49 protein-coding genes, 1 pseudogene and 1 riboswitch are annotated in these 49333 nt (G+C 53.6%); of the genes and pseudogenes, 21 read left to right on the top strand and 29 right to left on the bottom strand.

What is annotated here, in order from left to right; translation table 11 throughout:
• Positions 1-122 precede the first annotated feature (122 nt).
• Positions 123-2684: a type I restriction endonuclease subunit R gene (locus BLV85_RS01575; RefSeq protein WP_245725036.1), complete on the top strand. Its 2562-nt coding sequence runs from the start codon at positions 123-125 to the stop codon at positions 2682-2684.
• A gap of 25 nt (positions 2685-2709) precedes the next feature.
• Here BLV85_RS01575 and BLV85_RS01570 read toward each other — a convergent pair.
• Both BLV85_RS01570 and BLV85_RS01565 read right to left on the bottom strand, forming a co-directional pair.
• Positions 2710-2898, bottom strand: a pseudogene (locus BLV85_RS01570) (transposase); the annotation flags it as partial.
• Between the two features lie 180 nt (positions 2899-3078).
• A complete protein-coding gene (locus BLV85_RS01565) occupies positions 3079-4056 on the bottom strand; it encodes an alpha/beta hydrolase (protein ID WP_090411422.1) in 978 nt (325 codons plus the stop codon).
• Positions 4057-4205: 149 nt separating this feature from the next.
• Here BLV85_RS01565 and BLV85_RS01560 point away from each other — a divergent pair, with 149 nt between their 5' ends.
• The gene (locus BLV85_RS01560) at positions 4206-6392 is read left to right on the top strand and encodes a Tex family protein (protein ID WP_090411420.1); all 2187 of its coding nucleotides are present in this window, start codon (positions 4206-4208) and stop codon (positions 6390-6392) included.
• 204 nt (positions 6393-6596) lie between these two features.
• Positions 6597-7982, top strand: a complete 1386-nt coding sequence (locus tag BLV85_RS01555) for a thioredoxin (protein ID WP_176973887.1) — start codon at positions 6597-6599, stop codon at positions 7980-7982.
• 159 nt (positions 7983-8141) lie between these two features.
• Here BLV85_RS01555 and BLV85_RS01550 read toward each other — a convergent pair whose 3' ends face one another.
• Both BLV85_RS01550 and BLV85_RS01545 read right to left on the bottom strand, forming a co-directional pair.
• Positions 8142-10547, bottom strand: a complete 2406-nt coding sequence (locus BLV85_RS01550) for a Lon protease family protein (RefSeq protein WP_090411418.1) — start codon at positions 10545-10547, stop codon at positions 8142-8144.
• Between the two features lie 269 nt (positions 10548-10816).
• On the bottom strand, positions 10817-11725 hold the full coding sequence (locus BLV85_RS01545) for a LysR family transcriptional regulator (RefSeq protein WP_090411416.1): 909 nt from the start codon (positions 11723-11725) through the stop codon (positions 10817-10819).
• A 136-nt stretch (positions 11726-11861) separates the two neighbouring features.
• On the opposite strand from BLV85_RS01545, the gene ycaC reads away from it, so the two are divergent.
• Positions 11862-12488, top strand: a complete 627-nt coding sequence (gene ycaC, locus BLV85_RS01540) for an isochorismate family cysteine hydrolase YcaC (protein WP_090411414.1) — start codon at positions 11862-11864, stop codon at positions 12486-12488.
• Between the two features lie 167 nt (positions 12489-12655).
• Here the strand turns inward: ycaC and BLV85_RS01535 are convergent, their stop codons facing one another.
• The 5 genes from BLV85_RS01535 to fur form a co-directional block, all read right to left on the bottom strand.
• Entirely contained in the window at positions 12656-13195 is a 540-nt protein-coding gene (locus tag BLV85_RS01535) for a manganese efflux pump MntP (RefSeq protein ID WP_090411412.1), read from the bottom strand.
• Between the two features lie 211 nt (positions 13196-13406).
• Positions 13407-13658, bottom strand: a complete 252-nt coding sequence (locus BLV85_RS01530) for a type II toxin-antitoxin system RelE/ParE family toxin (protein ID WP_245725035.1) — start codon at positions 13656-13658, stop codon at positions 13407-13409.
• Positions 13646-13903: a type II toxin-antitoxin system Phd/YefM family antitoxin gene (locus BLV85_RS01525; protein WP_090411410.1), complete on the bottom strand. Its 258-nt coding sequence runs from the start codon at positions 13901-13903 to the stop codon at positions 13646-13648. Before BLV85_RS01525 ends, BLV85_RS01530 begins: the two co-directional genes overlap by 13 nt.
• 240 nt (positions 13904-14143) lie before the next feature.
• The gene (locus BLV85_RS01520) at positions 14144-15295 is read right to left on the bottom strand and encodes a glycosyltransferase family 4 protein (RefSeq protein WP_090411408.1); all 1152 of its coding nucleotides are present in this window, start codon (positions 15293-15295) and stop codon (positions 14144-14146) included.
• A gap of 205 nt (positions 15296-15500) precedes the next feature.
• Positions 15501-15944 carry a ferric iron uptake transcriptional regulator gene (fur, locus tag BLV85_RS01515; protein ID WP_090411406.1) on the bottom strand — a complete coding sequence of 148 codons (444 nt, stop codon included), beginning with the start codon at positions 15942-15944 and terminating at the stop codon, positions 15501-15503.
• Positions 15945-16198: 254 nt separating this feature from the next.
• Here fur and BLV85_RS01510 point away from each other — a divergent pair, with 254 nt between their 5' ends.
• The 3 genes from BLV85_RS01510 to BLV85_RS01500 are packed head-to-tail and all read left to right on the top strand — an operon-like array spanning position 16199 to position 18301.
• Positions 16199-16681: an outer membrane protein assembly factor BamE gene (locus tag BLV85_RS01510; protein ID WP_090411404.1), complete on the top strand. Its 483-nt coding sequence runs from the start codon at positions 16199-16201 to the stop codon at positions 16679-16681.
• Positions 16678-17484, top strand: a complete 807-nt coding sequence (gene dapB, locus BLV85_RS01505; RefSeq protein WP_090411402.1) for a 4-hydroxy-tetrahydrodipicolinate reductase — start codon at positions 16678-16680, stop codon at positions 17482-17484. The genes BLV85_RS01510 and dapB overlap by 4 nt, the downstream gene beginning before the upstream one ends.
• A 16-nt stretch (positions 17485-17500) precedes the next feature.
• The gene (locus BLV85_RS01500) at positions 17501-18301 is read left to right on the top strand and encodes a symmetrical bis(5'-nucleosyl)-tetraphosphatase (protein WP_090411400.1); all 801 of its coding nucleotides are present in this window, start codon (positions 17501-17503) and stop codon (positions 18299-18301) included.
• On the opposite strand, the gene BLV85_RS01495 is transcribed toward BLV85_RS01500, so the two are convergent.
• The 7 genes from BLV85_RS01495 to gcvT form a co-directional block, all read right to left on the bottom strand.
• On the bottom strand, positions 18249-19052 hold the full coding sequence (locus BLV85_RS01495; protein WP_090411398.1) for a lysophospholipid acyltransferase family protein: 804 nt from the start codon (positions 19050-19052) through the stop codon (positions 18249-18251). The genes BLV85_RS01500 and BLV85_RS01495 overlap by 53 nt on opposite strands.
• A gap of 62 nt (positions 19053-19114) precedes the next feature.
• A complete protein-coding gene (locus BLV85_RS01490; RefSeq protein WP_090411396.1) occupies positions 19115-20053 on the bottom strand; it encodes a carbohydrate kinase family protein in 939 nt (312 codons plus the stop codon).
• 200 nt (positions 20054-20253) lie between these two features.
• A complete protein-coding gene (gene gcvPB / locus BLV85_RS01485) occupies positions 20254-21699 on the bottom strand; it encodes an aminomethyl-transferring glycine dehydrogenase subunit GcvPB (protein ID WP_090411394.1) in 1446 nt (481 codons plus the stop codon).
• 21 nt (positions 21700-21720) lie between these two features.
• Positions 21721-22215 carry a thiol peroxidase gene (tpx, locus tag BLV85_RS01480; protein ID WP_090411392.1) on the bottom strand — a complete coding sequence of 165 codons (495 nt, stop codon included), beginning with the start codon at positions 22213-22215 and terminating at the stop codon, positions 21721-21723.
• 57 nt (positions 22216-22272) lie between these two features.
• Entirely contained in the window at positions 22273-23634 is a 1362-nt protein-coding gene (gene gcvPA, locus BLV85_RS01475) for an aminomethyl-transferring glycine dehydrogenase subunit GcvPA (protein ID WP_090411390.1), read from the bottom strand.
• A gap of 126 nt (positions 23635-23760) precedes the next feature.
• Positions 23761-24150 (bottom strand): glycine cleavage system protein GcvH, encoded by a 390-nt coding sequence (gene gcvH, locus BLV85_RS01470; RefSeq protein WP_090411388.1) that lies wholly within the window; start codon positions 24148-24150, stop codon positions 23761-23763.
• Between the two features lie 57 nt (positions 24151-24207).
• Positions 24208-25299 (bottom strand): glycine cleavage system aminomethyltransferase GcvT, encoded by a 1092-nt coding sequence (gcvT, locus tag BLV85_RS01465; RefSeq protein ID WP_090411386.1) that lies wholly within the window; start codon positions 25297-25299, stop codon positions 24208-24210.
• A 57-nt stretch (positions 25300-25356) separates the two neighbouring features.
• Between gcvT and BLV85_RS15050 the strand changes: the two genes are divergently transcribed.
• Both BLV85_RS15050 and lplT read left to right on the top strand, forming a co-directional pair.
• Positions 25357-25503, top strand: coding sequence for a hypothetical protein (locus BLV85_RS15050; protein WP_176973886.1), 147 nt, complete (start codon positions 25357-25359; stop codon positions 25501-25503).
• Positions 25478-25577, bottom strand: a riboswitch (glycine riboswitch). Its footprint overlaps the gene before it by 26 nt.
• Positions 25578-25891: 314 nt before the next feature.
• Entirely contained in the window at positions 25892-27169 is a 1278-nt protein-coding gene (gene lplT, locus BLV85_RS01460) for a lysophospholipid transporter LplT (RefSeq protein ID WP_090411384.1), read from the top strand.
• Between the two features lie 45 nt (positions 27170-27214).
• Here lplT and BLV85_RS01455 read toward each other — a convergent pair whose 3' ends face one another.
• From BLV85_RS01455 to ispD, 6 genes are all read right to left on the bottom strand, one after another.
• Complete coding sequence (locus BLV85_RS01455; protein ID WP_090411382.1) at positions 27215-27979, bottom strand: uracil-DNA glycosylase; 765 nt, start codon at positions 27977-27979, stop codon at positions 27215-27217.
• Positions 27980-28055: 76 nt separating this feature from the next.
• Entirely contained in the window at positions 28056-28523 is a 468-nt protein-coding gene (gene rimI, locus BLV85_RS01450; RefSeq protein WP_342706992.1) for a ribosomal protein S18-alanine N-acetyltransferase, read from the bottom strand.
• Positions 28520-29191 carry a tRNA (adenosine(37)-N6)-threonylcarbamoyltransferase complex dimerization subunit type 1 TsaB gene (tsaB, locus tag BLV85_RS01445; RefSeq protein WP_090411380.1) on the bottom strand — a complete coding sequence of 224 codons (672 nt, stop codon included), beginning with the start codon at positions 29189-29191 and terminating at the stop codon, positions 28520-28522. The genes rimI and tsaB overlap by 4 nt, the downstream gene beginning before the upstream one ends.
• 98 nt (positions 29192-29289) lie before the next feature.
• Positions 29290-29817 (bottom strand): RNA 2',3'-cyclic phosphodiesterase, encoded by a 528-nt coding sequence (gene thpR, locus BLV85_RS01440; RefSeq protein ID WP_245725034.1) that lies wholly within the window; start codon positions 29815-29817, stop codon positions 29290-29292.
• A gap of 30 nt (positions 29818-29847) precedes the next feature.
• Positions 29848-30333, bottom strand: coding sequence for a 2-C-methyl-D-erythritol 2,4-cyclodiphosphate synthase (gene ispF, locus BLV85_RS01435; protein WP_090411376.1), 486 nt, complete (start codon positions 30331-30333; stop codon positions 29848-29850).
• Positions 30330-31031: a 2-C-methyl-D-erythritol 4-phosphate cytidylyltransferase gene (ispD, locus tag BLV85_RS01430; RefSeq protein WP_090411374.1), complete on the bottom strand. Its 702-nt coding sequence runs from the start codon at positions 31029-31031 to the stop codon at positions 30330-30332. Before ispD ends, ispF begins: the two co-directional genes overlap by 4 nt.
• Before the next feature lie 342 nt (positions 31032-31373).
• On the opposite strand from ispD, the gene BLV85_RS01425 reads away from it, so the two are divergent.
• The 10 genes from BLV85_RS01425 (at position 31374) to BLV85_RS01380 (ending at position 39705) form a co-directional block, all read left to right on the top strand.
• Entirely contained in the window at positions 31374-31814 is a 441-nt protein-coding gene (locus tag BLV85_RS01425) for a CBS domain-containing protein (protein WP_090411372.1), read from the top strand.
• Between the two features lie 37 nt (positions 31815-31851).
• The gene (locus tag BLV85_RS01420) at positions 31852-32052 is read left to right on the top strand and encodes a hypothetical protein (protein ID WP_090411369.1); all 201 of its coding nucleotides are present in this window, start codon (positions 31852-31854) and stop codon (positions 32050-32052) included.
• A 45-nt stretch (positions 32053-32097) separates the two neighbouring features.
• Positions 32098-33456, top strand: coding sequence for a Na(+)-translocating NADH-quinone reductase subunit A (locus tag BLV85_RS01415; protein ID WP_090411367.1), 1359 nt, complete (start codon positions 32098-32100; stop codon positions 33454-33456).
• Positions 33457-33464: 8 nt separating this feature from the next.
• Positions 33465-34697, top strand: a complete 1233-nt coding sequence (locus BLV85_RS01410) for an NADH:ubiquinone reductase (Na(+)-transporting) subunit B (protein ID WP_218132751.1) — start codon at positions 33465-33467, stop codon at positions 34695-34697.
• On the top strand, positions 34690-35484 hold the full coding sequence (locus BLV85_RS01405) for a Na(+)-translocating NADH-quinone reductase subunit C (protein ID WP_090411363.1): 795 nt from the start codon (positions 34690-34692) through the stop codon (positions 35482-35484). The genes BLV85_RS01410 and BLV85_RS01405 overlap by 8 nt, the downstream gene beginning before the upstream one ends.
• A 5-nt stretch (positions 35485-35489) precedes the next feature.
• Positions 35490-36158 (top strand): NADH:ubiquinone reductase (Na(+)-transporting) subunit D, encoded by a 669-nt coding sequence (locus BLV85_RS01400; RefSeq protein WP_090411361.1) that lies wholly within the window; start codon positions 35490-35492, stop codon positions 36156-36158.
• Positions 36155-36763: an NADH:ubiquinone reductase (Na(+)-transporting) subunit E gene (gene nqrE, locus BLV85_RS01395; protein WP_090411359.1), complete on the top strand. Its 609-nt coding sequence runs from the start codon at positions 36155-36157 to the stop codon at positions 36761-36763. The genes BLV85_RS01400 and nqrE overlap by 4 nt, the downstream gene beginning before the upstream one ends.
• 155 nt (positions 36764-36918) lie before the next feature.
• Complete coding sequence (nqrF, locus tag BLV85_RS01390) at positions 36919-38139, top strand: NADH:ubiquinone reductase (Na(+)-transporting) subunit F (protein ID WP_090411357.1); 1221 nt, start codon at positions 36919-36921, stop codon at positions 38137-38139.
• Positions 38140-38146: 7 nt separating this feature from the next.
• Positions 38147-39421 carry an FAD:protein FMN transferase gene (locus tag BLV85_RS01385; protein WP_176973885.1) on the top strand — a complete coding sequence of 425 codons (1275 nt, stop codon included), beginning with the start codon at positions 38147-38149 and terminating at the stop codon, positions 39419-39421.
• A 62-nt stretch (positions 39422-39483) separates the two neighbouring features.
• Positions 39484-39705 carry a hypothetical protein gene (locus tag BLV85_RS01380; protein ID WP_090411353.1) on the top strand — a complete coding sequence of 74 codons (222 nt, stop codon included), beginning with the start codon at positions 39484-39486 and terminating at the stop codon, positions 39703-39705.
• A 129-nt stretch (positions 39706-39834) separates the two neighbouring features.
• Here the strand turns inward: BLV85_RS01380 and ftsX are convergent, their stop codons facing one another.
• From ftsX to ftsY, 3 genes are read right to left on the bottom strand one after another with little or no spacing between them, the layout of a single operon-like run.
• Positions 39835-40743 carry a permease-like cell division protein FtsX gene (ftsX, locus tag BLV85_RS01375; protein WP_090411351.1) on the bottom strand — a complete coding sequence of 303 codons (909 nt, stop codon included), beginning with the start codon at positions 40741-40743 and terminating at the stop codon, positions 39835-39837.
• Positions 40740-41393, bottom strand: a complete 654-nt coding sequence (gene ftsE, locus BLV85_RS01370) for a cell division ATP-binding protein FtsE (protein WP_090411347.1) — start codon at positions 41391-41393, stop codon at positions 40740-40742. The genes ftsX and ftsE overlap by 4 nt, the downstream gene beginning before the upstream one ends.
• 24 nt (positions 41394-41417) lie before the next feature.
• The gene (ftsY, locus tag BLV85_RS01365; RefSeq protein ID WP_090411345.1) at positions 41418-42419 is read right to left on the bottom strand and encodes a signal recognition particle-docking protein FtsY; all 1002 of its coding nucleotides are present in this window, start codon (positions 42417-42419) and stop codon (positions 41418-41420) included.
• Positions 42420-42518: 99 nt separating this feature from the next.
• Here ftsY and BLV85_RS01360 point away from each other — a divergent pair, with 99 nt between their 5' ends.
• Both BLV85_RS01360 and alr read left to right on the top strand, forming a co-directional pair.
• On the top strand, positions 42519-43910 hold the full coding sequence (locus BLV85_RS01360) for a M16 family metallopeptidase (RefSeq protein WP_090411343.1): 1392 nt from the start codon (positions 42519-42521) through the stop codon (positions 43908-43910).
• A gap of 363 nt (positions 43911-44273) precedes the next feature.
• The gene (gene alr, locus BLV85_RS01350; protein WP_090411339.1) at positions 44274-45359 is read left to right on the top strand and encodes an alanine racemase; all 1086 of its coding nucleotides are present in this window, start codon (positions 44274-44276) and stop codon (positions 45357-45359) included.
• Between the two features lie 217 nt (positions 45360-45576).
• On the opposite strand, the gene BLV85_RS01345 is transcribed toward alr, so the two are convergent.
• From BLV85_RS01345 to BLV85_RS01330, 4 genes are all read right to left on the bottom strand, one after another.
• Positions 45577-46374 (bottom strand): peptidyl-prolyl cis-trans isomerase, encoded by a 798-nt coding sequence (locus BLV85_RS01345; protein WP_090411337.1) that lies wholly within the window; start codon positions 46372-46374, stop codon positions 45577-45579.
• Between the two features lie 218 nt (positions 46375-46592).
• A complete protein-coding gene (locus BLV85_RS01340; RefSeq protein ID WP_090411335.1) occupies positions 46593-46895 on the bottom strand; it encodes a YciI family protein in 303 nt (100 codons plus the stop codon).
• 16 nt (positions 46896-46911) lie between these two features.
• Entirely contained in the window at positions 46912-48123 is a 1212-nt protein-coding gene (locus BLV85_RS01335; protein ID WP_090411333.1) for a DUF2863 family protein, read from the bottom strand.
• Between the two features lie 17 nt (positions 48124-48140).
• Positions 48141-49295 (bottom strand): NAD(P)/FAD-dependent oxidoreductase, encoded by a 1155-nt coding sequence (locus BLV85_RS01330; RefSeq protein WP_090411331.1) that lies wholly within the window; start codon positions 49293-49295, stop codon positions 48141-48143.
• Positions 49296-49333: the final 38 nt, after the last annotated feature.

Genomic DNA, 49333 nt, shown 5'->3' with positions numbered 1-49333 from the left:
CTCGGCATGAAGAACATCGGAAAGCCGTGTACGGGAGAACTGTACGCACGGTTTGATGAGGGAGGGCAGGCGCAAGCCTGTTCTCTACTCTACCCTTTTGCTCCCCTTTTGCTTCGAATCAGGTGCACCGCTACAGCAAGGAAAGCTTCAACAGTGAGCATTCTCTGTTCAAATACTTGCAGCTGTTTGTGATTTCCAACGGCACCGATACCCGCTACTTTGCCAATACCACACGGCGCGACAAGAACAGTTTCGACTTCACCATGAACTGGGCGAAGGCGGATAACGGCCTGATCAAGGATTTGAAGGACTTTACCGCCACCTTCTTTCAGAAGAATACATTGCTGGAAGTGTTGTTGAAGTACTCGGTGTTTGATGTCAGTAACACCCTGCTGGTGATGCGCCCTTATCAGATTGCGGCCACCGAGCGTATCCTGTGGAAGATCAACAGCTCCCATACCGCCAAAAACTGGAGCAAGCCGGAAAGCGGCGGCTATGTCTGGCACACCACCGGCTCCGGCAAGACCTTGACCAGTTTCAAGGTGGCGCGCCTGGCGACCGGGCTGGACTTTATCGTCAAGGTGTTTTTTGTGGTGGACAGGAAAGACCTGGACTACCAGACCATGAAGGAGTATCAGCGCTTTTCACCCGACAGCGTCAACGGCTCGGACAGCACCGCGGGCTTGAAGCGCAATCTGGACAAGGACGACAACAAGATCATCGTCACCACCATCCAGAAGCTTAACAACCTGATGAAGAGCGAAGGTGAACTACCGATCTATAACAAGCAGGTGGTGTTTATTTTTGACGAGTGCCACCGCAGCCAGTTTGGCGAGGCACAGAAGAACCTGAAGAAGAAGTTCAAGCAGTTTTACCAGTTTGGCTTTACCGGCACGCCGATCTTCCCCCAGAACGCCCTTGGTGCGGAAACCACCGCCAGCGTGTTTGGCCGTGAGCTGCATTCCTATGTGATCACCGATGCCATTCGCGATGAGAAGGTGCTCAAGTTCAAGGTGGATTACAATGATGTGCGCCCGCAATTCAAGGCGATTGAAACCGAGCAGGACGAGAAAAAACTGACGGCGGCGGAAAACCGGCAAGCCCTGCTGCACCCCGAGCGCATCCGGGAGGTGTCGCAATATATTTTGAACCACTACCGGCAGAAAACCCATCGCCTGCAAGCGGGTGCCCTGGGCTTTAACGCGATGTTCGCGGTCAGCAGCGTGGAAGCCGCGAAACTCTATTATGAATCGCTGAACACGCTGCAGGCCAATAGCGAGAAACCGCTGAAAATCGCCACGATCTTTTCGTTTGCCGCCAACGAAGAGCAGGATGCGGTGGGCGATATTCAGGATGAGAGCTTTGATGTGTCGGCCATGAACAGCAGCGCCAAGGAGTTTTTGAGCGCGGCGATAGCCGATTACAACGCCTTTTTCAAAACCAGTTTCAGTGTGGACAGCAATAGCTTCCAGAACTACTACCGCGACCTGGCCAAGCGGATTCAATCCAGGGACATCGATCTGCTGATTGTGGTGGGCATGTTCCTGACAGGCTTTGACGCGCCCATGCTCAACACCCTGTTTGTGGATAAGAACCTGCGTTACCACGGCCTGATACAAGCCTATTCGCGCACCAACCGGATTTATGATGCCACCAAAACCTTTGGCAATATCATTACCTTTCGTGATCTGGAAAAGGCCACCATCGATGCCATCACCCTGTTTGGCGACAAGAACACCAAAAACGTGGTGCTGGAGAAGAGCTACAAGGAGTACATGGATGGCTTCACGGATATCGTCACTGGCGAGGCACGACGTGGTTTTATGGCAGTCGTAGCGGAGCTGGAACAGCACTTTCCTGCCCCGGATGAGATCGTCAAAGAGAAAGACAAGAAGGCGTTTGCAAAGCTGTTTGGCGAGTATCTGCGCGTTGAAAACGTCCTGCAGAACTTCGATGAATTTGTCAGCCTGAAAGCGCTGCAGACTATCGACATGAATGACCCGGAAGCGGTTGAGGCATTCAAAGCCCAGCATTACCTGGGCGATGACGATCTGGCCACTTTGCAGAGCATCAGGCTACCTCCCGAGCGCAAGATACAGGATTACCGCTCCACTTATAACGACATTCGGGATTGGCTACGCCGCGAAAAAGCGGCCAACGACAAAGACCAATCCACCCTCGACTGGGATGACGTGGTGTTCGAGGTGGATCTGCTGAAATCACAAGAGATCAATCTGGATTATATTCTGGAGCTGATTTTTGAGCACAACAAGCAAACCAAAAACAAATCAGACCTGGTCGACGAAGTACGCCGCCTGATTCGCGCCAGCCTGGGCAACCGCGCCAAGGAAAGCCTGGTGGTAGATTTTATCAATCAGGCGGATCTGGATGAGATTCCCGATAAGGCCAGCGTCATTGATGCCTTTTTCACTTTTGCACGGGCGGAGCAACAGCGTGAGGCACAAGCGCTCATTGCTGCCGAGAGCCTGAATGCAGAAGCGGCCAGGCGTTATATCGCCACCTCATTAAAGCGGGAGTTTGCCAGCGACAATGGCACCGAGCTGAATGCCATTCTGCCAAAAATGAGTCCGTTGAATCCGCAGTACCTGACGAAGAAGCAAAGCATTTTCCAGAAGATTGCCGCGTTTATTGAGAAGTTCAAGGGTGTGGGTGGACAGATTTGACTGACTACAGCTCGCGCTTGTTTTTCCCTGTTTGGGTACACCATAGCTGCTTGGAAGCATCAATCGCTGCAGCAGGCATGACCAGATGCACATGAGGATGGTAATCGAGACGGCGCGAATGGGTATGCAGCACGGCAATTGTACCAAGTGTTCCCTGGAGCTGTTTGTCATTTTGGCTAAAAGTACGCACAGTGCCCCAACTGCATCGTGCCATGATGTCATAGAGTAGGTGTTGATTGAACCAGAAAGTTTTTTCTTACGCAAGGCAATTGACTGGCGGCGGCCGGGGTTTGACGGTGCGTAGGTGCGCCCTACCGCATGAAAATAATCCATAGAGATAAACAGGAGTTTCGTTTCAATTGCCGGCAGGCTTTGCTATCCATGCTGCGCACGGTCACCACCGCCTGTCCGCGCCTGATGGAAGGGCTGCTGTGTTGGAGGATTTTATCCATGTATAAATATCCTGCCAGATCACCTTCGCTTGCAAGTCGCGCAACAGCATATGATAACCGTTCTCATACAAGGCTATGGTTTTCGCGGCGGCGTTGTGATCGGAAAATTCACGCAGGAAGCGATACATTGGCTTTGGAGGAATTATTTCATCCTTTTCGCCATACAACATCAGGGTATCGACCGGAATATTCCTGGCATTGGAAAAAGCTTCATCCATCAGGTTGGTCAGGCCATGAATCGCTTCGACTCGCGTTGCCTTGATCACCAAGGGATCTTTCCCAAGCTCGATCAGCATGTCGATATTGTCCGATGCGACAACGCCCAAGCCTTGGCCGGTCAAGGTCAACCACGGCATGGTACGTGCCAGCAGCCACAACAAGGCACGTTGATACCAAGGCATGGTCTCACGCGCCCAAACGGCGGGAGCCGCTAGAATCAGTCCATCCACCATTGTCGTCTGGTTTCGCGCCATGGCTGCAATCGCCACCGCGCCCCCCATACTCTCGCCGAGCAAATAAACCGGCAGCCCCTGGTGTTGGGATTTAACCAAATCGATAAACTGATTAAGGTCTTCGGCATAAGCATCGATCCCGCTCCACAACCCTCTGCTGGCACTGGCACCGAAGCCGCGCTGATCGTAGGCATAGCTGACGATTCTGTGGTCTTTCAGGAATTTGCCTGGCTCCTCGAAAAATTGGCTGTAATCGTTGAATCCATGTAATGCAATCAGGACTGCTTCCGGCTCATCCTGTTCGGGATACCAATATCGGAGCGGAAGCTGCGCGCCATCTGGAGTAATATAGCGGTCATCGAGCAACCTGGGCTCCATGATCGCATTGCCAGGTTTGTGAATGGTGGGGGTACATCCCAGCATCCAGATCGAGAAAAAGACGATCAATATTTGCTTATATCCGGCCATCAATCCAACAGTCAATCGTGAACACTATACAGATATGAGTATATAACCCTGACAAGAATTCAATCCACCACGCGCGAGGCATCCCCGCTCGCAATCCGAACCGGATCAATCGCAGATTTTTTATCACTGTATTACAAGATAGAACCCATATGGACATTATCCAACGCATCGCCGAAGAACTCGCCGTCAACCCCCGACAAGTCGCGGCCGCCATTTCATTATTGGACGAAGGCGCGACCGTGCCTTTCATCGCCCGCTATCGCAAAGAAGTCACCGGGGGACTGGACGACAGCCAGCTGCGCATACTGGATGAACGCCTGGTTTATTTGCGTGAACTCAACAGCCGGCGTGAGACCATACTCGAAAGTATCGCTTCGCAAGGCAAGCTCACCCCCGAACTGGAACAAGCGATTCATGCCGCCGATACCAAAACCTTGCTGGAGGATCTCTATCTCCCGTACAAACCCAAACGTCGCACCAAGGCGCAAATCGCCCGTGAAGCTGGACTTGAACCGCTGGCCGATGCGATCCTGGCCGATCGCAACCTGATTCCGGAAATCGTTGCCGCCGGCTACCTCAACCCCGGCCAAGGCGTGCCCGATGTTGCCGCCGCACTGGAGGGCGCGCGCCAGATCATCATGGAACGCATTTCCGAAGATGCCGAGCTGCTGGCGGAATTGCGCGAGCGCATCTGGTTAAAAGGCGTGCTGCATGCAACCGTCGCTGCTGGCAAGGAACAGGAAGCTGCCAAATTCAAGGACTATTTCGATTACTCGGAAGCAATCAGAAAGATTCCTTCACATCGCGCATTGGCACTGTTCCGGGGGCGCAATGAAAGCTTGTTGAATATCACCCTCAAACCCGCCCTGGATGACCAAGACGAACACCGGCTGTGTGAGCAAATCGTCGCTCGGCGACTCAATATCTCTGACCTCAACCGGGCTGCCGATGCCTGGTTGTCCGATACCGCTCGCCATGCCTGGAAAATCAAACTGTTCACGCGTATCGATCTCGATCTCAAGCTGCGGCTGCGCGAAGCGGCCGAACAGGAAGCGATTCGTGTTTTTGCCCGCAACTTGCGGGATTTGCTGTTGGCCGCACCGGCTGGCCCCAAGGCCACAATGGGCCTGGATCCCGGCATCCGCACCGGGGTCAAGGTCGCTATCGTCGATCCAACCGGCAAATTGCTGGCAACCGATACGATTTACCCGCATCAGCCGCGCAATCAGTGGGATCAATCGATTGCGCAACTGGCCAGATTGATCGCCCAACATTCGGTTGAGCTGATCAGCATCGGCAATGGCACCGGTTCTCGCGAAACCGACCAACTGGTCGGCGACTTGATGAAGCGCCACCCGGAACTGCGGATCACCAAACTGACGATTTCCGAGGCAGGTGCCTCGGTCTATTCCGCATCCGAACTGGCCACCAAAGAGTTTCCCGATCTGGATGTGTCGCTGAGAGGCGCGGTCTCAATCGCCCGCCGCTTGCAAGATCCGCTGGCAGAGCTGGTCAAAATCGACCCTAAATCGATCGGCGTCGGTCAATATCAGCATGATGTCAACCAGGTGCAACTGGCCCGCATGCTCGATGCGGTAGTCGAGGATTGCGTCAACGCGGTCGGTGTCGATGTCAATACCGCATCGGTGGCGCTGCTCAAACAGGTATCCGGCTTATCTACTAGCATCAGCGAAAACATTGTTGCATTCCGTGATCAGAACGGTCCTTTTACCAGCCGCCGTCAACTGAAAAAAGTACCCCGACTGGGCGACAAGGCGTTCGAACAAGCAGCTGGCTTTCTGCGCATCATGAATGGCGACAATCCACTGGATGCCTCGGCAGTTCACCCCGAAGCCTATCCGGTAGTGGAAACCATCCTCAGCAACACCGGCAAATCCGTGCGCGAGCTGATCGGTCACAGTACTTATCTGCGTTCCCTCAACCCGGCCGATTACGCCGATGCGACTTTCGGCCTGCCCACTGTTACCGATATCATCAAGGAGCTGGAAAAACCCGGCCGCGATCCGCGCCCGGCGTTCAGAAGCGTGCAATACATGGAAGGTATTGAAAAAATCACCGATCTGGAACCCGGCATGCAGCTCGAGGGAGTGATCACAAACGTCGCCAATTTTGGCGCCTTTGTCGATATTGGCGTGCATCAGGACGGCCTGATCCATATCTCGCACCTGGCGGATACTTTTGTCAAAGATCCCCGCGACATCGTCAAAACCGGCGACATGGTCAAAGTCAAAGTTCTGGAAGTTGACGTGCCGCGCCAGCGCATTTCTCTCTCGATGAAGAAAGAAAATCGCGCACATACGAGAAAAACTAATTGACCTGCTTTCAGCATGCAGCATGCTCTGGCCATGCATGCCCGTTTATGTTTTCATTGAAATGAATTAATCTGAATTTTCTAGCTGGCCGCTTAATCAATTAAACTTCGCGGATTCAATTCGTAGCGCTTATCAGCTGGCGTGAATATGACGGCCATACAAATGACAATCGACTGGAACTCCTGGAATCATCTTTCTCAAAAAACCATGCGTATTCAGACAACCTGTCTATTTCTATTCGTTGCGTTACTCGCCTTCTCGACCCACGCGTTCTCCACAGAGAACAAGGCCAAAGTCGTTATGGATGTTTTCTGGGGAGAAACCTGTCCGCTTTGCATCGAGCAGCAACCCTTTCTGAGCGAGCTGGAGACGCGTTATCCGCAGCTGCAGATCCGTCAATACGAGGTTTTCCGCAATCGATCCAACCTGAGACTGTTCGCACTGACCGCGTACAAGCATGGAATCGAAGCCGAAGCGGTCCCGACCATATTCATTGCCGGAAATGTGTTTATCGGCGATGCGCCTTTTATCCGCAAACAACTAGAAGAAACGGTTCGTGACGCCATTCTGAAACAAAATCGCCAGTTGGACGCACCCGAAGCGGACCCTAAGCGTATTCAGCCAGACATCAAACCGGAAACAGAACCACTACCAGAAAAGCCGGCTGAAATAGAACCGCTCTCCGGAATGACCACCCTGAGCGTTCCCTTGCTCGGAACAATCGATCTTACCCAGCAGCCACTCATCTTCACCACCCTGCTCATTTCCTTTGTCGATGGCTTCAATCCCTGTTCGTTATGGGTGCTGACGCTGCTGCTGGGCATGGTACTGCGTTCCGGTTCCAGAAAACGCATGCTCATGGTCGGGTGCATTTTCCTATTTACCACCGCAACCATCTATGGCGCATTTATCGCCGGCATATTCAAAGTGCTCAGCTATGTCGCCTATCTTGTCTGGGTGCAGTGGCTGGTGGCCTTGTTTGCGTTGGTATTTGGCCTGGTCAATATCAAGGATTTCTTCTGGTTCAAAAGAGGCTTCTCCTTCACCATCTCCGACAAGCACAAACCGGGAATTTATCAATCGATAAGAAAACTGCTCCGCCCAGAAATGACAGGTCTTTCACTCGCAGGCGCCACTTTCGTCATGGCATCCGGCATCGCCTTCGTAGAATTACCCTGCACGGCCGGTTTTCCAGTGGTCTGGAGCCAATTGGTCAAATCACAGCAAATCGGCCTCATGGAGTTCTATGGATTACTCATCATCTATCTTTTCATCTACCTTCTGGTCGAAATCATCATATTCTTGACTGCCGTTCTGACGCTCAAAAGACAATGGTTTGAAGAGCGGCACGGGCAAGTGCTCAAATTGATCGGGGGCATGATTATGGTAGCGCTGGGCATCGTCATGCTTGTCAACCCTGACCTGATGTACAACCTGACAGACACCCTGCTGGTATTCTCTGCCGCACTGTTGGCAGCAGGAACACTTGCACTGCTTAAGAAATGGACGACCGGGGCGCTATATACCGCTCCACCACCAGAATCGATGCAGCAAAAATTATCGGGAGCGGATAAAAAAACTCACCGGGAATGAGCGTGCCGCAATAATCAGACTGGCGCATGAAATGCACCCTTATGTCAGCCTGTGCACAGGTTGACCCGCATTATGTTGAGGCGTTTGACATAGAACAGGCGTTTCCAAACAGCTTCTTAGTATCCATTCGCGGCGCTCAGGCGTAGCAGGACAACAAGCTTATTGGTTGTCGCTCGAATGCTTTCCATCCCGCCGCAGGAATGATCTGGTGATTCGGGCGAGCTCGGCCAGCCGTGCGGCGACCCGATGATTGATACTGTCTACCGGATATTTGCCATCTGCATCGGCCTCGCCTGCGGGTAGGCCGATCAACAAGGCGATCGCCTGATCGACATTTTCCACGGCATAGATATGGAACTGTCCTGCGGCGGCGGCATCGACGACATCCCGCCGCAGCATCAAATGCTGCACATTGGTGGCGGGAATCAACACGCCTTGTTTGCCGGTCAATCCCCGTGCCGCACAGATATCAAAAAAACCTTCGATTTTTTCATTCACCCCACCGATTGCCTGAACCTGGCCAAGCTGATTGACCGAACCGGTTATCGCCAGCGATTGGTCGATGGGCATATTTGCCAGATTGGAAAGCAGCGCACATAATTCAGCCAGCGATGCGCTGTCGCCTTCAACCATGCCGTAAGACTGTTCAAAAGCGAGGCTGGCGGAAAATGCCAGCGGCTGGTTTTTGGCATAACGCGCGGCCAGAAAAGCGGAAAGAATCAATACGCCCTTGGAATGGATCGCCCCAGAGAGCTTGGCTTCACGTTCGATATTCACCAGATCGCCCTTCCCAAACCGGCTAGTGGCCGTAATCCGTATCGGCTGGGCAAAAGCAAACCCACCCAGTGCGATGACCGAGAGGCCATTGACTTGCCCGGTAACCAAACCTTGGGTATCGATCATCAGGGTGCCACGCAAAATCGCCTCATATAACCGGTCTCTGATCCGGTCCTGACGGCGTACCTGGAAATCAATCGCCTGCTGGACATCACTCACCTGCACGACTGCATGGCCTGCTGCGCGCGCCCAGTAATCTGCCTCGCGCAGCAAATCGGCAATACTGCGCATATGCATGGACAATTTCTCCGAGTCGTCCGCCAATCGCGCACTGTGTTCAATGACTCTCGCCACTGCTTGACGATCATAGGGCAGCAGGCCGTCCTTGCGTGCCAGGGTTGCAATCAGTTGCGCGTAAAGCAGATGCGATTCCGGATTGCGTTCGATGGTCTCCTCAAAATCCGCCGCGACCTTGAACAACTCACTGAACTCCGGATCATAGGCCTGCAGCAAGTAATAAAAGATGCGATCACCGAACAGCACAACCTTGACATCGAGCGGAATCGGCTCCGGTTCGAGCGATACGGTACTGACAAGACTGTAAATCTGGCCCAGCGATTCAATATGGATCCTGCCCGCCTGCAACGCCCGCTTCAAACCTTCCCAGGCAAACGGCTGCATCAGCACTTTGCGCACATCCAGCAGCAGATAGCCACCGTTCGCCCGATGCAATGCCCCCGGCTTGATCAACGTAAAATTGGTTACCAGCGCCCCGAACTGGGAGACATGCTCTACCCGTCCCACCAGATTGCTGTAAGTCGGATTGTCCTCGCTGATGATCGGCGCGCCCGGTGTCTTGTGATTGGCGGCCAGCACATTGACCTCGTAATTGCTGAAAGCCTGTTGCGTGATGACAGTCATCCCGGAAATATTGACAGTCTCATCAGGCTTGCGAAAATCATCGACATGCAGCTCCATGTCATGCTGCACTTGGTTGAAGAAATCGAGCACTTCGGGCAGATCCGCATAGTTCGCCCGCAACTCTTTGATCATTTGCCCGACAGTCGACAGCATCAGATCGCGGCTCAGTTGCCTGATGCGCTCAGCGCGCTCCCTGCGGCGTTGAGGTAACTGACTCAGAATTTTTTCCAGGTGCGTTTGCAACTCGGCAATATCTGCCTCGATCCGCTCGCGTTCTTTCTTGGACAGTTTTTCATATTCATCCGGAGGGATCACATCGCGGTTACGGCTCGGCGCCAGCACAAATCCATCTGGCGTGTGCAGCAACACAATTTCCTTTTGCTCGGCCTCATCGCTCAGCTCCCGGATTTCGCGCTCCTGCTGTTCATGATATTCACGCTGAATCGCATTGACCTTGTTGCGGTATTCCTCGCCCTCGAACAGCGCCGGGATGGCACTGCGCAAATAATCGACCAGCTCCTCCATATGCGCGCGCAGCGACTCTCCCCTGCCAGCAGGAAGCCTGAGCAATTTCGGTTTATGCGGCTGTGCAAAATTGTTGATATAGCACCAGTCCGATGGGTCCGGTTCCTGGCTGGCTTTGGTTTCAAGAAACTGCTGCACCATACTGTATTTGCCCATTCCCGGCGGACCCAGCACGAACAGGTTGTAGCCTTCCTGGCGTATCCCGGCACCAAAGTAAACGGCATCCATGGCGCGCGCCTGACCGATGATCTCGGTCAGATCGGCCAATTCTGCTGTCGTTCGGAATGTGAACTGATCCGGTTCACAGGATTGATATAACCGTTGCGGTTCCAGAGGATGCATAGCTGCCTTTGTTCTTATTGAAGATTAGAAGAAAAAATCCCACCACCCTGATTGCTCGCTAAATTGAAAAGTAACCGACTTTTCCGGTTGACTCTAGCACAAGACACGACAACTATTCTGGCATAGGGGGAATACGTAACAACGTATGCCCAAGTTATTCATTAACGAGCCCTAAATAGCGGTTGCAAAAATATCTTACTACTTTCATGAAAACATGATTTCCAAGAAATTGGCAAACGACTTTCTTCTCAATTTCAGACCGGAGCGATTTAATCTTCCTCCATACTCGCATATCGGGTTGCCATGAAATCAATCAAAACCCGAACTGCAGGAATCATGCCACGCCTGGATGGATATACCAGATGAATCAGTTCACGACGTGGTGCCCACTCAGGCAGGACACTTAACAGAGAACCGGCTTTCAATTGTTCCGATAACATCAGAAGCGGTAACTGAACCACCCCTGCTCCAGCCATGGCAGCAGTTTTTAATGCAACCATATCGGTCGTGACATAGCGGGGTGTGAAACGAATATTCTGTGTCTGGCCAGCTATATGCTGCAATACCCAAACATGCTGCTCCTGTGGGGTAGCTCGGCTCAAGCCTGGCCAGTGCCGCAAATCATCCGGCTGGGCAGGCAACCCTCCCATTCGCGTCACCAGATCCGGGCTGGCCACCAAACATTGCCCTCGATCCGATAATACTCGCACCACCAGATCACTGTCCTCCAATGGCAAAGGACGAACCCGTAGCGCGATATCCACTCCTTCGGCCAGTACGTCGATTCGCCGATTGGTTGCTTCCAGATAGACAACAACATGCGGATACTCATGCATAAAATCAGCCAACATCTGCCCAACATGGAAATGCAGCAATCCGACCGGACAAGTCAATCTGATGATGCCTCGCGGCTCAGACCGCAAAAGCTCAATAGTCTCACGGGCTGCTTCTGCCTCAATCAACATGGCACGGCAATGCTCAAAATATCGATGCCCAACTTCAGTCATCAAAAAGTGCCGGGTTGAGCGCTGAATCAAGCGCACACCAAGTTGTTCCTCCAATAGCGCAATGCGTCGGCTGAGCTTGGATTTGGCAATTCCCAATGCTCGGCCTGCCGGAGCAAATCCACCATGCTCAACAGCCTTGACAAAATAATACAAATCGTTCAAATCCTGCATATCATCATTCCTTTATCGTTCCAAAAATAGAACGATGCGTCCTGTTTCAGCCGTCTACTACAATCATTGATGTTGATTTAATCTTACTCGTGGCCAAGCAGCCATTGATCGCAACTAACAATTTGAGGAGTCAATTATGGAAAAGCCTTACATTCGTCTCGACAAGAATAATGCCGCCGTCCTCCTGATCGATCACCAAACCGGATTATTGTCTTTGGTGCGGGATATTGATCCGGATCGATTCAAAAACAATGTACTGGCGCTAGCCAATCTGACGAAATACTTCAATCTGCCAACTATTCTAACGACCAGCTTTGAAGAAGGACCCAATGGTCCTTTGGTACCCGAGCTGAAAGAAACCTTCCCAGACGCCCCCTATATTGCTCGTCCAGGTCAGATCAATGCCTGGGATAATGAAGATTTCGTCAACGCAGTCAAAGCTACCGGCAAAAAACAATTAATTATTGCCGGCGTAGTTACCGAAGTTTGTGTGGCATTCCCTGCACTTTCCGCGCTCACTGAAGGTTTTGATGTGTTTGTAGTCACCGATGCATCCGGCACATTCAATGAACTGACACGCGAATCGGCCTGGAACCGAATGTCAGCGGCAGGCGCTCAACTGGTCACTTGGTTTGCGGTAGCCTGTGAACTTCACCGGGACTGGCGCAAGGATGTGGAAGGACTTGGACAATTGTTTTCCAACCATATTCCTGATTACCGGAACTTGATAAACAGCTACATCAAACTGAACGCCAATAAATAACCAAAACTGCCGACCGAACAAGCGACTGGCAAGGCGGCAGCGCGCCCGGCAGCACGGCAAGATTGTTCAAGTTATTAATTCTTGGCGCCCAAGGCATCATGTCACCCTAAACGCATGGCGCTCATGCCCCGTACGTTTAGGGTGACATGATCGGCACATCACAGCAATTATGGCAAAAGCATTCTCAGGCCGATCAATACCAGTATGACGCCGCCGAATAATTCGGCTTTGCTCTCCAGCCATGTACCGCTTTTTCTACCGATAAACACACCCAGCCAACTAAAACCAAACGTGGCAGCGCCAATGATCATGCAGGCCACAAACGGATTGATATCGAGCAACGTTAAAGTAAAACCTGCCGCCATCGCGTCCATGCTTGTGGCAATGGCGAGCATCAGCATCACCCGGTGCGTGATCTGGGTGATATCTTCCTCTATGCCCTCGGCAAAGGATTCATAAATCATCTTGCCACCGATCAGCGTCAGCAGCAAAAACGCCACCCAATGCGCATAATTCTCAATCAAGCCTGTCGCGCCCTGTCCTCCAAGATAGCCGATCAACGGCATCAGCGCCTGAAAGATACCGAAATACACCCCCGCTTTGAGTGCCAATGCAAAGGGAGCCGTTTTCTGTTTCGATCCCAGGCCAATCGATACCGCAAATGCATCCATGCTCAATGCAAATGCCAACAACAATATCTCAATCATTTGTCAGGTTCAGAATCATGCGTGCCTGTTACGTTGTTCCAAACAAGAATGTGCTGAAGAACTCCAATCGGATACAGCTGCGATGATCTTGCGATATAGTTATCCGCGGAGTACTAGTGAATATTTATTTCACTCAGACCCAGTGACCGTTGTGACCATTAGTTGCCTGTATTTTCCAATAGGAATTTACGTAATTCACGCTCGTCGCGCATTACATGGGGGATGTAATATTTTTCTCTACACGATAAAATATCCTGCAAGGATCCACTATTATTTCGCGATAGTTAGTGTCCTGCGGTTCAGGCGGGTGCCGGCCAGATTTTGGAAATTTTTTGAGGAGTTTGGTTTTTTTGAAAATTTCTTTAACTAATTTCTGTGCAGCGCATGGCTTTTCCAAAGCGATATACTCAGCAACCTCATCGACATCGTTTAGCGCCGGCTCAGTCCACTTTATTTGAGCCATTTGCTCAATTCCTGTTCTGCCTCCGATTCAGAGTATGTCCGCCCTTCAAAAACCGCCTTTTCACCTCTTGCTATGCCCTCCAGTATTTTCATTCTATTCTTCACGCACTCGAAGTCTTCATAATCAATGAGATAGGCGGACGGCTGTCCATGCTCGGTAATGAGAACAGGCTCTTTGGATTCATGCAAATCAGTAAGAATCCTGGTAGCCTGACGCTTCAAGGTGGTTACAAGTTCGGTTTTCATAGAAGTGATACTATTCTATCACTTTGCCTTTTGCAAACGCCAAGGGCTCGTTAATGAACAACGAGCCGTGGCCATCCAGATGCTTTTCGGCAACCCTATCTCGATAAAATGGTCATGATGTTGACGGAGTTGGCATGATGCAGATATTTCCAAACAGCTTCCGAGAGCTACCTCTAATATGATTTTGCTTTTATCATGACATTAAATCCTGGGTATTCCATACTCGGATTGTCCCGGATTCTATCGTTTGTTCTCGCCTGCTGCCGCATACATGGCGTGGTATTCGCGTGCCACGGCTTTCCGGTCTGGCCATTGGTCTGCCCGAGCCCGGCTTTTGGCAGCCAGGGTAGCGCAGTGAGCAGGATCAGCCAGAACAGCGCTGAGCCGTTGCGCAAGGTCGCTGCCATCGGCTGCTGCCAGTTCGGCGGCCTCCCCTACCACATCGCTCACGCCGCCGACATGGGTACAGACGATGGGCAGGCCAGCTGTCATCGCTTCCAAAATGGCCATGCCGAATGATTCGGTCTGCGAGGCGCTGACGAACGCATCGGCCGCGGCCAGATAAGGGCCGACATCGTCGGTGACAGTGATGATGGGCGGGGCAATACCGAGCCGTTCGGCACGCGCCAGATAGGGCGCTGCATCGCCATCGCCCAGCAATACCAGGCGCCAGTTCGCAGGCAGTGCGGCCATGGCGTCGATCATCAGTTCAAAACGCTTGAGCGGGATCAATTGGCCAACGGCCAGCAAATAACGCGATTGTGGGTTCCAACCCAGCAGCCGGCGCGCGCTTGGTTTTTCCGGCAAGTTGAGATCGGGCCGCGCATGCGGGATCGCGTGCCAACGAGCGTCAATCGGCAGTTTCAGCTCGCTGGCAAGATTGGTGCGTCCGCTTGCGGTCGGGCACACGACCCAGTTTGCAGCCTGGGTAACGCGGCGCTCCCACTGCCACAAAAGCCATCGCAACCAGCGCGGCAGCGGTTGTATATACGCGTGCAGTGACTGCGCGACACAACTGAAGCCATGCTCGCTGATACCCCATGCAATCCGCTGCCCTGCCAGCTCACGGGAGGCGCCGGCAGCCACAACCGCGTCGTGACAATGCAGGTGGGTATAGGCCTGGTCGATAGCCTGGCGAGCGGCCATGCGGCCTGTCTGCCAAGCCGATACCAGGACATGCACGACCGGTTGCATATCGGCCGGACACAGCCTGGCCAGTTGTTTGTGCCAGTAAGCAACCTGGGCCAGCGATGCTGCATCCATATCACTGGCGCAGATATAATCCGAATGGATACCAATCTGGTGCAGGCCTTTGAGCAGCGAGGCGTTCACTCGCCCCATGCCATAGCGGGAGTCGGCCCGGATTTCGCGACTGGCGTGCAGGATTTTCAAGGCTAACGTCCCATTGCGTGAATCACTGTGGAATATACCCGGCAATCATTTTCAGCAATCTTTCAGATATCACGATCACCACAGTCATGGTGAACGCCAACGGGCAAGAAACCATCCAGTGTGCAAGGTGTGCTTGCGTGCCATGAAACTGGCACAGGTTTATTCCGGACCGCATACATCCATATGCCGCAGGACTGGGCCATCACTACTTGCCGCGATGCGGGCAGTTCTCCTTGATGCAATCGGCATACAATGACAAGGAGTGGGCCTGCAAGGTAAAGCCTCGTTCCTTGGCAATTTTGGACTGGCGTTTCTCGATTTCGGCATCGTAGAATTCTTCGACCCGGCCGCATTGCAGGCAGACCAGATGGTCGTGATGCGTCTCGCTGGCCAGCTCGAAAACTGCTTTGCCGCTTTCAAAATGGTGGCGCTCCAGCAGCCCCGCCTGTTCAAATTGGGTCAGGACCCGATAAACCGTTGCCAGGCCGATGTCTTCTCCCTCGCTCAACAGCTCCTTATAGATATCTTCGGCAGACAAATGGCGCACAGCGCTATTTTCAAATAAATTCAGGATCTTCAAACGCGGCAAGGTGGTTTTGAGCCCCATCGTTTTGAGATCGATGCCCTTTAAATTATCTGACTTGGTCATGGTTTAATCTTTCCAAAAAATATTTGCTGTATCATATAGTGGAAGCTGAAGAGAATCCGATGGTTAACATGTTTGCCTGTTGATTCTCGGGAAGCATACTTTATCACTGATACAGTGAAATCACTTTCGTTGATATTCGGCTCGGTCTGTCATTTCAAGAAACCGCTGACTGACAATACAAGGATTTGTCAGTGCTTTCCTGGCTTCGCGCAGGCTCCTCATCATCCTGGCAGGTTTGAAAATATTTACTCGGTATGCGTGCATTACTCCCACGGCTGCTTTTGCTGTCTCTGTTTTTATCCAGCTGCACCTATCTTCCACCATTTCCATACAAAATCGACATCCAGCAGGGAAATGTGGTCGATGAAGAAATGGTCAACAAGTTGAAGCCAGGAATGACCCGTTCACAGGTCAGATTTGCGTTGGGCACACCGCTTGTGATGGATGCCTTCCACAATAATCGCTGGGATTATATCTACCGTTATGCACCCAAAAGCAGACTGGCCGAGAACCAGCGGCTGACGGTTTTCTTCGAAAGCGACCGGCTTGTCCGTATCGAAGGCGATTTTCCGCAACCTCCTGCTTTCAGAGAGTCGTTCTCAATTATACCCGGTTCCGGTCAAGGATTCGGCCCCATCGCCGATCCACGCGGCGAAACAGAGGAAGAATCCGATTCGGGCCGGAGCATCGATTTCATGAAAGAGAATCAACTGGAATTTTATAAAGGGACCCAATGACATTTACAAATATAGCTGTTGCTGGCAGCACCGGCCGAATGGGCCGGGCCATTATGGAAACCATTGCCGAGGCGCTAGACATGCACCTATCGGCAGCGTTGGAACAACCCGACAGCCCCTTTCTGGCGCAGGATGCGGGATCGCTGATCGGTTCCCCTTGCGGGGTGACGGTCCGCAGTGATTATGCCGAAGCACTCCGGGGCAGTGATGTGCTGATCGACTTTACCCGCCCAGCCGGCACCCTCGCCCATCTTGAGGCCTGCCGCACACTCGGGATCAAAATGGTCATCGGCACGACCGGCTTTACCGCAGCCGAAAAAGCGCTGATCCGCACGGCGGCCAATGACATCGCCATTGTACTGGCGCCCAACATGAGTGTCGGCGTCAATGTCCTGTTCAAGCTGCTGGAAGTGGCTGCAACGGTCTTGCAACAAGACTACGATATCGAAGTCATCGAGGCACATCACCGGCATAAGGTCGATGCGCCCTCCGGCACTGCCCTGCGCATGGGGGAAGTGATCGCGGATACGCTCAACCGGGATTTGAGCAAAGTCGCGATCTACGGGCGGGAAGGCAATACCGGCGAACGCGCGGCTGACACGATCGGCTTCTCGACCATACGCGGCGGCGATATCGTAGGCGATCATACGGCACTGTTTGCCGGCATCGGCGAGCGCCTGGAAATCACGCACAAGGCCAGCAGCCGCAAGACCTTTGCAACCGGGGCGGTGCGGGCGGCGCGCTTTCTTGCCAGCAAACAATCCGGCCTGTTCGATATGCAGGATGTGCTCGGTTTACGCTAGTTTGCGCTAGTTTGCAATGGCGACTTTTGCAATTGGCGACCTACAGGGTTGCCATCGGCAGTTCCAGCAACTGCTCGAACTGATCGGCTTCAATCCCAGCCGGGACAAGCTGTGGCTGGTCGGCGATATCGTCAATCGCGGGCCCGATTCCCTGCCACTGCTGCGCACGCTCATGCAGCTCGGCGAGGCGGTCATCACGGTGCTCGGCAATCACGATCTCCATCTGCTGCAGGTCGCGCTCGAGCCATCCCGGCAATGCCCGGGTGATACCTTGCAGCCGATTCTGGATGCCCCAGATAAGCAGGCATTGCTTGACTGGCTGCGGCAGCAACGGTTGTTTCATGTCGAGGATGAATACGCGCTAGTTCACGCCGGTCTGCTTCCCTGCTGGACCATCGAACAAGCCTTGGGGCTGGCGCAGGAAGTCGAGGCGGTCATTGGTGGAGACCGCTTTCCCGATTTTGCCCAGGAAATGTATGGCAATCAGCCCGATGATTGGCAGAATGCGTTACAAGGGTATGCGCGCTGGCGGGTAATCGTCAACGCCATGACGCGCCTGCGGGTCTGTTCGCCTGCAGGAAAAATGAATTTCTCCTACAAAGGCGATCCGGCAACGATTCCCGCCGGTTTGATACCCTGGTTTGATGCACCCGGGCGCGCCAGCAGGGACGCGACTATTGTTTTCGGACACTGGTCGGCATTGGGATTGCACATCCAGCGCAATCTGATTGCGCTGGATACGGGATGCTTGTGGGGCGGCTGCCTTACGGCTGTCCGGCTGGAAGACCGGAAGCTGTTTCATCTGCCATGCGCCTGATCTCGATTGAGAGCTCTTCTGCTATCGTATGCTCTGCCAGGCGCGCCAGCTCGCGCCGATTCCTGCTGGCGCAGACGATTGCCGGCCCAAAAATCAATGCTGCTTCGACTTGAGGTTGATCGAGTATGCGCAGTAAAGACTGCACGATCGATATTTCGACATACGCTACGCCGGTATTACGCTCACCATCGGGATCACGATAGCGGATCGCCGCCGGATACAGCAGGGTGTGCGCAGCCACGGCGGGTTGTAGCAGGGACGCATGAAAATGGTGCAGCACGCCACCATCGCTCGTCATCCCTTCCGGAAACACCACAACCGAATCCCCTTTTATCAGCAGCTCGCCGATCGTGCGATTGGTCCGCAGTGTGTCACTCCGTTTTTCGCGCTCGATAAACAATGTGCCGGCGCGCTTGCTCAGCCATCCCAGCAATGGCCAGCTGCGGATTTCCGCCTTGGCAACAAAACGGACAGGAAAAGTGGCCAGAATCACCAGAATATCGAGCCATGAAATGTGATTGGCGACCAGCATCACGCCCTTATGCTGGTCGCAAGGCGGAACATTACCGGTTCGCAACTCAATGTTCAGGATATGCAGAAAGCCGCGGGCCCAGCGGCGTGCCATACGCTTCTGGATGGTGCGGCTGAAGTATGGATAAAGCAGCGCCTGCAGCAATCCGGATACAAAATGCATCAACAGCCTGATCAGCCGGATGCTCTTGGTCAATGTGCTGACGCGGGCAGCGGACATGGAAAACGGTGCCTCATACCGGTACCGGATAAATGCGGCTTATCCGGCCTGAATCCATATGATTACCAGAAAATATGGGTATCAAACGCCTCGAAGTAGAGCTGGTCGATTTGGTCGCGTTCGTAACGATGATTCTGCCCGCCGCGGTGGGCGATCTTCAATGCGCCCATGAGGGATGCAAGCCGCCCTGTCGTTTGCCAATCCAGGTTCTGGGCAATCCCATATAACAGGCCGGCCCGGTAAGCATCGCCGCAGCCGGTCGGATCAACGATCTGGCGGGGCTTGACGGCCGGTATCTCATAACGGTTGCCATCTGCATAGATCACCGAACCCTCTGCGCCCTTGGTTTCAATGAATGCCTTGACTTGAGCGGCAAGCGCTTCCACGCTATAGCCCGTACGCGATTGCAACAGCTGCGACTCATAATCGTTGACCGCGATGTAGTCGGCCTTGTCGATGAAATCGAGCAATTCCTCCTGGTTGAACATCGGCAGCCCCTGTCCGGGATCGAACATGAACGGGATGCCGGCTTCATGAAATTCGCGCGCATGGGCGAGCATGCCCTCGCGGCCATCCGGCGCGATAATGCCAAGCGCAACATTATGGGTATCCCTAACGCTATTCTGATGAGAAAAATTCATCGCGCCCGGATGGAAAGCAGTGATCTGGTTATCGTCCAGATCGGTGGTAATAAAAGCCTGGGCAGTGAAAGTATCCTTGACCTGGCGCACATGCGTCTGCGTCAGCCCCAGCTTCTCCAAACGATAGGCATAGGGCTGGAAATCATCCCCGACGGTCGCCATGATGAGCGGCTGGCCTTCGAGCATCTGCAGGTTATAAGCAATATTTGCAGCACATCCACCAAACTCCCGGCGCATTTCCGGCACCAGGAAGGCAACATTCAGCACATGGATTTTATCCGGCAGAATGTGGCGTTTGAAATGGTCCTCAAACACCATGATGGTGTCATAGGCGATCGAGCCGCAGATAAGTGTTTGCATAACAATACAGAATGTGAATGATAATGGACGCAGTGGCTTTTAGGAGTCGTTCATAAATAACTGTAACACTTGGATCACATCTGGCGCGCGCACTGCGGCGTTACTCGTCGTCGCCATAGCCTTGCTATGACTCCTCCTCTCGCCTTGCATTGCATCCCGCCAGACGCGCCCAATTGTCACACTTATTCCTTCACGGCTCCTTAGGGTTTCCAGACGATATCGAGCTCGCGGGCAGCCTTGACGTCATCCAGCTTACGCAATGGCATTTGATGCGGCGCTGATTTGACCATATCCGGCTGGGTCTCGATTTCAGCCAGGATTTCCTCCATGGCGACCACAAAGCTGTCGATCGTTTCCTTGGATTCGGTTTCAGCCGGCTCGATCAACAGGCATTCTGGCACCAGGATCGGGAAATAGGTGGTCGGTGCATGGAAGCCCTTGTCAAGCAGACGCTTGGCAAGATTCATGGCGGTCACTCCTGTTCTTTCCTTGATTTCCTTCATGGTCACGATGAATTCATGACTGGCGCGACGGGTCGGGTAGGCAATTTCAAAACCGGCCTTGCGCAACTCGGCCATGAGATAGTTCGCATTCAGTGTCGCAAATTCTGAAATACGGTGCATGCCCTCTGAACCCAACAGCCTGACATAGATATAGGCACGCAACAGAACCCCAGCATTGCCCATATGCGCCGACAAACGGCCGATGGTTTGCGGCCGGTCTTTCTCCGTCAACCAGCGGTAAACGCCATTCTCATAGGCCACGATAGGCACGGGCAAATAAGGCAACAAACGCTTGGCCACACCCACCGGGGCAGCACCTGGCCCCCCGCCACCGTGAGGGGTCGAGAAGGTTTTATGCAGATTCATATGAATGACGTCGAAGCCCATGTCGCCGGGTTTGACTTTACCCAGAACGGCATTCAGATTGGCGCCGTCATAGTACAGCAGTCCGCCCGCTTCATGCACGATCCGGCTCATTTCCGATACTTTTTTCTCGAACACGCCCAGCGTGGAAGGATTGGTCAACATCAGGCCAGCTGTCTTGGGGCCTACTGCCGCCTTGAGCGCAGCCATATCGACATCGCCTTCCTTATCGGTCGGAATTTCGACAACCTTGTAGCCACACATGACGGCTGTTGCAGGGTTGGTGCCATGCGCGGCATCCGGCACGATGATCTCGGTACGCTCGGCATCGCCACGCGCCTCGTGATAGGCACGAATCATCGTGACCCCGATCAGCTCACCCTGGGCACCGGCCATCGAAGTCAGGCTGACAGCTTCCATCCCGGTGACATCCTTGAGGATTTCCTGCAATTCATACATGCAGGCCAGAAATCCCTGGCCGGTGTCTTCCGGCGCCAGCGGATGCCGCGCCAGAAACTGCGGCAGCATTGCCAGTGCGTTGCAGGCGCGCGGATTGTATTTCATGGTGCAGGAACCAAGCGGGTAAAACTCGGTATCGATGGAAAAGTTTTTCTGCGATAGCCGGGTGTAGTAGCGCACCGTATCCATTTCGGAAACTTCGGGCAACAACGGCGCCGATTTGCGCAACAAATTTTCGGGAATATTGCGCTTGACGGCCCGTTTTGCAGGTGCCTGTGAGTAATTCAACCGGCCCTTGCGGGCGTGTTCAAATATCAGCATGTTTTGTTTAGTCTGGCAAAATCAGTTCAAAGCAGCCAAGGCCGCATCGTAGTTGGGTTCATCCTTGATTTCCGGTACCAGCTCGGCGTGAATGATCTTGTCGTTTTCATCCAGTACGATTACCGCGCGCGCGGTAATGCCGGCAAAAGGCCCGTCAGCGATGGCCACGCCATAGTCACGCATGAATTGCGCGCCACGCATGGTAGACAACGGAATGACCTTATCCAGCCCTTCCTGGTCGCAGAAGCGGCTCATGGCAAACGGCAGATCCGCGGCAATGATCAGCACCACGGTATTGTCCATTTCACTCGCGCGCTGATTGAATTTACGCGTCGACAGTGCGCAAACCGGGGTATCGAGACTCGGCACGATATTGAGCACTTTCTTCTTGCCGGCGAAATCAGTCAGTGTCACGTCCTTCAGATCTCTATTGACGAGTGAGAAAGCCGGAGCTTGCTCACCTGTTTTGGGAAAGGTGCCTTCAATTTTAATTGGTGTTCCACCCATAGTAACCATGGTTCTTGTCCTCTCAGAATAAGTTAAATGCTACTGTAAACAGACCTGCGCTGTTCCTTAGGCATTGGTCGCCAATGCCTGCCCGAACAATTCGACATATTTATCCAGATCATCCGCCGTTTTGGTTTCTGTCACGCATACCAACAAGGTATTACCCAATTCGGGATAATGCTCTTCGAGGCGCAAGCCACCCAATACACCCTGGGCTTTCATGCTGTCGAGCACCTGGGCAGCAGGTTTAGGCAACGACAGTACTGCTTCATGGAAAAATGGCGCATTGAATGTTTTTTCCACGCCCGGGAGTTTTTCCAGTTTTTCAACCAACGACAAGGTATTTTCATGCGACTGTGCAGCAATCCGGTAAAGCCCTTCAGGCCCCACCAACGACATGTAAATAGTGGCGGCGGTCACCATCAATCCCTGATTGGTACAGATATTGGAGGTCGCCTTGGAACGCCGGATATGCTGTTCGCGCGCCTGCAGCGTCAGTACAAAGCCTTCCTGGTTGTTGAGATCGGTGGTGCGTCCAATGATACGCCCCGGCATTTGCCGGATAAGCTGCTGCTTGCAGGCCATGAAACCGAAGTAAGGGCCGCCACTGGAGAGCGGAATTCCCAGCGGCTGGCCTTCTCCAACGGCAATATCCGCGCCCTGTTTGCCCCATTCACCCGGTGGCGTGAGCATGGCGAGTGCAGTCGGGTTGACAACGGCGATTGCCAGCGATTGCTTGCTGTGCGCCCAATCGGTCAATGCATCGACTTGTTCCAGTACGCCAAAGAAATTTGGCTGGGGAATGACCAATGCGGCAAATTCTTCCTGACCGTATTGATCCAACTGTTCGGGCAGGGTCTGACCGGATGCCTGATCGTATGGAATCTCCACGACTTCGATCGCCTGGTTTTTGACAATGGCGCGCACCACGCTGCGATAAATCGGATGGACCGTTTGGGGAATCAGTATCCGTCTCGAGGTCCTGTGCTGGCGCACAGCCATCAGTGCCGCCTCGGCCAATGCAGAGGCACCATCATACAGGCTGGCATTGGACACATCCATACCGGTCAACGAAGCCATCATGGTCTGATATTCGTACAGCAGTTGCAGCGTGCCCTGGCTGGCTTCCGCCTGATAGGGGGTATACGAAGAATAATATTCACCGCGGGTGGTGATTTGCCAGACGGCCGCCGGAATATGGTGCTCATAAGCGCCAGCGCCGATAAAGTTGAGATAAAACCCATCTTCCTGGGCGCGCTCGGACATGAGGCGCGTGATTTCCATCTCGCTCATGCCAGGTGGCACACGGGTCAAGGTACCGGTTCTCAAATCAGCGGGAATCTCGTCGAACAACTCATCGATTGACTCGGCGCCGATGCTTGCAAGCATCGCTTCTATATCTTCTTCGGTATGCGGGATAAATGGCATGATTGATTAAGGCTTAAGCTGAAAAATATTCATGATGACTCGAAAAATGTTAGCGTGCGGCTGACCGTGCGTACCAACCCAGCACACGCTTTTCGTCTCTGCCGGAAAAGCAGACCGGCACCGCCCTCAATGCGCCTCGCTTTCCAGTGCTTGTTGATACCCATTGGCATCCAGCAGGCCGTCCAATTCGGCAGGATCCGACAGCTTGAGCTTGAACAGCCAGGCTGCATAGGGCTCCTGATTGATTTTTTCCGGGGCGGATTCGAGCTCACTATTGACTTCAATCACCTCCCCACTCACGGGCGCATAGACATCTGATGCCGCCTTGACCGATTCCACTACGGCACATTCTTCTCTTTGCGCCAGATTGCGCCCGACCTGCGGCAACTCGACGAACACCATATCGCCAAGCAATTCCTGAGCATGCTGGGTAATGCCAATGGTCACCGTCCCGTCTGCTTCCAATTTAACCCATTCATGCGATTTTGCGTATTTCAGCTCAGCTGGAATGCTCATTTGTTTCGACTCCAAAATATATGTTTAGAAAAGTTTCCTGGTGTTTTACAGAATAATTCAAATCAATACCTGGCCATTGCGAACGAATGGATATTTGACAACCTTGGCGGCCAGTTGCTTGTCGCGCACGACCACATGAACCTGATCACCGACAGTCACCTCTGCAGGCACCCGCGCCAGCGCGATTGATTGATTGATCGTCGGCGAAAATCCTCCACTGGTGATTTCTCCCTCACCCGACAATCCATTCCGCTGAACGATGACTTTCTGGTGGCCGCGCAGAACACCTTTATCCAGTAACCGCAACCCCACCAGTTGCTGTTTGATAGGTTTCTGCTGGAGCGCTTGTTTCCCGATAAAGTCACGATCGCTTTTCAGATCGACCGTCCAGGCCAACCCCGATTCGAGCGGGCTGGTCGTTTCATCCATATCCTGGCCGTACAGATTCATGCCTGCTTCCAGCCGCAAGGTATCGCGCGCGCCCAGTCCGGCAGGCGCGACCCCGGCCACGTGCAGTTTTTCCCACAGGGTAACGGCCTCGGTTGCCGGCAGGATGATTTCAAAACCATTTTCCCCGGTATAGCCGGTGCGAGCGATAAAATAGGGCTCCAGTGTGGCAGATTGAAATGGCTTCAATGCCTCGCTGACCGCCTGCGAACCAGGAATGGTGGCCCATACCTTGGCGGGCGCATTCGGCCCTTGCACGGCAATCATGGCCAGATCCCGGCGGGGCGTGATAGTCAGCTGGGGCGCACTTTGCGCGGCCTGTGATTGAATCCAGGCCAGATCCTTATCCGCAGTACCGGCATTGACAACCAAGCGGAACCAGGATTCAGTAAGAAAGTAAATAATCAGATCGTCGATGATACCGCCTTCGGGATTGAGCATGCAGGAATACAGTGCTTTCCCAGAAAGGGTCAGCTTATCGACATTGTTGGCGACCAGTCCACGCAAGAACCCACGAACATTCTCGCCCTTTATGTCTACAACCAGCATATGGGAAACATCGAACATGCCAGCATCGCGCCGGACCTGATGGTGTTCGTCCAGCTGGGAACCGTAATGCAGTGGCATATCCCAGCCGCCAAAGTCCACCATTTTTGCGTGCATGGCGCGGTGTGCTGCGTTAAGGGGAGTCGTTTTAAGCATTTGATTTGTTTTCTCTCAAAGATAAAAAAGGAAGTCGTGCGCCCGATAAAGTTGAGAATGCAATTCTATGGCGTGATTCGTCGCGGCAAAGGGTCGCTCGTTTATGGCGTCTGGCTGTACGCACGCTTGACCGGCTTTGTGCTTGGATCGCTCATGATGGTTTCTCCACAGGCTCTGACTCTTCCCCTCTGTCCTTTTACCTGAGAGTTTTACGGCTTGTCGTCCGCATGCCCCTTCGGTGGCTGAATCGTGAATCAGCACTCTCCAGATTGCCTGTCGCAAGCAGTTACTCAGGCCAATTTGAGCATTGGCCATGCCTGAGCGATTCCGGGGGGTTACGCCTTCGGCGGCGCTATCTTGCAGCGCACTCTCCTGCCTGGATGATTTTTTAGCAGGTTGCCACTATACCTTAGCTTGCGGTTTCAAGACAAGGCAAAGCTGCATATTCTGATCGAGGTGTGCAGTGGCCACTGAAGCAAATCTGCATATCACCGAATTTGGCTTTCGTGATATAAAGCAGCAATGCTAGCGTAGTCTGGCTCTGGCGGTATTCTCGATTGACTAGGACAAGTAAGGTAAGGAGGAAGCAGGTTTGGAGCGCGGGTTCTATACCATTATGGCTGCGCAGTTTTTTTCATCGCTGGCGGATAATGCGCTTTTGGTCGTGGCGATTGCCTTGCTGATCGATTTACAGGCGCCTGCCTATCTGACGCCCATGCTCAAATTCGTATTTGTGCTGTTTTACGTATTGCTGGCACCACTGGTCGGCGCCTTTGCCGATTCCATGCCCAAGGGCCGAGTCATGTTTGTCAGCAACTCGATCAAAATCGCCGGTTGCATGCTGCTGTTTCTGGCCACACATCAGTTCCTGGCATTGAGCGCATACGCTATCGTCGGGCTGGGCGCAGCCTCCTACTCCCCGGCAAAATACGGCATACTCACGGAATTGCTCCCGCCCGAGAAACTGGTGATAGCCAATGGCTGGATGGAAGGATTGACTGTGGGCTCGATCGTATTGGGCACCGTCACAGGCGGATTGCTCATTACCCCCGCGGTTTCGTCTTTTTTACTTTCCATGAATTTCCCAGGACTGGATTTTGGAATCGATACCGCAGTGGAAGCGAGCCTGGTAGTAGTGGCATTGTTCTACGCCATGGCAGCGCTGATCAATTTGTTCATTCCCAATACCGGCATCGATCACCGCATGCTCAAGAAAAATCCGCTGTTCCTGATTCACGATTTCTCACACTGCGTGAAACTCCTCTGGACGGATAAGCTCGGACAGATTTCACTGGCGGTCACCACCCTGTTCTGGGGCGCTGGCGCCACCTTGCAATTCATTGTTCTAAAATGGGCCGAAGCGGCCTTAGGCTATGCGTTGAATGAAGCGGCGCTGCTGCAAGGCGTTGTGGCAATTGGCATCGCGCTGGGTTCGGTCCTGGCTGCCAAACTGGTTTCGCTGCGCCGTTCGGTGGAGGTCATTCCTCTCGGAATTGCCATGGGCATCGTAGTCATCTGCATGGTTGTAGTCCGCGATCTATGGCTGGCCGTCATACTATTGATAGCAGTCGGTGGACTGGCGGGATTCTTTGTTGTCCCGATGAATGCCTTATTGCAGCATCGCGGCCATATTCTGATGGGGGCCGGACACTCCATCGCCGTGCAGAATTTCAACGAAAACCTGAGCATATTGACGATGCTATCCATCTACGCACTATTGATATGGCTCGATGTCGATATCTACATCGTCATCACTTTATTTGGACTTTTTGTTTCCACCACCATGATTTTTGTGCGCAAATGGCACCTGGACAATCAGCGCCAGCAGGATTCGCTCCATCTGATCGGCACGCGGGAGCGGCAGCTATAACCCTGAAAAGTGGGCCAGTCGCCTGATTCCAGATCTTTGTCATTGTCACGATGGCAGACTTCCAGGCGCGTCATTGCTGGCTGAAGCCAGCAATGACTGCATGGTCGACCGGGCGAAGCATAAGTCCTCCCACGCCCTGGCCTTGTCGGTCAGGGTGCGCAACAGATAGGCCGGGTGATAAGTGACAATCAGAGGGATGCCGGAGAAATCATGTAGTTGGCCGCGCAGGCTGGCAAGGCTTGCGCCGGTCGCCAGCAAATTCTCTGCAGCCACCTTGCCCAAAGCCACGATCAACCGGGGTTGCACCAATGCAATCTGGCGCAACAAATAGGGCCGGCACTGTTCTGCTTCCAGAGGTTGCGGATTACGGTTGCCTGGCGGACGACATTTCACGATGTTGGCGATATAGACATCCTGGTCACGTTTGAGACCGATCGCCTGCAGCATGTTATCCAGCAGCTTGCCAGCCTGCCCGACAAATGGCTCGCCGAGCGCGTCCTCCCTGGCACCGGGGCCTTCACCGATAAACAGCCAACTGGCGGCTTTATCCCCTGTTCCGAACACGGTTTGCTTGCGTGTCTGGCTGAGCGGACAAGCAGTGCAACTCGTAACCGCCTGCCTCAGTTGCGCCCAATCCATAGCGACCACATCCATCTGCTGATTGGTAGGCAAGCAAATGGCAGTATCGGTTTCGGGCAAAGCGCTGTCATCCGGCGCATGCGTCGCAACAGGTATCTGATCCGACATGGCACTCGTCCTGGCGCGCCATATAGGCAACAACTTCAATTCCCTGAGTCTATTCTTATCCATACCTCAAATCTCGGAACAGGCGTTGGCCACCACCGTCTCGCACACCTGTCGGCATCGCTCCAACCAGTCGAACCATTCAGAGTAAATCCAGCACCATGACCAACGCATCCTCACGACCACACATCGCGGGATAATACCCCTTGCGCACCCCGACCTGCTTGAATCCCAAATTTTTATATAGGGCTGCCGCGCCGAGATTGGATTCACGCACGTCGAGCAGAACGGTCTGGGCCTGCTGCGCTGCGGCGTATTCTATGAAGTAGCCAAGCAGATATTTGCCCCAGCCCTGCTTTTGCCAGGATGCGCCGATCCCAAGCGTCAGCACATGCGCTTCATCTGGCCCCATCATCAGAATGCCATAACCCATCACTTGGTCATTACCCGCCTGCGCCAACACCCGGCATTGATAACCTGCTTTGATGGAATCACTGAAATTGACGAGCGACCAGGGAAAAAGGAATATCTCATGCTCGATCCGAATGACCTGCTCAAGATCATCCGGATGCATCATGCGGATAATGGCCTCGTGCCGAGTATTTTTCACCGTTCGCTCTCCTTCAGCGCCACCTTGTTACGCAGATAGACCGGGACGGCATTTTCCGGCGCGCTGCCTTCGCCGTTGATGAATCTGGCGGCAGCCAGCTGCGCCATCTCGCGGGCGCGTGGATGACAATCTGGCATGATCTGCTGCAAGCGACCGGCATACACATTTTTCAGAGCATCCGCATGGCCATCAAAGCCACTGCCACAACCTACCCAGCTCTGCCCAGTCACAGTTGGCGCGGCTTCCGGCCGGCATAGCAACGGCACATGAACCGGCAGCCAATCCGCACCACTTTTCTCGTACGCTGCAAAGTAAATCTCGCCCATGCGTGCATCGAGCGCAGCCAGCACCCGCTCTGCATTCACCTGCTGCGCCATGGCTTCCAGCGTGATAATGCCAACCACCGGCAAATCATGTGCAAAAGCCAGTCCTTGCGCAACTCCACAGGCGATGCGCAAACCGGTAAACGAACCGGGACCCGCTCCATACGCGATGCCATCAAGCTGCTTGAGCGTGAGATCATGCTCGTTCAACAGCGCTGCGAGCATTGGCAGCAGCAATTCGGAATGTTGCTGAATGGCCAGAACCTCCCGCTCCGAAACAGTGCCATTTTGCCACAGAGCAAGCGAACAGTATTCGGTCGAAGTATCAAACGCGACGATATTCAAAATAGATTAACTGAAATAAAAAATGTCAACCGGCACTGCCACAATCATCCTCATCCGGCTCCGGCGCATCCGCCAAGACGGCTGGTCACGCCTGCCTATCAAGGCCCGGATGGTTCAAGCAGCCAGTTTGCAAGTGAACGATATACCACCCCTTGCGGGGTGGACAGGGATTGTACCAGTGACCATTGCGCGACCTCCCAATCGATCGCGGGCATTGAATCCGGTAATAGGCGGCATTTGGCATTTCTTACCAGCGTCACATGCGGTTTAAATGGACGGTCATCAAATGGTGTTTCCATCGTGGAATACGCCTGACGCAATGCCTGCACCAGTTCCAGCAACGCTGCTGGCGGTTGCTGCATGCCGGCAACCACGATCCCTTCACGCTTCCAGTAACGGATCTCATCCAGGGTCATGTGAAAAGCCGCTTGTTTGACCGCTGACGCGGCCTGGCTCAGCTTTGGCAGCAAGTCCGGCGCTACTTCACCGATAAACAATAACGTCAAATGCAAATTCTCTGCGCGAATCGACCGTCCCCGACAACCGGTGGCCAGCTGTCTGGCCAGTTGATCCAGCTGCCTGCGTGTGGCAGCAAGCGGCCAGAGCGCGAGGAAAATTTTGAGCATGCGGCGAGCCTCAGGCATTCCTGGTGCGAATTACTTCGCTTGCGTGAGCAAGCACACCACTTCGGCCACAATCCCCTCCCCGCGGCCAACATAACCAAGCTTCTCGGCAGTTTTTGCCTTGATATTGATATCGCGCTCTGACATGGCGAGATCTTGTGCAATATGCGCGATCATCAGCGGAATATGCGGGGCCATTTTGGGTGCCTGGGCGATAATGGTGGCATCGATATTGATGATGCGATAATTTTCCTGAACGAGTAATTGATGCACTGCGCGCACCAGCTCGCGGCTGTCAATGTTTTTGTAGCGTGCGTCGGTATCCGAAAAATGGCGGCCAATATCACCCAGCGCCGCCGCACCCAGTAACGCATCGCACAAGGCATGCAGCAGTACGTCGGCATCGGAATGCCCCTGCAAGCCCTTCTCATAGGGAATGGTTACCCCGCCAATAATCAGATCCCGCCCGGTTACGAGCGGGTGGACATCGAAGCCCTGACCAATTCTCATTGCATTCATTCTGTCATACGTTCCCGTAAAATCAGTTCAGCCAGTGCCAGATCCTGAGGATAGGTCACCTTGAAATTATATGAATCCCCCAACACCAGCTTGGGAGACAACCCAAGTGCCTCAATCGCGCTCGCATCGTCGGTAATCTCGGCCGGCGCCTGTTCCAGCGCTGACAGCAATAATCCGGCACGAAACATCTGGGGGGTTTGTGCTTGCCATAGGCCATCCCTGGATTCGGTACGCGCCACCCGCGCATGACTGGTCGCACGTTTCAGGGTATCGGCCAGCGGTATTGCCAGCAAGCCGCCTACTTCATCTTCCGCCAGTTCATCGAGCAAACGCTCAGTCAGATTGACGCTCAGCCCCGGCCGTGCTGCATCGTGCACCAGTATCCAGTCCTCGTCAGCCGCCTGGCCTGCTGCCATGAGTGCCTTGAGCCCGTTCGTGACACTCTCCGCGCGCGTCAACCCGCCACAGGGAAATGTCTGAATCTTGCCGGCAAATTCACTCCAGTCATGCTGCACCCACTCGCCATCCTCCGGTGCCAGCACCACGCATACCTTGCTAATGCGCCTGACCCGGCACAGGGTGCGAAGCGCATGATAAATCATCATTTTTCCTGCCAGCGGCAAATACTGTTTGGGGGCGCGCTCGCCAACACGAGAACCGGAACCGGCGGCTGGAATCAGTGCAATAAAATTAGTCATGCATAAATCCTGAATAAATTTTGCGCCCGTCACCAGCGAGCGAGCTATGGCACATTATCGCATAGCCGACGGGTTATCCGTTAACCCGTGCTGGCTCGCTGCCATATTCGGCAGCCACCTGAGCGGTCTGTGTGCGCTTCGACATGGCCATGCCACTATCTACGCGACGCGATATGCTGCTGGCAGTTAATGGCTGCACAAAGCGTAGCATTGTCTGGCAGCACCGAGTCAGCTGTTCAGGAGATATTTGTTGTCTGCCGGTTTGCTTTGCGCCCACAAACCGCTAACATAGTAAAAAACCGGGAGGTTAAATCATTTCAATCAATAAAAAAGGAAATTACCATGAAAACCGTCAGACACCTGCTGCAGGAAAAGGGGCATACTGTCGTTACGATTGGGCCCGAGGATTCGGTCTTCGATGCCATGCAAAAAATGGCAACCAGCAACATTGGCGCATTGCTGGTCATGAAAGGCGAGAAACCGGTAGGAATACTTACTGAACGTGATTTTTCCAGAAAATCCTATTTACTGGAAAAACCGGTCAAAGACACACTGGTCAAGGAAATCATGACCCATCAGGTGGCTTATGTCGATCCCGACAATACCAATGAAGACTGCATGGCGCTGGTCACCGAAATGCGTATTCGCCATCTGCCGGTTCTGGAAGAAGGCAAAATCATCGGCATGCTTTCGATTGGCGACTTGGTCAAGGATGCCATTTCACAGCATGAGTTTGTCATTCAGCAGCTCGAACGCTATATTTACGATACCCGGGAAATTTAAGGTTGGGGTCGCACCGGTCAACCACCCAGACTGATCGATGCAAGCACTGATCATCGTCAACGAATCGGGTGACGGAGGCGGACTTCGGAAGCATGCCACTTCCCAAGCCGCCTGCATAGGCCGGGACGCGCAAAGGCGCGCAGCCTCGCAGTATTTGAGAAGCATCAGTTTTGTCAAAGCCTCTACACGCCAGGGTCAGGCGGACGGAAAAGGTTTCCTCCCTCTGCCGCAGGACTGATGGAATGAGGGACATATAACGAACCAAGGTATCTCCACTTCGATCATGCTTATCAAGCTAAAACAGGGTCTTGATTTGCCTATCCACGGCAAGCCGGAACAGTATGTGGATGAAGCCGCCGCAGTACGCCATGTAGCGGTGATGGGGGTGGACCATATCGATCTCAAGCCAACCATGAGAGTGGCAGAAGGCGATACAGTCAAGCTTGGCCAGCCTTTGTTCGAGCACAAAAAGCTGCCGGAAGTGGTTTTCACTGCGCCAGGTGGCGGCAAAATCGTAGCCATCCACCGTGGAGCGAGACGCATGCTGCTATCGGTGGTGATCGAGTTGAATGAGGCGGAAGAATCGGAAACCTTCGATCAGTACGCGCCAGACAAACTCGCCAGCCTGACACGCGAACAAGTCAAGGCAAATCTGTTGGCATCTGGCTTATGGACAGCATTACGCACACGCCCCTACAGCAAAATACCCGATCCATCCGCTGAGCCAGTTGCAATTTTCATCACGGCCATGGACAGCAATCCTTTGGCCGCCGATCCCGCCCCCCTCATCACTGCCGAAGCGTCATCCTTCAAGCATGGCCTGAGTGTGCTCGCGCACTTGACCGATGGACCCTTATGGCTCTGTCTGTCCCCGCAAGCAGAATTGCCCTTGCCGGAAGACCTGCCACAGTTACGTCAGGCCCGCTTTCAGGGCCCCCACCCCGCCGGTCTGCCTGGGACGCACATTCACTTTCTGCAACCAGCCAGCCTGCATAAAACCGTCTGGTACCTGAATTACCAGGATGTGATCGCGATCGGCAAGCTGTTCGTCACCGGCCGCCTCCCGACTGAGCGTATCGTCGCACTGGGCGGACCAGAAGTAAAAAGACCGCGCTTGTTGCGCACCCGGCTGGGGGCGTCGATCGAGGAATTGCTGGCCAAGGAATCCATCGACTCCACTGAAAACCGCATCATTTCGGGTTCTGTCTGGTCTGGACGCCATGCGGTGGACGAATTGGCCTTTCTGGGGCCGCATCATCTACAAATCACGGTGATCCGGGAAAAAGCTGAACGGGAATTTCTCGGCTGGTTGAGACCCGGTGGCAATAAGTACTCCAAACTGAATGTACTGCTCTCCAGTTTTGCCCACAAAAGGGGGCAGTTTGAATTTACCGCCAGCCAACAAGGCAGCCCACGCGCGATGATTCCCATCAATAGCTTTGAAGAGGTCATGCCGCTCGATATATTGCCCACGCAACTTTTACGCGCGCTGCTCGTGATGGATACCGACATGGCGCAGAAACTGGGTTGCCTTGAACTGGACGAAGAGGATCTCGCGCTCTGTTCGTTTGTATGTGTCGGCAAGCATGATTACGGAACGGTGCTGCGCGAAAATTTAAGACTTATCGAGAAAGAAGGATAATCATTGCCATGCGCCGCTTGCTTGACAATATGAAACCACATTTCAATCAGGGCGGGCGATTCGAGAAATATCACGCCTTGTACGAAATGGTGGATACTTTTTTGTACACGCCCAGCGATTCGACACGCTCCGCCCCCCATGTGCGGGACGCCATCGATCTCAAGCGACTCATGAGCTACGTGGTGGTGGCATTGATCCCCTGCATCATCTGGAGCTGGTATAACACCGGTTACCAGGCCAACCTTGTGCTGCAGGAACTCGGCCAGGTTAATCATGGCTGGCGCAGCAACCTGCTGCAAGCTTTCAACCTTGGCTTCGACCCCGGCGATATACTGGCCTGTACCCTGCATGGCCTGCTGTTTTTTCTGCCGATCTATCTGACAACACTGGTGGTAGGCGGCTGCTGGGAAGTCCTGTTTGCGATCATACGCAAGCATGAAGTCAATGAAGGCTTCCTGGTCACTTCGATGCTATTCGCCCTGACTTTGCCGCCGAACATGCCATTATGGATGGTCGCGCTAGGCATCAGTTTCGGGGTGGTGATCGGCAAGGAAATTTTTGGCGGCACCGGCAAGAATTTCCTCAATCCTGCGCTGGTTGGGCGCGCCTTTCTCTTTTTTGCCTACCCGGCCGAAATCTCGGGTGATCTAGTATGGGTTGCAATCGACGGTTACACCAGTTCCACGCTGCTCATGGGGCTGGACGGCTACTCTGGCGCGACCCCATTGGGGCTGAGCGCACTCGGTGGCCTGGAGGCCGTAACGGCTGCTGACTACAGCTGGTGGCAAGCCTTCATTGGACTCATGCCCGGTTCACTGGGTGAAACCTCTACGCTTGCCTGCCTGCTGGGTGCGGCTTTTCTGATTTACACCAAGGTTGCATCCTGGCGCATTATTTTCGGGGTCTTTCTCGGCATGGCGATCACCAGTGCATTATTCAATTTGCTGGAAAGCGACAACCCGATGATGGCCATGCCCTGGCATTGGCATCTGGTGCTGGGGGGATTTGCGTTTGGCATGGTATTCATGGCGACCGACCCGGTATCCGCTGCCATGACCAACGCCGGGCGCTGGGTGTTCGGCATACTGATCGGATTCATGACGGTCCTGATCCGGGTCATGAATCCGGCCTTTCCGGAAGGCATCATGCTGGCGATCCTGTTTGCCAACATTTTCGCGCCCCTGATCGACTATGTCGTCATCCAGCTCAATATTCGCAGAAGGATGCGCCGATATGACTGAAACGAATCAGACCCCTGCCCCCCATAGTGGCCGCCGGACGCTCGGTGTCGCGATCGCTGTGTGCCTGGTCTGCTCACTGATTGTAGCCAGCACTGCCGTCATGCTCAAACCCATCCAGCTGGCCAATCGGATCGAGGCGCGACAGCAAGTGCTGGTCGAACTGGCCGGGTTGACTGCGCGCGGATTATCCGCCGAACAAGCCTATCGGCAGTTTGACGTGCGTATGGTCGAGCTTGCCAGCGGCGAATACCATGACGATCAGGATGCGGAACAGTTCGAGATAACGAGAGCCGGCAAGGATGCCGCCCAATCGATATCGCTAGCCCCGGAACAGGATCTGGCGCAAATCCGGCGCAAGCCCAAATACTTGCCGGTCTATCAAGTCTTCGATCAGGCAGGCAAACTGGAAACACTGGTTCTGCCAATATACGGCTACGGTTTGTGGTCCACTCTCTACGGCTTCATCGCCCTGGAGGGCGACCTGCGCACGGTCAGAGGCATCCAGTTCTATCAGCATGCCGAAACGCCAGGATTGGGCGGAGAGGTTGACAATTCACGCTGGCTGGATCTATGGCCAGGCAAGGTGGTTTTTGATGATGATTGGCAACCGCGCATCGAGCTCGTCAAAGGAGCGGTGAGCACGGACACACCCGACAATCAACATAAAGTTGATGGCTTATCCGGTGCAACCATGACGACCCGTGGCATCAATAACTTGCTCAAATTCTGGTTCGGACAGGAGGGTTTCCGCCCTTTTCTGCTTCGTCTACGTGAAAAAAGGAGTTGATTATCATGACACCATCCACTCGCAAAATTCTGTTTGCACCCCTGGTTGACAACAATCCGATCATTCTGCAGGTGCTGGGTATCTGTTCAGCCCTGGCAGTCACGACCAAATTATCGACGGCGCTGACCATGTGTATTGCGCTGACACTGGTGGTCGCCTGTTCCAGCACACTGATCAGCCTGATCCGTCATTATATTCCCACCAATATCCGCATCATCGTGCAGATGACGATCATTGCTTCACTGGTAATTGTGGTCGATCAGTTTCTGCGGGCATTCGCTTATGAAATCAGCCGTGAGTTGTCGGTATTCGTTGGCCTGATCATTACCAATTGCATCGTCATGGGGCGCGCGGAAGCGTTTGCCATGAAGAATCCACCCTGGCCCAGCTTTCTCGATGGGCTGGGCAACGGTCTCGGATTCAGCGTGATTCTGCTGATGGTCGGCACAATGCGCGAATTGTTCGGCTCGGGTTCACTGTTCGGATTTTCGATACTGCCGCTCGCCCGGGATGGCGGCTGGTATGAGGCCAACGGACTGATGTTATTACCGCCCAGTGCCTTTTTTCTAATCGGAATGATTATCTGGGGAGTGCGTTCCTGGAAAACCGGCCAGGTCGAGCAACCAGAGTTTCGGATTCAACCCGCCCACAACCCTACTGAAGCCACAAGATGAACAGCCTTGCCAGTTTATTTATCACCGCAGTTTTTGTTGAGAATCTTGCCCTGGCCTTCTTTCTGGGCATGTGTACGTTTCTGGCCATTTCCAAAAAAATCGAGACGGCATTTGGATTGGGCATCGCCGTGATCGTTGTCCAGACGCTGACCGTTCCGATCAATAATCTGGTTTTCCAGTATTTGCTGCGCGATGGCGCGCTGGCCTGGATGGGACTACCGGAAATCGACTTGAGCTTCCTCGGATTTGTCAGCTATATCGGCGTGATTGCAGCCATGGTACAGATACTCGAAATGTTCCTGGACCGCTTTGTGCCGGCGCTCTACCACGCCCTAGGCATTTATCTGCCGCTGATCACCGTCAATTGCGCCATTCTAGGTGGCTCATTGTTCATGGTCGAGCGTGACTACAATCTGGCCGAAAGCGTTACCTATGGCCTGGGTTCCGGTGTGGGCTGGGCGTTGGCAATCACGGCGCTGGCGGGCATACGCGAAAAACTCAAATATTCGGATATACCGGATGGCCTGCAAGGATTGGGCATCACCTTCATCAGCACGGGCCTGATGGCAATGGGATTCATGGCTTTTTCCGGCGTCCGGTTTTAGCGGCTTGTGGACAAACGGATTTTCTTCTCAGAGCGAGGGCAAGCGCACGCACCACCACGCGCGCCTCTCCTCGCTGGCGCTTGCCCCAGCCTAACCGACAATCTGTGCCCATCCATGCATTTCGTTATTTTTACCGACTCTGATTGAGGCCACGCATGCTGGAAATTTCACTCGGCGTTTTCTTTTTCACTTCGATTATCATCGCCTTGGTATTCCTTATCCTCGGCGCACGTGCCAAGTTGATTGCCCAGGGGCAGGTCAAGATCAATGTCAATGATAAACGCACCATTGAAGCGCCAACCGGGGGTAAATTACTCGGCACGCTTGCCAACGCCGATATTTTTGTAAGCTCGCCCTGCGGTGGCAGCGGCACCTGCGGCCAATGCAGGGTTCAAGTCTTTGACGGGGGGGGAGCGATACTGCCAACCGAAACTTCGCATATCAACAAGCGCGACGCGCGCGCCGGCTATCGCCTGTCCTGCCAGGTTTCTGTCAAGCAGGACATGAAAATAGCGGTGCCCGATGCCGTGTTTGGCGCCAAGAAAATGACTTGCAAGGTCCGCTCCAATCATAACGTCGCCACTTTTATCAAGGAACTGGTGCTGGAACTCCCCGAGGCAGAGCAGCTCGATTTCCGGGCCGGCGGCTATATCCAGATTGAATGCCCACCCAATACAAGCCAATTCAAGACATTCGAGATCGAAGACCGCTTCCGCATGGACTGGGACCGCTATGATCTCTGGCGCTATGTATCGGAAGCGGACGAACCGGTGATACGCGCCTATTCGATGGCCAACTACCCCGAAGAACGCGGCATCATCATGCTCAATGTACGTATCGCCACCCCCCCGCCCAAGCAGCAGAACCTGCCACCTGGCCTGGCTTCTTCCTATATTTTCTCACTCAAGCCGGGCGATGCGGTCACGATCATGGGGCCATTCGGAGATTTCTTCGCTCGTGACACCGACAACGAGATGATTTTCATTGGTGGTGGCGCAGGCATGGCACCGCTACGCTCACATATTTTCGATCAACTCTGTCGTCTCAAATCCAAGCGCAAAATTTCTTTCTGGTATGGTGCGCGCTCCAAAAATGAAATGTTCTATGTCGAGGATTTTGATAATCTGGCCCAGGAACATGATAATTTTGAATGGTATGTGGCCTTGTCTGATGCGCTGCCTGAAGACAATTGGCAAGGTTATACCGGTTTCATACACCAAGTGTTATACGACAATTATCTGAAAAATCACCCTGCACCGGAAGATTGCGAATACTATTTATGTGGCCCACCGATGATGAGCCAGGCCGTTATCAAGATGCTGCTCGACCTGGGGGTTGAACAAGAAAATATTCTGTTCGATGATTTTGGAGGATGATGACACAATGAAAACTGCACGGCACGGATTCCTTCGCCCAATTCTCATTGGCATGGTAGCGTTGCTGGTAACCGCGCTGCTGGTAACCGCGCTGCTGGCTCGCGCATTCCTCTCGCCATCCCCCACCCTATCGCAACTGCATGGCTACACCATGGGGACGCAATACAGCATCAAATACCGTCACCCTGAAGCGTTATTCAGCCCCGAACAGGCACAAAAACAGATTGACTCGATACTCGACACCATCAACCGGACGATGTCCACCTATGATCAACAATCAGAACTATCGCGCCTGAATCAGGCGACCGCAACCGACTGGATACCCATTTCCGATACATTATTCACAGTGCTGCAGGCGGCACTGACCATCGGCGAACAAAGTGAGGGCAGGTTCGATATCACAGTCGGACCACTGGTCAATCTCTGGGGATTCGGGCCTGAATTCCGGCCCGAGGAAATTCCCGCTGCAGACGCGATTGCCGCCATCCGCCAACGAACCGGCCAAGCCATGCTTGAGCTGGATCAAGAAATTCCGGCCGTGCGCAAGGCACATCCCAATATCTATATTGATTTGTCCGCCATCGCCAAGGGATATGCAGTTGATCAAATAGCGGCCCTGTTCGACTCACAGGGCATCGATCATTATCTGGTTGATATCGGAGGTGAAATCCGTGCTCGCGGCACCAATGCACAAAACAATTCCTGGCAGGTCGGCATTGAAAAGCCTCTCCAGCATGGCCGCTCGCTGCATCGTGTGCTGCCCCTGAAGAATACGGCCTTGGCCACTTCGGGTGATTATCGTAATTTCTTCGAACTGGATGGGCGCCGCTATAGCCATCTCATCGACCCCACCACAGGCTGGCCGGTCGAGAATGGTTCTACCTCGGTAACGGTATTGGCGGAAAGCGTTATGCTTGCAGACGCCTGGGCGACTGCCCTGCTGGTGAGTGGACATGCGCGCGGCCTGCGCATCGCCGAACAACAGGGACTGGCCGTACTCTACCTTGTCAACCAGAATGGCGCACTCATGGAATATACCAGCAGTCATTTTCCTGACACCCACCACTCCCGTTTCAGTCAGATATTTTTAGCCACATTTCTCGTGATGGGACTGGCGTTGATCGCCATGGCAATAGGCGTACTCAATGGGCGCCAGCCCATCGCCGGCAGTTGTGGCGGACTCGGCCGTCTCGGGCTCGGTTGCGATGCCGGCTGCAGTCGCCCCTGTGCCAGCCGTCACACCGGCACGCAACGGGCTACCAAACTGGATAGTAAATTCTAAGAAGCTGTTTGGAAATGCTGAACTTGAGTGATCGTGCCCTAGTATGACGCATGTGGATACGAATGATTTTTCCAGACTGCAAGCATCTTGGCAAGCGACTCGGTATCGAAGCCAAGCTGACGTTAGGCTGGATTGCTTCGCTGTGCTCGCAAAGACGGCAGAAAACAATGGCCATCCGCAATTTCAACCGCCGTCTTGGCAAGGCCCAACGGGCCGCGGCCATCCAGATGCTTTTCGGTAACAATAACGCTACAGTTGCCACAGCGTCGAGCAATCTGATCTGAGATTGGAATTCCCAAACAGCTTCTAAGGGCTCGTTAATAGTCGGGCCAAATCACTGAAAATGGTTGAGCGGCATGTTCGGACAATCGTTATCAACCCAGCGCAGGCTGAACATATTGCGACACCATGGACTATGCGCAGTCAATACGGGCAAGGTGACGGGCGACCGACCAGCGTGCACCGAACCATCCCAGGCCACCGGAGAATGCGAGCAACAGCAGGTTATGCTGCCAGGAAAAATGGCTGAGCGCCCATGTCGTTGCATATAGTCTGGCCAGCTCGAACAAGGATTCATTCAGTTTGATAATCACCAGGGCCAGTATCGACCAGGCCAGCACCGCACCGGCCAGTCCCTGGATGGCGCCAAAATAGAGAAACGGACGGCGAATATAGCTGTCCGTTGCGCCTATCAGCCTGGATAGCTCGATTTCGTCGCGTCGAGTCAGGATTTGCAAGCGAATCGTATTGAAAATCACTATGATCAAGGCTGCACCGAACAAACCGGCCAGCATCCATACAATCACCCTGCCAAGATCTAGGATTGCATTCAGCTTTCTGGCCCAATCCGTATCCACCAATACTTGTGCAATGCCCGGCCAGGCCGATATGGCTTCCCGCATGCGTTCTATTTCATCAGCCGCCATCTGACCGAGATTGATCACGAAAGCATCCGGCAGCGGATTCTTGCCGAGGTTGCGCATGGCCTCAGCCAGGCCGCTTTCCTGTTGGAGCTGCTGCAAAGCAATCTCCTTGGAAATGAACTGAAAGCTCTCGAAAGCTGGCACCTGCTCCAAGCGCGCATTGATCCGCTCTATATCTGCCTGCCTCGCATTGGTATCAAGAAAAACACTCAACTGTAGAGATTCGGTGGCATGCCCGGAAACTGTCTGGAGATTCTCCAGCAACAAAAAGATGCCTGCCGGCAGGCTGAGCACGACACCAAACACACCCACACTCAACAGACTGGTGACAGGCGAGATCACCAGTTGCCTGAGTGCACGCAGCAGCGCATGCCAGTGCTGGGCTAACCAGATACTCATGCGGCCAGTTTTCCTTGTGTAAGCTCGAAGACACGAGAGCGGGTCGCATCGAGCAGCATCCTATCGTGGGTAGCGATCAGCACTGTCACACCCACCTGGTGAAATGACTCGAAAACGGCCATGATCTCGCGTGCATAGCCGGTATCGAGGCTCGCTGTCGGCTCATCTGCAATCAAGATGGTAGGACGGTGAACGACAGCCCGGGCAATGCACAATCGCTGCTTCTCCCCGCCGGACAAGGTGATCGGATTCGCCTTCTCCTTATCCAGCAATCCGACCTTGTCCAGCGCCGCGCGTACCCGTGCGGCTGCGGTTCTGCTGTCAGCCCCCATCACTTGCAACGGCAACATGACGTTGGCAAAAACATTGCGATCCAGCAAAATCCGCTGTTCCTGGAAAATCAATCCCAGATTCCGGCGCAAATAGGGAATCGCACTGCGCTTGAGTGCACTGATATTCTGTTGGCCCACAAAAATGTTGCCGGAAGTCGGCCGTTCTATGGCCGCGATCATTTTCAGAAGCGTGCTTTTGCCCGCGCCCGAATGGCCGGTAAAAAAAGCCAGTTCACCGCGCTCGACAGAGAACGTAATATCGGTGAGCGCTTCGTAGCCGCCCGCGTAACGTTTATTCACATGCTGGAAATCAATCATGCCAGAGAAATACCCAGTAGACGCTCAATCGAACAACGCTTCGGCAAATTCTTTGGCGTCGAATGGCCTCAAATCATCCAGCCCCTCACCCACCCCGACAAAGCGCAAAGCAGGCGGAAGATCCGCGTATTGTGCGGCAATGGCGGCAATGACGCCGCCCTTCGCAGTTCCGTCCAGTTTGGTCAACACCAGACCTGTCACCCCCAGCGCCTCATCAAATGCCTTAAGCTGACTTACGGCATTCTGACCGGTATTGGCATCCAGTACCAGCAACACCTCATGGGGAGCGTCGGGAATGGCCTTGGTGATCACGCGCTTGATCTTTTTGATTTCCTCCATCAAATGAAGCTGTGTCGTCAGGCGGCCGGCAGTATCGGCCAGCACGATATCGATATGCCTTGCCCTGGCAGCAGTAATCGCATCAAAAATGACAGCGGCCGGATCGCTTTTCCTGCCAGGCTCGTTATCCTGCGCAATCACCGTAATATTGTTGCGTTCACCCCATATCTTCAATTGCTCCTGTGCCGCAGCTCGATAGGTATCGCCAGCAGCCAGCAGGACAGATTGCCCTTGCGCCTGAAAATAATGGGCAAGCTTGCCGATTGTAGTCGTTTTACCCACGCCATTCACGCCAGTGATCATGATCACGAAAGGCTGTTTTTCTGCGGTCTCCAGCGGTCGCGCCATAGGCTGAAGCAACTCGACCAAGGCGTCTTGCAGAGCGGTCTTAAGCTGTTCGGAATCACTCAGCGCATCGCGCTTGACGCGCTTGCGCAGCGATTCCAGCAAACGATTGGTGGCTGCAATCCCAGTATCCGCTGTCAATAACGCGGTCTCGAGTTCTTCATACAACGCCTCATCAATCTTGCGGCCACCGAACAATCCGGTCAGCTGCTTGCCGAGATTCTGCCGGGTACGAGCCAGCCCCTGTCTGATTTTGCTGGCAAAGCCGACCGGTTCGGTGGTTTGTTCGTTCTGATCGTTTTTATCGTTCTTGTCTTTTTTGGATTTAAAAATACTAAACATTCTGGTAGGCTGTTCCTGTTTCAGAGAGATAAATATAATATCATCTAAAGGTTAGCAGATTTAGTCTCTTGCTTCATTGAAAGCCATTTTGCCAAATATATGAAAACTAATTCCCACTTTGCTCATTACGCGCTGATACTGCTCGGTCTCACGCTGGCAGGTTCCCATTCTGTGCAGGCAAACCCGCATGAATATTTGCTCGACAACGGTCTCAAACTGATCGTCAAAGAAGATCATCGCTCACCGGTCGTCATCCATCATATCTGGTACAAAGTGGGCAGTATGGATGAAACCAACGGCACAACCGGCGTGGCTCACGCTCTCGAGCACATGATGTTCAAGGGTACAGCCGAGGTTCCGCCAGGAGAGTTTTCCCGGCGGATTGCCGCAGTCGGGGGAAGAGAAAATGCGTTCACCAGCCGCGACTACACGGCCTACTACCAGCAGTTGCATCAGCGTCATCTGCCGATGGCGATGGCGCTCGAATCCGATCGCATGAGTCATTTGCTGCTCACTGAAGAGGAATTCAGCAAGGAAATTCAGGTTGTGATGGAGGAAAGAAGACTGCGGACTGATGATCAGCCGCGTTCCCTGCTCTACGAAAAAATGATCGCCACCGCATTTCAGACCCATCCTTACCGGCGGCCAGTGATCGGCTGGATGAATGATCTGGAGCATATGCAGGTCAGCGACAATCAGGAATGGTACAACCGCTGGTATGCCCCCAACAATGCGGTTCTGGTCGTGGTTGGCGATGTGGATCCGGAAAATGTACTCGCATTGACAAAACAGCACTATGGCAAGGCCAATGCCCGCCCGTTACCGGGTATTGCTGAACGCAAGCCCCAGGCGGAACCTCCCCAGGTTGGCATCAAGCGCCTGCGGGTCAAGGCGCCCGCAAAACTGCCTTATCTATTGATGGGATACAAAGCACCGACTCTGAGCGACCCGCAAAACGAGTGGGAGCCTTATGCATTGGAAATCCTGGCCGGCGTGCTGGATGGCCACGCTTCCGCGCGACTGAATAGAGCGCTGGTGCGCGAAGCCCGCATCGCCATTTCGGTAGGCGCCGGTTACAGCGCGATCGCTCGTGGCCCCGGCATGTTTTATTTTGATGGCACACCGAGCGAAGATAAAACCATTGATGAACTCGAGCAATCGATACGGGCTGAAATCAGCCAGATTGTCGAATCCGGCATCACGGCGGCAGAGCTCGCCCGCGTCAAGGCACAAGTCGTAGCGGCCCATGTTTACCAGCTTGACTCAATGTTCTCGCAGGCCATGCAAATTGGCAGGCTGGAAAGCGCGGGACTTTCCCATCGGGATGCGGATACTATTTTAAAGGGACTGCAGGCAGTTCAAGCCAAGCAAGTCCAGGAAGTCGCCAAGAAATATCTGATCGATGACTTTTTAACGGTTGCCACCCTGGATCCACAGCCTCTGACTGGAGCAACGTCCACCCGGCCAGATACAACCCAGCTGCGGCATTAACAACACCAATACGGCCATATCTCTTTCGATTTAGACGGCTCCTCTACCCTCACCAGTGCCCCCTCCTGATCTCATTCCTGCACCGATGTTCTTCTACAAAAGAGACCGGGTGCAAAGCCGCAATGCTGGTGTATGGCAGGCGTACAAGGGCAAACACAGGCGCGGGACTCCCAACCATGGTTTTGTCGGGCAGTCCAAATTGATGAAGCGCTCCTCCAGCCGTTCGAAGCTCACGGCAGTCCGGTATGCTGGCATACTCACATGGCCAGACCAACCCGCTGGACAAATGCACGCGAAAAATCCCATCGGGATAGCTTGCATCATCGACACACCCCCTATTTCCTTGCTGCGGCAAACAGCATAATGTACCGTCCAACTTGCGCCATTATCGATCGTGCCGCCTTACGGCATAATTTTTCCGTCATTCGCAGGCATGTGCGCCATGCACGCGTCATCGCTGTCATCAAAGCCGATGCCTATGGGCATGGCCTGCTCCGCTGTGCGCAGGCACTGAGTGATGCCGATGCGTTTGCCGTATTGGAGCTGGAAGCGGCTGTACAATTGCGGGAAGCCGGCTTCCGGCAACCCATTCTACTGCTGGAAGGGTTCTTCTCGATAGCGGAACTGAAAGTATTGGCGCAATATCAGCTAAGTACCGTCATCCATCATCATGAGCAATTAGCCATGTTGCCCTCGTGCAAGGAAATTGAGAAACTCGATGTTTTTCTCAAAATCAATTCCGGCATGAACCGGCTCGGCTTCAGACCCGAACAAGGCCGTACCGCACTGGATACGCTCAGGCAACAAGCTTTTGTCAGCAGCATTACGCTGATGACGCATTTCGCCTGTGCTGACGACCCGCAGGAAAAGCATGATATCGATCAGCAATTGAATCGCTTTATCACCCTCCAGCCACAAGGAGCCGAGCGCCTGCCCCGGACCTTGGCCAACTCTGCAGCTATCTTGCGTTACCCCCAGACTCATGCAGACTGGGTCCGTCCAGGCCTGCTGCTTTACGGGGCATCCCCGCTGATCGAGAAAACAGGCGATGAACTCGGCTTGCGGCCGGTCATGACATTAACCAGCCAGATCATCGCCATCCAACACCTCAATCCACAAGACAGATTGGGTTATGGCGGACAGTTTGTGGCAGATCGCCCCATGCGGATTGGAATTGTTGCTGCAGGCTATGCGGACGGCTACCCTCGCCATGCACCCACAGGCACGCCGGTACTGGTTGAGGGTCAGCGTACCCGCCTGATAGGACGGGTTTCGATGGATATGTTGAGCGTCGATTTGAGTGGTATCGAGCAGGCGAGGATTGGCAGCCCGGTGACGCTATGGGGAGAGGGATTACCCGTTGAGCGCGTTGCTGAAAGCGCAGGCACTATCAGCTATGAACTGCTCGCTGCACTTTCTCCGCGCGTAAGATCGGTCACCCGTTCCTAGGCGGCTGTCCGAGAATAGCGATCGTAGCGAGGGCGAAGCTGGCTGAGCAAGGATTTTTTGATCATTTGAGGCGAATAGTCCTTCTATTCAACAAAGGATCGGAAAATCCGGCCAGCCAGGCTCGTTCGCAGTAGATCAGTCTCTCTCGCTATTCTCGGACAGCCGCCTAGTTTTCGGGCGCATCCAGGGACCCATGCGCCCGACAAGGTCCAGTTGCTTATTGTACCTTGGCTTTTTTACGCAACGACTCAACCAGCTCGGCAAAATTGCGCTGCAGCACGCGTTGTTGCATATTCTGCTTGACCTCTTCAAAAGTGGGTGGCACAGCAGCCCGCACATCATCCAGTTGTATGATATGCCAGCCAAATGTTGTCTGCACCGGCTGACTGGTCAACTCCCCTTTCCTCAGATTTTTCAATGTATCGGCAAACGGCTTGACATATACCGCAGATGGGCTCCAGCCCAACTCCCCGCCATTGTCCCTGCTGCCGCTGTCGATGGAACGTTCGCTTGCCAATTTTTCGAATGAGCCGCCTTTTTTGAGCATGGCAACGATGTCCTTGGCTTCTTTCTCAGTTTCCACGAGAATATGACGTGCTTTATATTCCTTGTCCCCCATCTGCGACTTGACTGCTTCATATTCTTTACGCAACTCGGCATCACTGATGGTATTGTTCCGGATGTAATCCGCTTGGAATGCTCTGATCAGGACTGCTTGACGCGCAAGCTCGATCTGGGTCACGACCTCCGGATCACGATCCAGACCCTTCTTTACCGCTTCCTGCGCAATGATTTCTTCTGCAATCAAATTTTCACGCAGCGCATTTCTCATTTCATTGGTATCCGGTTGTCCTTGCGCGACCGCAGCTTTGACCATGAGATCGAGACGTGCCTGGGGAATGGCCACACCATTGACTTTAGCAACCGTACCGCCACTTTGGGCATGCAAGGGCGACACAACGGCCAGGCTCAGGACAATGAAGGGCACGCAAAACATAAATTTGATTAAACGCATAAAATTACCTTTGGATTTATAGTGAGGTTAATAAATTGGCTTAATAAGCGTATGCCTTAACAGGGCACGGATGAATCCTTTTTAGTGAACAACGAGACACGAGTCACCCATGCCAATCCAGCCTGGATGCCTTCTCCCATATTTGATACGACAGGCATTCGCAAGATTGGAGAGCTTGAGCCAGCTTGAGTTCATAAACAATTATTGAACACATGAAATTATTCCGGCAAGACTTTCTTGAATGGCTTCACGCTGACCTTTGCATACACACCGGACGATTTGTAGGGATCCGCATCAGCCCAGTGTTGCGCTTCCTCGAAAGAAGAAAATTCAGCCACAATCAAGCTGCCGGAAAAACCCGCCGGCCCAGGATCAGCACAATCGATAGCCGGACAAGGCCCAGCCAAAAGGAGTCGCCCTTCTTCCTGCAAGGCTTGCAAGCGTGTCAGATGCGCGGGCCGATTCGCCATGCGCTGCGCCAGACTGTTGGGAGCATCCTCCCCGTAAATCAAATAGAGCATGTATTTTTCTCTTTTGTCAATGTAAGTACCCTGATAGTTCTTTGAAATCGCTCATTCGGCTCTTCTTGACCATTTTCCCTTCAAGGTTGGGAAACAGGCAGCTCGCATATTCTGTTTCAGAATCAGGTTCAAGATCGTGTATATTGCCCAAGACAACCATTCTGGTTATACCACACTCGTGCAGGATAGCCTGAATTTCCGAGATGACGGGCATGCCGGCAGATTCGTTGTTAGCCAAGGACCAGATAATGCCATGAAGTACTTCTCCAGTCTTGGTACAAATCAAACTGATGCGGTATTCATGGTGCAGTTCTCCCAGAACAGGAGCTATCACCGCAGTTAATGAATCCATGGCGATACCGCTGGCTATTAGATAATCGAGACAAGCATAAACCGAGAATGGACGGATCAGATGAGCGGCGGTGCGGGCGCCAGCAAAAAAGGCATCGGGCATAACCGAGCGTACCGCACAGTCTGGAAACAGCGCTTGCAGAAGCTTATCGACCTCGGTTTGCCAACCCTCTATTTCCGGTTCGTCAACTTGGAATTTGTCTGCCAACCGCGCATGGCCGCGTATGTTTTGCCAACAAAAAATAGCCTCCCCCCGGGGCGTAGCCGCTGCACCCACCACAAACCTGATTCCTGGTGATGCATCAATCTTGCCAGGTACCGGCACTCCCAAATGCATAACGGATTGACCCGCAACTGCTACGGGTCGCAATTGTTGCGCCAAATCATACAGAAAATGGTAATGCCCCCGTATCTGTTGCGGACACAGCATATAGTTGGTCAGGGTTATCCTGGTCCCCTTGGCGAATACCAGCGTTGTCAGCAGTGCCTGCAGATCGGCGATAAGGCTATCGGAGACCATTCCACAGGGAATGGCATCCTGTCTCTGTGACCAGGCCAGAATCGGCATTGCAAACAGCAATACATCGTATTCCTGGTCCGCCTCCATCCATTTTGTACACTCGACCGACGCCTCGATGGCATAGAGTATTTCGGCATAGACTTCCGGTTCCAGATCCTGCAGCCGGTCGAGTGCCAACTGTAGCGTTTGATCATCGCTAGCGGCCAATAGTGACTGGACAACACCATCCAGCCGCTTCTCCCAGAAAGCATCCTCGATTCGGCTGCTGGACTGTGCCAGTCCTCTGGCTACCTTGACAAGCTCACGCAAGGCTGGTGCGCCTGGATATTTTGCTTTCTGGGACGACGGTCTTCTCATCGGTAATAGGCGTTAATTTATGCCAATATAGGCGGTAATCGCGGTGTCAGCGTCTGGCGTTCGCTGGTTGCTGTCCCCAACAGGGCAAAACCCAGCAGATTGCCCGCAGCATCCTGAAACAAAGCCTTGACCCCATCCTGACTGGTTTCAATCTGCCACTCGCCTTCCATGTGCGGATCAGGCGGTGAAACCACAGTTGGGCAGCCGGGGGTTTTCACCAATACCGGCATAGCCGGATAGTGGAGACGAGTGGGTGTACCGGCCAATGTCGCAGCCAGCGCTCGGCCAGCATGCGTAATGGGCATGATGAATGGCAACACTTTACCGTCCACTTCCGCACAATCGCCCAGTGCATGAATATTCTGGATACTGGATTGCAAATATCGATCCACTTGAATGCCCCGCTTCACACTGATTCCTGCGGCCTCGGCCAGCCCGATTCGAGGTCTTAGGCCAATTGCCGAAAGCACCACATCCGCCTCGACAAATTGCTCATCCTGGTAGAATAACCGGTAACCGCCATCCGTTTTACCTATCTTGTCGACAGTTTTTCCGAGCAGAAAATTGACACCCGCCAAGGCCAATTTTTCCTGCAAGAATTGGCCAGCTTGTTCGGGCAGCAAACGGCCAAGCGGTTGCGGGCTCAGATCGAAGACACTCACTTGATAGCCCTTGGCAGCAAGATCATTGGCGAATTCACAACCAATCAGCCCAGCGCCGAGGATTGCGATATGCCGTTTACCCTCTATGCGCTCACGGAAATGCCGATAATCATCCAGATCATTGACGGACACTATCTCGTCTGCCCCCTCTCCCGGAATCGCCAAACGAACTGGATCAGCCCCGAGTGCCAATACCAGCCGGCCGTAACCCAGGCGCTCGCCATTCTCAAGCAGCACACGCTCTTCAACCGCATCTATCGCATCGACGCGGGTGTATGGCCGGATCACGATATTCAATTGATCGGCCATCTTTCCGGCCTCCGCATTCAGAATCGAGTCAGGTGTTTTGCCTGTTGCCAAGGCATTGGATAACATGGGCTTGGAATAGAATCCGCCATGATCCGCGGACAAAAGCGTTACCTGAATGTCAGTATTCAGTCTCCGCAATTCCCGTGCGACGGCATAACCTGCCAGCCCACTGCCAACGATTACGACAGACTGTTGAGGCATTTTACATCTCCCATTGTATTGCTTTCATTAATCAACAA

Source organism: Nitrosomonas halophila (assembly GCF_900107165.1).
Classification (GTDB): domain Bacteria; phylum Pseudomonadota; class Gammaproteobacteria; order Burkholderiales; family Nitrosomonadaceae; genus Nitrosomonas; species Nitrosomonas halophila.
The sequence above is the reverse complement of the archived record's forward strand: the minus strand, read 5'-3'. Positions and strand labels throughout refer to the sequence as shown.

Coding starts and splice junctions, on each gene's coding strand:
- BLV85_RS01565 (WP_090411422.1), bottom strand. CDS start 4,056: ATGGCCGGATATAAGCAAATATTGATCGTCTTTTTCTCGATCTGGATG.
- BLV85_RS01555 (WP_176973887.1), top strand. CDS start 6,597: ATGCGTATTCAGACAACCTGTCTATTTCTATTCGTTGCGTTACTCGCC.
- BLV85_RS01420 (WP_090411369.1), top strand. CDS start 31,852: ATGCAAGCACTGATCATCGTCAACGAATCGGGTGACGGAGGCGGACTT.
- BLV85_RS01425 (WP_090411372.1), top strand. CDS start 31,374: ATGAAAACCGTCAGACACCTGCTGCAGGAAAAGGGGCATACTGTCGTT.
- BLV85_RS01400 (WP_090411361.1), top strand. CDS start 35,490: ATGACACCATCCACTCGCAAAATTCTGTTTGCACCCCTGGTTGACAAC.
- BLV85_RS01385 (WP_176973885.1), top strand. CDS start 38,147: ATGAAAACTGCACGGCACGGATTCCTTCGCCCAATTCTCATTGGCATG.
- tpx (WP_090411392.1), bottom strand. CDS start 22,215: ATGGTTACTATGGGTGGAACACCAATTAAAATTGAAGGCACCTTTCCC.
- BLV85_RS01345 (WP_090411337.1), bottom strand. CDS start 46,374: ATGCGTTTAATCAAATTTATGTTTTGCGTGCCCTTCATTGTCCTGAGC.
- BLV85_RS01560 (WP_090411420.1), top strand. CDS start 4,206: ATGGACATTATCCAACGCATCGCCGAAGAACTCGCCGTCAACCCCCGA.
- BLV85_RS01490 (WP_090411396.1), bottom strand. CDS start 20,053: ATGCAAACACTTATCTGCGGCTCGATCGCCTATGACACCATCATGGTG.
- ycaC (WP_090411414.1), top strand. CDS start 11,862: ATGGAAAAGCCTTACATTCGTCTCGACAAGAATAATGCCGCCGTCCTC.
- gcvPA (WP_090411390.1), bottom strand. CDS start 23,634: ATGCCATTTATCCCGCATACCGAAGAAGATATAGAAGCGATGCTTGCA.
- BLV85_RS01535 (WP_090411412.1), bottom strand. CDS start 13,195: ATGATTGAGATATTGTTGTTGGCATTTGCATTGAGCATGGATGCATTT.
- ftsE (WP_090411347.1), bottom strand. CDS start 41,393: ATGATTGATTTCCAGCATGTGAATAAACGTTACGCGGGCGGCTACGAA.
- gcvT (WP_090411386.1), bottom strand. CDS start 25,299: ATGCTTAAAACGACTCCCCTTAACGCAGCACACCGCGCCATGCACGCA.
- BLV85_RS01410 (WP_218132751.1), top strand. CDS start 33,465: ATGCGCCGCTTGCTTGACAATATGAAACCACATTTCAATCAGGGCGGG.
- BLV85_RS01510 (WP_090411404.1), top strand. CDS start 16,199: ATGCGTGCATTACTCCCACGGCTGCTTTTGCTGTCTCTGTTTTTATCC.
- BLV85_RS01495 (WP_090411398.1), bottom strand. CDS start 19,052: ATGTCCGCTGCCCGCGTCAGCACATTGACCAAGAGCATCCGGCTGATC.
- nqrE (WP_090411359.1), top strand. CDS start 36,155: ATGAACAGCCTTGCCAGTTTATTTATCACCGCAGTTTTTGTTGAGAAT.
- BLV85_RS01360 (WP_090411343.1), top strand. CDS start 42,519: ATGAAAACTAATTCCCACTTTGCTCATTACGCGCTGATACTGCTCGGT.
- ispD (WP_090411374.1), bottom strand. CDS start 31,031: ATGACTAATTTTATTGCACTGATTCCAGCCGCCGGTTCCGGTTCTCGT.
- BLV85_RS01525 (WP_090411410.1), bottom strand. CDS start 13,903: ATGAAAACCGAACTTGTAACCACCTTGAAGCGTCAGGCTACCAGGATT.
- ispF (WP_090411376.1), bottom strand. CDS start 30,333: ATGAATGCAATGAGAATTGGTCAGGGCTTCGATGTCCACCCGCTCGTA.
- BLV85_RS01550 (WP_090411418.1), bottom strand. CDS start 10,547: ATGCATCCTCTGGAACCGCAACGGTTATATCAATCCTGTGAACCGGAT.
- ftsX (WP_090411351.1), bottom strand. CDS start 40,743: ATGAGTATCTGGTTAGCCCAGCACTGGCATGCGCTGCTGCGTGCACTC.
- BLV85_RS01415 (WP_090411367.1), top strand. CDS start 32,098: ATGCTTATCAAGCTAAAACAGGGTCTTGATTTGCCTATCCACGGCAAG.
- BLV85_RS15050 (WP_176973886.1), top strand. CDS start 25,357: ATGCAATTCTATGGCGTGATTCGTCGCGGCAAAGGGTCGCTCGTTTAT.
- ftsY (WP_090411345.1), bottom strand. CDS start 42,419: ATGTTTAGTATTTTTAAATCCAAAAAAGACAAGAACGATAAAAACGAT.
- BLV85_RS01335 (WP_090411333.1), bottom strand. CDS start 48,123: ATGAGAAGACCGTCGTCCCAGAAAGCAAAATATCCAGGCGCACCAGCC.
- gcvPB (WP_090411394.1), bottom strand. CDS start 21,699: ATGCTGATATTTGAACACGCCCGCAAGGGCCGGTTGAATTACTCACAG.
- BLV85_RS01455 (WP_090411382.1), bottom strand. CDS start 27,979: ATGGATAAGAATAGACTCAGGGAATTGAAGTTGTTGCCTATATGGCGC.
- BLV85_RS01340 (WP_090411335.1), bottom strand. CDS start 46,895: ATGCTCTATTTGATTTACGGGGAGGATGCTCCCAACAGTCTGGCGCAG.
- thpR (WP_245725034.1), bottom strand. CDS start 29,817: ATGCTCAAAATTTTCCTCGCGCTCTGGCCGCTTGCTGCCACACGCAGG.
- BLV85_RS01500 (WP_090411400.1), top strand. CDS start 17,501: ATGGCGACTTTTGCAATTGGCGACCTACAGGGTTGCCATCGGCAGTTC.
- nqrF (WP_090411357.1), top strand. CDS start 36,919: ATGCTGGAAATTTCACTCGGCGTTTTCTTTTTCACTTCGATTATCATC.
- BLV85_RS01330 (WP_090411331.1), bottom strand. CDS start 49,295: ATGCCTCAACAGTCTGTCGTAATCGTTGGCAGTGGGCTGGCAGGTTAT.
- BLV85_RS01530 (WP_245725035.1), bottom strand. CDS start 13,658: ATGGCTCAAATAAAGTGGACTGAGCCGGCGCTAAACGATGTCGATGAG.
- gcvH (WP_090411388.1), bottom strand. CDS start 24,150: ATGAGCATTCCAGCTGAGCTGAAATACGCAAAATCGCATGAATGGGTT.
- alr (WP_090411339.1), top strand. CDS start 44,274: ATGTACCGTCCAACTTGCGCCATTATCGATCGTGCCGCCTTACGGCAT.
- fur (WP_090411406.1), bottom strand. CDS start 15,944: ATGACCAAGTCAGATAATTTAAAGGGCATCGATCTCAAAACGATGGGG.
- BLV85_RS01380 (WP_090411353.1), top strand. CDS start 39,484: ATGATTTTTCCAGACTGCAAGCATCTTGGCAAGCGACTCGGTATCGAA.
- BLV85_RS01545 (WP_090411416.1), bottom strand. CDS start 11,725: ATGCAGGATTTGAACGATTTGTATTATTTTGTCAAGGCTGTTGAGCAT.
- BLV85_RS01405 (WP_090411363.1), top strand. CDS start 34,690: ATGACTGAAACGAATCAGACCCCTGCCCCCCATAGTGGCCGCCGGACG.
- dapB (WP_090411402.1), top strand. CDS start 16,678: ATGACATTTACAAATATAGCTGTTGCTGGCAGCACCGGCCGAATGGGC.